Origin of the sequence: Caulobacter sp. DWR3-1-2, from assembly GCF_049896225.1 — a bacterium.
In the GTDB taxonomy this organism is placed as follows: domain Bacteria; phylum Pseudomonadota; class Alphaproteobacteria; order Caulobacterales; family Caulobacteraceae; genus Caulobacter.
The window spans coordinates 276081-329636 of record NZ_JAFCTW010000004.1; the positions used below are offsets into that span (position 1 = coordinate 276081).

General features: G+C 66.6%; 60 protein-coding genes and 2 pseudogenes (2 of these 62 running past the window's edge). 32 read left to right on the plus strand and 30 right to left on the minus strand.

Annotation, left to right across the window (positions count from 1 at the left end):
- From ACP696_RS07930 to ACP696_RS07955, 6 genes and pseudogenes are all read left to right on the plus strand, one after another.
- Positions 1–1746, plus strand: the 3' portion of a protein-coding gene (locus ACP696_RS07930) for a YbcC family protein (protein WP_426043642.1). 633 nt of this gene lie to the left of the window's left edge; 1746 of the gene's 2379 nt are visible here — the last part of the coding sequence; its start codon lies off the left edge, out of view; the stop codon is at positions 1744–1746.
- Positions 1747–1749: 3 nt separating this feature from the next.
- Positions 1750–1977, plus strand: coding sequence for a hypothetical protein (locus ACP696_RS07935; protein ID WP_426043643.1), 228 nt, complete (start codon positions 1750–1752; stop codon positions 1975–1977).
- A pseudogene (locus tag ACP696_RS07940) lies at positions 1964–2089 on the plus strand (hypothetical protein); the annotation flags it as partial. The gene ACP696_RS07935 and the pseudogene ACP696_RS07940, both read left to right, overlap by 14 nt.
- A 107-nt stretch (positions 2090–2196) precedes the next feature.
- Positions 2197–2586, plus strand: a complete 390-nt coding sequence (locus ACP696_RS07945) for a phosphoadenosine phosphosulfate reductase family protein (protein ID WP_426043644.1) — start codon at positions 2197–2199, stop codon at positions 2584–2586.
- Between the two features lie 79 nt (positions 2587–2665).
- Positions 2666–3556 (plus strand): DUF6671 family protein, encoded by an 891-nt coding sequence (locus ACP696_RS07950; RefSeq protein ID WP_426043645.1) that lies wholly within the window; start codon positions 2666–2668, stop codon positions 3554–3556.
- A gap of 334 nt (positions 3557–3890) precedes the next feature.
- Positions 3891–4040: a hypothetical protein gene (locus ACP696_RS07955; RefSeq protein ID WP_426043666.1), complete on the plus strand. Its 150-nt coding sequence runs from the start codon at positions 3891–3893 to the stop codon at positions 4038–4040.
- A gap of 59 nt (positions 4041–4099) precedes the next feature.
- Here ACP696_RS07955 and ACP696_RS07960 read toward each other — a convergent pair whose 3' ends face one another.
- A complete protein-coding gene (locus ACP696_RS07960; RefSeq protein WP_426010669.1) occupies positions 4100–4729 on the minus strand; it encodes a YoaK family protein in 630 nt (209 codons plus the stop codon).
- Positions 4730–5010: 281 nt separating this feature from the next.
- Between ACP696_RS07960 and ACP696_RS07965 the strand changes: the two genes are divergently transcribed.
- The 4 genes from ACP696_RS07965 to ACP696_RS07980 all read left to right on the plus strand — a co-directional run bounded on the left by ACP696_RS07965 (position 5011) and on the right by ACP696_RS07980 (position 7201).
- Positions 5011–6030 (plus strand): Acg family FMN-binding oxidoreductase, encoded by a 1020-nt coding sequence (locus tag ACP696_RS07965; RefSeq protein ID WP_426043646.1) that lies wholly within the window; start codon positions 5011–5013, stop codon positions 6028–6030.
- Positions 6027–6224 (plus strand): hypothetical protein, encoded by a 198-nt coding sequence (locus tag ACP696_RS07970; protein WP_426010667.1) that lies wholly within the window; start codon positions 6027–6029, stop codon positions 6222–6224. The genes ACP696_RS07965 and ACP696_RS07970 overlap by 4 nt, the downstream gene beginning before the upstream one ends.
- A gap of 147 nt (positions 6225–6371) precedes the next feature.
- Positions 6372–6806, plus strand: a complete 435-nt coding sequence (locus tag ACP696_RS07975; protein ID WP_426010665.1) for a hypothetical protein — start codon at positions 6372–6374, stop codon at positions 6804–6806.
- Entirely contained in the window at positions 6776–7201 is a 426-nt protein-coding gene (locus ACP696_RS07980; protein ID WP_426010664.1) for a hypothetical protein, read from the plus strand. The genes ACP696_RS07975 and ACP696_RS07980 overlap by 31 nt, the downstream gene beginning before the upstream one ends.
- Positions 7202–7213: 12 nt before the next feature.
- Here the strand turns inward: ACP696_RS07980 and ACP696_RS07985 are convergent, their stop codons facing one another.
- Positions 7214–7600, minus strand: coding sequence for a response regulator (locus ACP696_RS07985; protein WP_426010662.1), 387 nt, complete (start codon positions 7598–7600; stop codon positions 7214–7216).
- Between the two features lie 290 nt (positions 7601–7890).
- Here ACP696_RS07985 and ACP696_RS07990 point away from each other — a divergent pair, with 290 nt between their 5' ends.
- From ACP696_RS07990 to ACP696_RS08000, 3 genes are read left to right on the plus strand one after another with little or no spacing between them, the layout of a single operon-like run.
- On the plus strand, positions 7891–10407 hold the full coding sequence (locus ACP696_RS07990) for an ATP-binding protein (protein WP_426010661.1): 2517 nt from the start codon (positions 7891–7893) through the stop codon (positions 10405–10407).
- Positions 10404–10787 (plus strand): response regulator, encoded by a 384-nt coding sequence (locus tag ACP696_RS07995; RefSeq protein WP_426010659.1) that lies wholly within the window; start codon positions 10404–10406, stop codon positions 10785–10787. The genes ACP696_RS07990 and ACP696_RS07995 overlap by 4 nt, the downstream gene beginning before the upstream one ends.
- Positions 10784–11044 carry an Hpt domain-containing protein gene (locus ACP696_RS08000; RefSeq protein WP_426010657.1) on the plus strand — a complete coding sequence of 87 codons (261 nt, stop codon included), beginning with the start codon at positions 10784–10786 and terminating at the stop codon, positions 11042–11044. Before ACP696_RS07995 ends, ACP696_RS08000 begins: the two co-directional genes overlap by 4 nt.
- A gap of 100 nt (positions 11045–11144) precedes the next feature.
- Here ACP696_RS08000 and ACP696_RS08005 read toward each other — a convergent pair whose 3' ends face one another.
- Positions 11145–11513 carry a response regulator transcription factor gene (locus ACP696_RS08005; RefSeq protein WP_426010656.1) on the minus strand — a complete coding sequence of 123 codons (369 nt, stop codon included), beginning with the start codon at positions 11511–11513 and terminating at the stop codon, positions 11145–11147.
- Positions 11514–12000: 487 nt separating this feature from the next.
- Between ACP696_RS08005 and ACP696_RS08010 the strand changes: the two genes are divergently transcribed.
- Positions 12001–15576: a PAS domain S-box protein gene (locus tag ACP696_RS08010; protein ID WP_426043647.1), complete on the plus strand. Its 3576-nt coding sequence runs from the start codon at positions 12001–12003 to the stop codon at positions 15574–15576.
- A 585-nt stretch (positions 15577–16161) separates the two neighbouring features.
- On the opposite strand, the gene ACP696_RS08015 is transcribed toward ACP696_RS08010, so the two are convergent.
- The 6 genes from ACP696_RS08015 to acnA form a co-directional block, all read right to left on the minus strand.
- Positions 16162–16344 carry a hypothetical protein gene (locus ACP696_RS08015; protein ID WP_426043648.1) on the minus strand — a complete coding sequence of 61 codons (183 nt, stop codon included), beginning with the start codon at positions 16342–16344 and terminating at the stop codon, positions 16162–16164.
- A gap of 105 nt (positions 16345–16449) precedes the next feature.
- Positions 16450–16749 carry a DUF6968 family protein gene (locus ACP696_RS08020; RefSeq protein WP_426043649.1) on the minus strand — a complete coding sequence of 100 codons (300 nt, stop codon included), beginning with the start codon at positions 16747–16749 and terminating at the stop codon, positions 16450–16452.
- A 26-nt stretch (positions 16750–16775) separates the two neighbouring features.
- Positions 16776–17447, minus strand: coding sequence for an RHS repeat-associated core domain-containing protein (locus tag ACP696_RS08025; protein WP_426043665.1), 672 nt, complete (start codon positions 17445–17447; stop codon positions 16776–16778).
- A complete protein-coding gene (locus tag ACP696_RS08030; protein WP_426043650.1) occupies positions 17333–17668 on the minus strand; it encodes a hypothetical protein in 336 nt (111 codons plus the stop codon). The genes ACP696_RS08025 and ACP696_RS08030 overlap by 115 nt, the downstream gene beginning before the upstream one ends.
- 384 nt (positions 17669–18052) lie before the next feature.
- Positions 18053–18766, minus strand: coding sequence for a DUF1223 domain-containing protein (locus ACP696_RS08035; protein WP_426029432.1), 714 nt, complete (start codon positions 18764–18766; stop codon positions 18053–18055).
- Positions 18767–18933: 167 nt separating this feature from the next.
- On the minus strand, positions 18934–21621 hold the full coding sequence (acnA, locus tag ACP696_RS08040; protein WP_426043651.1) for an aconitate hydratase AcnA: 2688 nt from the start codon (positions 21619–21621) through the stop codon (positions 18934–18936).
- Positions 21622–21814: 193 nt separating this feature from the next.
- Here acnA and ccmA point away from each other — a divergent pair, with 193 nt between their 5' ends.
- Positions 21815–22444, plus strand: coding sequence for a heme ABC exporter ATP-binding protein CcmA (gene ccmA, locus ACP696_RS08045; protein ID WP_426010647.1), 630 nt, complete (start codon positions 21815–21817; stop codon positions 22442–22444).
- Complete coding sequence (gene ccmB / locus ACP696_RS08050; RefSeq protein ID WP_426010645.1) at positions 22441–23106, plus strand: heme exporter protein CcmB; 666 nt, start codon at positions 22441–22443, stop codon at positions 23104–23106. The genes ccmA and ccmB overlap by 4 nt, the downstream gene beginning before the upstream one ends.
- Positions 23107–23146: 40 nt before the next feature.
- Here ccmB and ACP696_RS08055 read toward each other — a convergent pair whose 3' ends face one another.
- Both ACP696_RS08055 and ACP696_RS08060 read right to left on the minus strand, forming a co-directional pair.
- On the minus strand, positions 23147–24034 hold the full coding sequence (locus tag ACP696_RS08055; RefSeq protein WP_426010644.1) for a DMT family transporter: 888 nt from the start codon (positions 24032–24034) through the stop codon (positions 23147–23149).
- Positions 24035–24074: 40 nt separating this feature from the next.
- Positions 24075–24425 (minus strand): DUF3147 family protein, encoded by a 351-nt coding sequence (locus ACP696_RS08060; RefSeq protein ID WP_426010642.1) that lies wholly within the window; start codon positions 24423–24425, stop codon positions 24075–24077.
- Between the two features lie 157 nt (positions 24426–24582).
- Between ACP696_RS08060 and ACP696_RS08065 the strand changes: the two genes are divergently transcribed.
- The 5 genes from ACP696_RS08065 to ACP696_RS08085 all read left to right on the plus strand — a co-directional run bounded on the left by ACP696_RS08065 (position 24583) and on the right by ACP696_RS08085 (position 26986).
- Entirely contained in the window at positions 24583–25131 is a 549-nt protein-coding gene (locus ACP696_RS08065) for a Spy/CpxP family protein refolding chaperone (protein WP_426010641.1), read from the plus strand.
- Positions 25132–25180: 49 nt separating this feature from the next.
- Positions 25181–25927, plus strand: a complete 747-nt coding sequence (gene ccmC, locus ACP696_RS08070) for a heme ABC transporter permease CcmC (RefSeq protein WP_426010640.1) — start codon at positions 25181–25183, stop codon at positions 25925–25927.
- A gap of 4 nt (positions 25928–25931) precedes the next feature.
- On the plus strand, positions 25932–26111 hold the full coding sequence (gene ccmD, locus ACP696_RS08075) for a heme exporter protein CcmD (RefSeq protein WP_426010639.1): 180 nt from the start codon (positions 25932–25934) through the stop codon (positions 26109–26111).
- Entirely contained in the window at positions 26108–26635 is a 528-nt protein-coding gene (locus tag ACP696_RS08080) for a DsbE family thiol:disulfide interchange protein (RefSeq protein WP_426010638.1), read from the plus strand. The genes ccmD and ACP696_RS08080 overlap by 4 nt, the downstream gene beginning before the upstream one ends.
- An 81-nt stretch (positions 26636–26716) precedes the next feature.
- The gene (locus tag ACP696_RS08085; protein ID WP_426010637.1) at positions 26717–26986 is read left to right on the plus strand and encodes a hypothetical protein; all 270 of its coding nucleotides are present in this window, start codon (positions 26717–26719) and stop codon (positions 26984–26986) included.
- 142 nt (positions 26987–27128) lie between these two features.
- On the opposite strand, the gene ACP696_RS08090 is transcribed toward ACP696_RS08085, so the two are convergent.
- The 5 genes from ACP696_RS08090 to ACP696_RS08110 form a co-directional block, all read right to left on the minus strand.
- Positions 27129–28442 (minus strand): bifunctional folylpolyglutamate synthase/dihydrofolate synthase, encoded by a 1314-nt coding sequence (locus ACP696_RS08090; RefSeq protein WP_426043652.1) that lies wholly within the window; start codon positions 28440–28442, stop codon positions 27129–27131.
- A 140-nt stretch (positions 28443–28582) separates the two neighbouring features.
- Positions 28583–29509 carry an acetyl-CoA carboxylase carboxyltransferase subunit beta gene (locus ACP696_RS08095; protein WP_426010634.1) on the minus strand — a complete coding sequence of 309 codons (927 nt, stop codon included), beginning with the start codon at positions 29507–29509 and terminating at the stop codon, positions 28583–28585.
- An 11-nt stretch (positions 29510–29520) separates the two neighbouring features.
- Positions 29521–30348, minus strand: a complete 828-nt coding sequence (gene trpA, locus ACP696_RS08100) for a tryptophan synthase subunit alpha (protein WP_426010632.1) — start codon at positions 30346–30348, stop codon at positions 29521–29523.
- 12 nt (positions 30349–30360) lie between these two features.
- Entirely contained in the window at positions 30361–31593 is a 1233-nt protein-coding gene (gene trpB, locus ACP696_RS08105) for a tryptophan synthase subunit beta (protein ID WP_426010630.1), read from the minus strand.
- 15 nt (positions 31594–31608) lie between these two features.
- Complete coding sequence (locus tag ACP696_RS08110; protein WP_426010628.1) at positions 31609–32250, minus strand: phosphoribosylanthranilate isomerase; 642 nt, start codon at positions 32248–32250, stop codon at positions 31609–31611.
- A 215-nt stretch (positions 32251–32465) separates the two neighbouring features.
- Between ACP696_RS08110 and ACP696_RS08115 the strand changes: the two genes are divergently transcribed.
- Positions 32466–33395, plus strand: a complete 930-nt coding sequence (locus tag ACP696_RS08115) for a hydrogen peroxide-inducible genes activator (RefSeq protein ID WP_426010626.1) — start codon at positions 32466–32468, stop codon at positions 33393–33395.
- A 40-nt stretch (positions 33396–33435) separates the two neighbouring features.
- Entirely contained in the window at positions 33436–34425 is a 990-nt protein-coding gene (locus tag ACP696_RS08120) for a TraB/GumN family protein (protein ID WP_426010624.1), read from the plus strand.
- Between the two features lie 383 nt (positions 34426–34808).
- On the opposite strand, the gene ACP696_RS08125 is transcribed toward ACP696_RS08120, so the two are convergent.
- Positions 34809–35096, minus strand: a complete 288-nt coding sequence (locus ACP696_RS08125) for a hypothetical protein (RefSeq protein ID WP_426010622.1) — start codon at positions 35094–35096, stop codon at positions 34809–34811.
- 272 nt (positions 35097–35368) lie between these two features.
- Between ACP696_RS08125 and ffh the strand changes: the two genes are divergently transcribed.
- From ffh to ACP696_RS08145, 4 genes and pseudogenes are all read left to right on the plus strand, one after another.
- Positions 35369–36904, plus strand: coding sequence for a signal recognition particle protein (gene ffh, locus ACP696_RS08130; protein ID WP_426043653.1), 1536 nt, complete (start codon positions 35369–35371; stop codon positions 36902–36904).
- Between the two features lie 10 nt (positions 36905–36914).
- Positions 36915–37433 (plus strand): annotated as a pseudogene (rpsP, locus tag ACP696_RS08135) (30S ribosomal protein S16); the annotation flags it as partial.
- A 273-nt stretch (positions 37434–37706) separates the two neighbouring features.
- Entirely contained in the window at positions 37707–38285 is a 579-nt protein-coding gene (gene rimM / locus ACP696_RS08140; protein WP_426010619.1) for a ribosome maturation factor RimM, read from the plus strand.
- Between the two features lie 3 nt (positions 38286–38288).
- A complete protein-coding gene (locus tag ACP696_RS08145) occupies positions 38289–38486 on the plus strand; it encodes a hypothetical protein (RefSeq protein ID WP_426010618.1) in 198 nt (65 codons plus the stop codon).
- Position 38487: 1 nt separating this feature from the next.
- Here ACP696_RS08145 and ACP696_RS08150 read toward each other — a convergent pair whose 3' ends face one another.
- Entirely contained in the window at positions 38488–39342 is an 855-nt protein-coding gene (locus ACP696_RS08150; protein ID WP_426010617.1) for an acyl-CoA thioesterase, read from the minus strand.
- Positions 39343–39421: 79 nt separating this feature from the next.
- Between ACP696_RS08150 and ACP696_RS08155 the strand changes: the two genes are divergently transcribed.
- Positions 39422–40339 carry a histone deacetylase family protein gene (locus tag ACP696_RS08155; protein ID WP_426043654.1) on the plus strand — a complete coding sequence of 306 codons (918 nt, stop codon included), beginning with the start codon at positions 39422–39424 and terminating at the stop codon, positions 40337–40339.
- 269 nt (positions 40340–40608) lie between these two features.
- On the opposite strand, the gene ACP696_RS08160 is transcribed toward ACP696_RS08155, so the two are convergent.
- From ACP696_RS08160 to ACP696_RS08170, 3 genes are read right to left on the minus strand one after another with little or no spacing between them, the layout of a single operon-like run.
- Positions 40609–40779, minus strand: coding sequence for a DUF2256 domain-containing protein (locus ACP696_RS08160; protein ID WP_426043655.1), 171 nt, complete (start codon positions 40777–40779; stop codon positions 40609–40611).
- Positions 40780–40788: 9 nt separating this feature from the next.
- A complete protein-coding gene (locus tag ACP696_RS08165; RefSeq protein WP_426010611.1) occupies positions 40789–41208 on the minus strand; it encodes a PaaI family thioesterase in 420 nt (139 codons plus the stop codon).
- Complete coding sequence (locus ACP696_RS08170; RefSeq protein ID WP_426010610.1) at positions 41205–41705, minus strand: PaaI family thioesterase; 501 nt, start codon at positions 41703–41705, stop codon at positions 41205–41207. Before ACP696_RS08170 ends, ACP696_RS08165 begins: the two co-directional genes overlap by 4 nt.
- Before the next feature lie 41 nt (positions 41706–41746).
- Here ACP696_RS08170 and ACP696_RS08175 point away from each other — a divergent pair, with 41 nt between their 5' ends.
- The gene (locus ACP696_RS08175) at positions 41747–42757 is read left to right on the plus strand and encodes a ligase-associated DNA damage response exonuclease (RefSeq protein WP_426029418.1); all 1011 of its coding nucleotides are present in this window, start codon (positions 41747–41749) and stop codon (positions 42755–42757) included.
- A gap of 157 nt (positions 42758–42914) precedes the next feature.
- Here the strand turns inward: ACP696_RS08175 and ACP696_RS08180 are convergent, their stop codons facing one another.
- On the minus strand, positions 42915–43331 hold the full coding sequence (locus tag ACP696_RS08180) for a PaaI family thioesterase (protein WP_426043656.1): 417 nt from the start codon (positions 43329–43331) through the stop codon (positions 42915–42917).
- Positions 43332–43425: 94 nt separating this feature from the next.
- Here ACP696_RS08180 and ACP696_RS08185 point away from each other — a divergent pair, with 94 nt between their 5' ends.
- On the plus strand, positions 43426–44148 hold the full coding sequence (locus ACP696_RS08185; protein WP_426010605.1) for a hypothetical protein: 723 nt from the start codon (positions 43426–43428) through the stop codon (positions 44146–44148).
- 36 nt (positions 44149–44184) lie between these two features.
- The gene (locus tag ACP696_RS08190; protein ID WP_426010603.1) at positions 44185–45789 is read left to right on the plus strand and encodes a cisplatin damage response ATP-dependent DNA ligase; all 1605 of its coding nucleotides are present in this window, start codon (positions 44185–44187) and stop codon (positions 45787–45789) included.
- 38 nt (positions 45790–45827) lie between these two features.
- Here the strand turns inward: ACP696_RS08190 and ACP696_RS08195 are convergent, their stop codons facing one another.
- The 4 genes from ACP696_RS08195 to ACP696_RS08210 form a co-directional block, all read right to left on the minus strand.
- Complete coding sequence (locus ACP696_RS08195) at positions 45828–47051, minus strand: multidrug effflux MFS transporter (RefSeq protein ID WP_426011288.1); 1224 nt, start codon at positions 47049–47051, stop codon at positions 45828–45830.
- 145 nt (positions 47052–47196) lie between these two features.
- Entirely contained in the window at positions 47197–48081 is an 885-nt protein-coding gene (locus ACP696_RS08200; protein WP_426010602.1) for a hypothetical protein, read from the minus strand.
- Positions 48081–48854, minus strand: a complete 774-nt coding sequence (locus ACP696_RS08205; RefSeq protein ID WP_426010600.1) for a hypothetical protein — start codon at positions 48852–48854, stop codon at positions 48081–48083. The genes ACP696_RS08200 and ACP696_RS08205 overlap by 1 nt, the downstream gene beginning before the upstream one ends.
- Positions 48855–48916: 62 nt before the next feature.
- Positions 48917–50077: a DegT/DnrJ/EryC1/StrS family aminotransferase gene (locus ACP696_RS08210; RefSeq protein WP_426010598.1), complete on the minus strand. Its 1161-nt coding sequence runs from the start codon at positions 50075–50077 to the stop codon at positions 48917–48919.
- A gap of 142 nt (positions 50078–50219) precedes the next feature.
- Between ACP696_RS08210 and ACP696_RS08215 the strand changes: the two genes are divergently transcribed.
- On the plus strand, positions 50220–51203 hold the full coding sequence (locus ACP696_RS08215) for a mechanosensitive ion channel family protein (protein ID WP_426010597.1): 984 nt from the start codon (positions 50220–50222) through the stop codon (positions 51201–51203).
- Here ACP696_RS08215 and ACP696_RS08220 read toward each other — a convergent pair.
- The 4 genes in view from ACP696_RS08220 to ACP696_RS08235 are tightly spaced (at most 52 nt apart) and all read right to left on the minus strand, a layout consistent with a single transcriptional unit that may run on beyond the window.
- Positions 51133–52308 carry a cystathionine gamma-synthase gene (locus ACP696_RS08220; protein WP_426010595.1) on the minus strand — a complete coding sequence of 392 codons (1176 nt, stop codon included), beginning with the start codon at positions 52306–52308 and terminating at the stop codon, positions 51133–51135. The two genes, ACP696_RS08215 and ACP696_RS08220, sit on opposite strands and share 71 nt — an antisense overlap.
- A gap of 12 nt (positions 52309–52320) precedes the next feature.
- A complete protein-coding gene (locus tag ACP696_RS08225) occupies positions 52321–52626 on the minus strand; it encodes a type II toxin-antitoxin system RelE/ParE family toxin (protein WP_426010593.1) in 306 nt (101 codons plus the stop codon).
- A 1-nt stretch (position 52627) separates the two neighbouring features.
- Positions 52628–52888, minus strand: coding sequence for a type II toxin-antitoxin system ParD family antitoxin (locus ACP696_RS08230; RefSeq protein WP_426010591.1), 261 nt, complete (start codon positions 52886–52888; stop codon positions 52628–52630).
- Between the two features lie 52 nt (positions 52889–52940).
- Positions 52941–53556 carry the 3' end of a pyridoxal-phosphate dependent enzyme gene (locus ACP696_RS08235; RefSeq protein WP_426010589.1) on the minus strand. It continues 785 nt past the right edge of the window, so only the last 616 of its 1401 coding nucleotides appear in the window; its start codon lies beyond the right edge, outside the window — the gene reads right to left on this strand; it ends in the stop codon at positions 52941–52943.

A 53556-nucleotide genomic window follows, 5' to 3' on the forward strand; every position in this document is an offset into this window, starting at 1 on the left:
CTCGGCGGCTGGGCGCAATATGCCCGTTATCGGCTTTGGCAGGCAGAACTCGGCGGCGGCGCGGACGCCACGATCACCGACTTTCTGGCCATCCGCCTGATCTGGGAAGCAGCCTTGTTCGACCGTTACGAGGACCAGATTGGAGTTCGGTGGAAGGCGGTCGTCGCTTTGCATGCGTCACCTGTCACGCCCACCGCCGACCATGTCGTCGATGCCATCCTGCAGGAAGCGTCTGAACGCGCCGCGCAACGGGCTTTGGCTGAAACGCTCGCGGCGCCAGGGACAGTCGCGACAGATAGTCGACCTATGCTCCAGGCCGCGTTCTGCATCGATGTGCGGTCCGAAGTGTTCCGGCGGGCGCTGGAATTCGTCAATCCAAATATCCAGACGCTGGGGTTCGCTGGCTTCTTCGGGCTTACGGCCTCACATCGCCGCTTTGCGTCAGACGTGCAGGAACTTCGGCTGCCTGTCCTGCTGAACCCCGGCCTGACCACCTGCTCGGGGGGGCCGCAGGACGCTGCAGCAGATCAGTCTGCGCGGTTCAAGGCCCGCGCCAAGCGGGCCTGGGGTCGGTTCAAACTGGCCGCCGTCTCATCCTTCGCCTTCGTTGAGGCGACGGGACCGGTCTATGCCGGCAAGCTCGTGAGCGATGCATTGGGGCTCCACGCCACCACGACGCCGAACGATCCCGCCCCCCGTCTCGATCCCGCCCTCGATCTCGCCACGCGGACGACGGCCGCAGAGACGGTGCTGCGGGCCATGTCGCTCACGACCAACTTCGCAAGGCTCGTAGTGTTGGCCGGACATGGCGCAAACGTCGTCAACAACCCCCATGCCAGCGCACTTCATTGCGGCGCCTGCGGCGGCTATTCCGGAGAGGTCAATGCGCGGCTGCTGGCCGCCTTGCTAAACGAGCCGGAGGTTCGCGCTGGCCTCGTTCCGCAAGGCATCGAGATCCCGAGCGACACCCTTTTCCTCGGTGCATTGCATGACACGACGACGGACGCGGTCACGCTCTATTCCGAGGACCTCCCGTCCGAGGCGCATGGGCCTGACTTGACCCAGGCGAGGACATGGCTCGCTGCGGCAGGCAAGATCGCGCGCGGGGAGCGTGCCTTGCGCTTGCCCCGAGGGGCGGGGGAGGAGAGCCTTGCCAGGCGCAGCCGCGACTGGGCTGAGGTGCGGCCGGAATGGGCGCTGGCAGGATGCAAGGCGTTCATCGCCGCGCCGCGTCGGCGCACGACGGGGAAATCCCTGGAAGGGCGCACGTTCCTTCATGACTATGACTGGAAAGCCGACAAGGACTTCAGCGTTCTCGAGTTGATCCTGACCGCGCCCGTGGTCGTCGCGAGCTGGATCAGCCTGCAGTATTACGGATCGACCGTGGCGCCCCAGGTCTTCGGGGCTGGCAACAAGCTCCTGCACAACGTCACCGGCGGCATCGGCGTCGTTGAGGGCAACGGCGGCCTGATGCGCGTCGGCCTGCCCTGGCAATCGGTGCATGACGGCAAGCAATACGTCCACGAGCCCCTGCGTCTGTCCGTCTGCATCGAAGCCCCGCGCGAAGCGATGACCGAGATCCTGAAGCGACATGACGGTGTTCGCGCGCTCTTCGACAACCGCTGGCTGCACCTCTTTGCGCTCGACGAAAATGGCCAGATGGCCTGGCGCTACGCCGGCGATCTCCAATGGTGCGCGATGCCTGTTGGGGCTGATCGGGCAGCGCCTCTGAAGATGGCGGTTTGAGCCGTGAAACTTGTCCGCTCTCACCTGTCTTGGCTGGAATCGGAATCCATCCACATCCTGCGGGAGGCCGTCGCCGAAGCCCGCAACCCCGTCATGCTGTTCTCGGCGGGTAAGGATTCGACGGTGATGGCGCACTTGGCGCTGCGAGCCTTCTATCCATCGATAGCCACCGTTCCCATGGCTGCATGTCGACTCGACCAGGGCGTTCAGATCGCTGATCGACTTCCGTGACGATTTTGCGGCCAAGCACGGCTTCGAGCTCATCGCCTATTCAAATGAGGAAGGTCGCGCTGCGGGCATCAATCCCTTCGATCATGGGAACCGTTACAACTTGGCCATGCGGACGGAGCCCCTCAAGACCACGCTCGACGCCGGCGGCTACGACGTCATCTCTGGCGGCGCTCGGCGCGACGAGGAAAAGTCACGCGCCAAGGAGCGCATCGTCTCGGTTTGCGGCGCGGGCCACGCACGGGAGCCGCGCCAGCAGCGTCCCGAGCTCTGCTCTACAACACCCGCCTGGGCAAGGATCAGACCGCCCGGGTGTTTCCGCTCTCAAACTGGACCGAGACGGATATCTTGGCCTACGCGCTGCTCCACAGAATCGAGCTGGCGCCGCTCTATTTCGCGGCGCCCCGGCCGATCGTGCAGCGCGCGGGAGCGTTCATCGTGGTCGGTGACGAGCGCCGTATGCGATTCCAGCCCGGCGACCAGATCCAGACCCGGACGGTCCGCTTCCGAACCTTGGGCTGTTGGCCCGTCACTGGCGCGGTGGAGCGCGATGCGACCGAGCTCGCTGCTGTCGTGGATGAAACCCCCGCGGGCTTCCTCCTCCGAGCGTAAGGGGCGGATCAGCGACGCAGAGGATGGCGGTTCGCTCGAACAGAAGAAGCAAGAGGGCTATTTCTGAACATGGCGGCTGATGATCGTCCTTACAAAAACACCGTCGCGGTCCTCGCCACGATGCACGGGAAAGAGCGCGCAATCGGTCCTGTGCTCGAAACAGGGCCTGGGTCTCAAGGTCAAGCTTGTGCTCGGCCTGGATACCGACCACTTCGGCACGTTCAGCCGGGATATCGACCGGACAGGAACTCAGCTCGATGCGGCCAGGGCCAAGATCGCTACGGCGTTCGACTATGCGCCCTACGCTCGCGTTGGCCTTGCCAGTGAGGGCAGCTTCGGCCCGCACCCCTACATGCCCTTCCTTGCACTCGGTCGCGAACTTGTCCTGCTGGTTGACCGTGAGCGCGGCCTCGAACTGACCGGCCACTTTTCTGGGCCTGAAACCAACTACGGCCATGCCGTCGTCTCGGACATCGAAGGCGCGATCGCGTTCGCCGACCGGTTGAAATTTCCTGAGCATGGCTTGATCGTCATGGGCTGCGTTGATGAAAAGCCCGCGCCTAGCCTTTCGTTGATCAAAGACGTTATCGACCATGCAGGTCTTGAAAAAGCTGTCGGTCACGTCGTCGCCAAATGCGGCGCGGCTTTCGTCGAAGGCGATATGCGCGCCCACCGCAATCCGACCCGGATGCGGGCCATCGAGCGCGCGGCGAACGACCTCGTTCGCCGGTTTCGCAGTCAATGCCCGGCCTGCGCACATCCAGGCTTTGACGTTACCGATCGTGTTCCTGGTCTTCCTTGCGAAGGGTGCGGGGTGCCAACGCATGTGATCTGCTCGGAGGCCTTCACCTGCCAAGCTTGCGACTATCGGCAGGAGCGTAGGGCAACGAGCCCTATGACCGCAGAGGCGGGACGCTGCGGAATGAGCTCGACGCTCTCCCCGCAGGAGCCGCATGGTGGCTCATCGTGAGACAGTTGCTTACATCCTCCAGATGAGCTCACCTCAAGGTTTGCGCGCTAAAGTACGCCAAGAAGTACAAAGCAAGAACCTTGAATTACTACGCTGCTCGGCACAGCCGGTCGGCCGGATCGTTCAGCGGCCTAAACCCGCCAGCGCTCGCAGCGTCAGCCCATAGATAGTCACCCGTCAGACCGACATGAGCTCAACTCATCGGCGACAGATGCGCCAGAAGCTCATCGGGCGCGGCCACCTCCCGGTCGCGCAGATGCTCGACGGCGCGCTGCATCTATAATGTGTTCCACCGCGCGATGGCGGCTTGGTGGGGTGTTGGAAGGCGGGGTCAGTGGCGTCAACCCGCACCTGGGTCAGCAGGCTCTATCCGACCCTCGGACGGCTGCTCTCGCCGGCCGTCGCCGCCCTGGCCATGGCCTTGTCTTCAGTCAGCGTAATCGGCAACGCCCTGCGTTTCCGCACAGTGAAGCTCCAGGCGTAGCGGGGGTGGGGGGCTAATCGTCTCTCGGAGTTACCGCCGTTGTCCAAATTCTCGGAACACTACGGGTCTTCGCGAGGGCTGATCTCACCATGACCGATACGGGCGATGGTTATGGAGAGTCCTACCGCAGCGATCGCCGCCGGCCACAGAGCCTTCAGGCCAAGGTGAGCATAGGCTGATGAGCCCAAGACGGCGCCGCCGACCAGGCCGCTCCAGAGCAAGAAATAAGGCGCCCAGGCCGTCTTGCTGCCGCCCGTGAATGCGATCGCCAAGCGTTGCCCAAGCTTGACAAGCGTACCGGTCATATAGGTCAAGCCGATGCTGACCTCGCCATCGCGCTCGAACACCGCGTTCTCGGCGCCCATGGCCAGACCCATGGCGACGATGGCGGCGTGCTTGAACCCGACAGCGTTGAGGCTCGCGGCTCCAAAAAGCAGCGCGGCGACAAATGACATGACGGCCGCGCGGCGGTGATGTTTCGCAAAATGGGCAACGAGCGACCCCAGGATCACGCCTAGAACGAAGGTGACGATCAGCGACGCCGCCAGGGCCGCGTTGGCGAGATTGCCAGTCAGGGCCACCGCGAGCCGGGTCGAATTTCCGCTCATGAATGAGACGAAAAATCCGCCCAATTCCATGAAACCCAAGGCGTCGATGTAGCCGGCGAGGCTCGCGAGGCAAATGGCCATCGTCCGGACTCTAAAATCGTAACCGGTCACTGGATTGTCCAAAAGGCTTGGTCGCGGATCGTGACGCGCAAAGTCCGGCGACCGCAAGCCACCGTTTGGTTGGTTTCATCCGTGAAGGCTTCTGACCTTGATTGCGATCAATGCGTTGATACGGCGCGGGGCGCCTTCCTCCGTGGATTGGAGGCCACGCGATGAGAAGGAGAGACATCTTGGCCGGGAGCGGCGCCGTGGCTCTGGCGGGCGTCGGCGCAGCCTGGTTGGGCGCTCGACGGATGGGCTCGATGGACGCCTATGTGGCTGCTGTCGCGGCGACAAGGTCGGAGCTCTCGGCTCAACCCGCACTGCCGGACATTATCCGATACGCGACGCTCGCGGCGAGCGGCCACAACACCCAGCCTTGGCGGTTTCGGCTCAGTCAAGGGCGGGTCGATATTCTCCCGGACACGGCGCTGCGCACGCCCATCGTCGACCCGGACGATCATCATCTTTTCGTCAGCCTCGGGTGCGCCGCCGAGAATCTGGCGCTTGCCGCCGCCGCCCGTGGGCTTCCTGGCGAGGTGGGCTTCGATCCGGCCGGCGATGGCTGCGCGGCGTTTAGCTTTGGCAAGGGGACAAGCCAAGGCTCGGCGCTGTTTGACGCCATTCCCGCCCGACAATCCACGCGTGCCGACTACGATGGACGGCCGGTCAGCGCGGCTGATCTGAGAACCTTGGCGGCTGCGGCGGCCGTTCCCGGCGTTAACCTTGTCCTGATCACCGATCAACCCCGCAGGGACAAGGTCCGGGACCTGATCGTGGCGGGCAACAGCGCTCAACTGGCCGATCCCGCCTTCGTGCGGGAACTCAAGCACTGGATCCGCTTCAACCCTCGTCAGGCCATCGAGACTGGCGATGGCCTGTTCAGCGTCTCAAGCGGCAATCCCGCGCTGCCGGACGGGCTGGGACCGATCCTGTTCGACGCGACCTTCACGGCCAAGGCAGAGAACGAAAAATATGCTCGCCAGCTGAAATCGTCGGCGGGCCTCGCGGTTTTCATGGCCCAGCAGGAGGATCATGATCATTGGATCCGCACGGGGCGGGCCTGCCAACGCTTCGCCCTTCAAGCCACGGCGCTCGGGCTCCGGCACGCTTTCGTCAATCAACCGGTCGAGGTGGCGAGTCTACGACCGGAGCTGGCCGACCTAGTCGGAATGCCGAGGCGGCGTCCCGATCTGCTGATGCGCTTTGGACATGGCCCCACGCTTCCGTTCTCGGCGCGGCGGCCGGCCAGGATCGCCGCCGCCGCCGGCGTCGCCACGTGATGACCGCACAAGGGCGCGGCGCGGCGATCATCCATAGCCTCCACACCCTCATCTACGGCGTGAGGGCGGCCTCGACCCTGATCTTGCTCTATATCGGGACCACCGGCCGCCATGCCGTCTGGCTATGGGGCGCGGCGCCGCTGCCGGCGATCAAGGTCGCTGTCTTGGTAGGGAATGCCTCAAATGCCCTTTGACCGGGGTCGTTGATCTGGCCCTACGCCTCGGCGCCGATCCCGTCGCGAACGCAGCCCGCTTGCGACTTGGGCAATCGGGACAGATGCGGCAGGACGCCGCCAAAGCCTGGATGCCGTTCGAGGCCGCTGCGCGCGGTGCGGCCGTTCGTGGAAGATCCCGAGCGCACCGTCGCCGTCGGCGGCACCATCCGGATCGCCAACGGCTGCAAGATCGCCCACGGCCGCGTGGTCGAGGTGGGCGCGCCGCGCAACATCCTGGCCCTGCTCCAGACCGTCGAATATCTGCGGGCCTTCCTGATGGCGCGGATCGCCTGGAGCAGGATCGACGCCCTGACCATCATCTCGGGGGCCTTCCGGCTCTTTCGGCGCCAGGCCGTGCTGGATGTCGGCGGCTACAGCCACGGCACCGTCGGCGACGGACATGGAGCTGGTCGTCAAGCTGCACAAGCATTCCCGGCGGCTTGGCAAACCCTATCGGATCGCCTTCACGCCCGAACCCGTCTGCTGGACCGAGGGGCCGGAGAGCTGGTCGGTGCTGGCGTCGCGGGGCGATGGAAACCGTCTTTCGCCGCCGCGACATGATCCTCAATCCGCGCTACGGGCGCGTCGGCATCATCGGCTTTGGGCACATTCTCCTCGTCGACGTGTTTGGGCCGATCGTTGAGATCTTCGGCTATGTGCTGATCCCGTCCTTCTGGCTCCTGGGCCTGTTGTCGCTTGACTATCTCTGGGCCCTCCTGGCCGTCACCTTCGGCTTTGGCGTGGTGATCAGCGTCGGCGCCCTGGCGCTCGAAGAGGTCGAGCTTCGACGCTTTCCCAACGGCAAGAGCCTGCTGATCCTGATGAGGGCGGCGGTGCTGGAGAATTTCGGCTATCGGCAGATCAACAATGTCTGGCGGCTTCGCGGACTTTGGCAGTTCATGACCGGCGCTCAAGGTTGGGGCTCGATGACCCGGACGGGGTTCAGATCTTCCTAGGCGGGGCGAGGCTCAGACGACAGGCGGCGTTTCGGGCGCGATGCGCAATTGCCGCTCGACCAACAGCGTCAGCAGGTGCTCATCGACCGGCTTCGCTAAGGTCTCGTGCGCGCCCATCCCTGCCGCCAGATTCAGGAGGCTGGCCGAAGGTAGGCGCACCGAGCCACCGCTGATGGCGATGATCCTCACCAAGGGCCAACGGCGACGAATCTCACCGATCGTTTCCACGCCTTCGCGCACAGGCATCAACAGATCGATGACAACCACGTCGAAGTCGGAGCGTTCGAGCGCGCGCACCGCGTTCGCGCCCTCTTCGGCCTCGACGCATGTATGCCCTGCGCTGGTCAGAAAGCCGCATAGCAGCGATCTCACCAGCGGGTCATCATCAACGATGAGCACTCGCCCCACGATCCCTCCATGGACAATCGATTGTTTTGACAACTGGCGCCGCAAGCCACGCTAGCGGAGCTTGCATAGAACGCAACAAATGGGGGTGTGACGCTAGGTCGCAGGAGCGCGCGCTTGCAGGACGGCATAGCGGTTGAGCCTCAAAAAGATTGGTCAGGGCGCACCGGACCCGTCGGGGGCCGGGGGCCAACGGTTCGTTAGCGTTGACATCGTAGACGATGGGCATGCGGCTAATGGCTTAGCGCTTGCGTCCGAGCTTCGTTTGCCGTTGGGAGCTGCTGATGTCGTTTGTCCCGCCTTTTTCCCGTTCGCCGGTCACCAAGGGTTTGCGGTTGCCCGCCGTGGTGGGATTGATCGTCGTTCCGCTCCTGTTGCTGACGGTGGCGCTTGAAATCCGGCGGGAGTTCGATCGGGGACGCGAGCTGCGCGCCGCCGTGAACCACTCCTACGAGAAGCGGCTGCAGATGCTGACGGTCTTCTCGCTGATGCAGGACGCGGAAACCGGCTCGCGCGGCTATGTCATCACCGGACAGAAACGGTTCCTGGAGCCCTACAACCACGCGGCCGAAGCCCTTGGGCAGGAACGGCGGCGGCTGCGGGCGCTGCAGGAAGACGAGCTGGGAACTCAAGGCGCAGATCGAGCCGAGCTTGGAGAACTCGACGCGATCGAAGCCAAGATCGACGCCAAGTTGGCGCGCGTGCGGTTGACGATCGCCGCGCGCGACACGCGCGGCGCGGCCGCCGCCCAGGCGATGGTTAGCAACGGGATCGGCAAGCAGCTCATGGACGAGCTGCGCGTTCTCATGGCGCAGATGGCAAGCGCTGAGCGACAGGCGCTGACCGAACGCGTCATCGCCGACGAAGAGCGGACACACGCGACCGAGCGCGTGACCCTGACGCTCTTCCTGATCCTCGGCGCGTTGTTGTTTGGGGCATTCGTCCTCATCCTGTTGCAAGGGAGGGGGCGACAGCGCCTTCTGGAGAAGGTCGAGCTGAATGCCGCCCGGATGACGGCGATCTTCGACAGCGCCCAGGACGGTCTGCTGACTTTCAACCTCTCGGGCACGGTCGAGAGCCTTAATCGCGCCGGACAGGGGATGTTCGGCTATGGGCCGGTCGAGACGCTCGGCCGAGACGCCTCGATGTTGTTCGATATTCCGGAGGATGGCCGGCTGTTCCTCGACCGTCTGGGCGGCGGGCGCGATCTGCGCGAGGGCCTCACGCGCGAGCTGCAGGCACGGCGCAACGACGGCTCCACTTTCCCGGCCGAAGTCTCGCTCGGACGATTTGATCTCGCCAGCGGCGCTTATGTGGTGGCTGCGGTTCGCGACATGAGCGAGCGGCGGCGCATCGAGCAGATGAAGTCCGAATTCGTCTCCACCGTGAGCCACGAATTGCGCACGCCCCTGACCTCGATCGCCGGCTCGCTGGGGTTGCTGGCGGGGGGCGCTGGGGGCGAGCTGTCCGAGCGCACGGGACGGCTGGTGGGGATCGCCCACGCCAACTCCCAGCGGCTGGTGCGATTGATAAACGACATCCTCGACACCGAGAAGATCGAGTCTGGCCAGATGACCTTCGCCATGGAGGCGATGGATGTCGTCGAGCTGGCACGGCGGGCGCTGGACGCCATGCAGGGCCTGGCCGACGAGCTTGGCGTCAAGCTGGTCCTGACCGCGTCCGAGGCCCTCACCGTCCGGGGGGACGCCGACCGCCTAGCCCAGGTTCTGACCAACCTGCTGTCCAACGCCGCCAAGTTTTCCCCCAAGGACGCGACGGTCGAGGTGAGCATCTCCCGCCTGGAGGCCGGGCGGGCGCGCGTCAGCGTGCGCGACCATGGGCCGGGCGTGCCGGAAAGCTTCCGCCAGCGGATCTTCTCGAAGTTCGCCCAGGCCGATGGGTCCGATACCCGGCGGCTGGGCGGAACGGGCCTGGGCTTGGCCATCTGTCGCGAGATCGTCGAGCGGCACGGCGGGCGAATCTTCTTCGACTCGCCTCCGGGGGAGGGCGCGACCTTCCATGTGGATCTGCCGTTGTTCGACGCGGGTCTCTCCCCCGTACTGGAACGCCGACAGATTTTGATCTGCGAAGACGACCCCGACGCGGCGATGGTGCTTTCGGAAATGGCGGCCGAGCTGGGGCTCGACGCCACGGTGGTCGGTACGCTGGCGGCTGCCGAGGCGGCGCTGCGTGAGCCGATCGGCTACATCGCCCTGCTGCTGGATCTGCGCCTGCCGGACGGCCACGGCCTGGACCTGCTGAAGCGACTGAGGTCTCGACCGGGGACCAGCACTTTGCCGGTCCTGATCGTGTCGGGTGAGGCCGCCTCTCCCCAGAGCCTGGACGTGCTCGACTGGCTCCAGAAGCCCGTCGATATCGAGCGCCTGAAGACAGCCCTGGCCAATGCGCGTCGCGGCGAGCTGGCCCGCTTGCTGGTGTTGCACGTCGAGGACGATCCCGACGTTCGGCAGATCGTCGCCACCGCACTGCGCGATCGTTGCGACATCATCGCCGCCGACAGCGTGAGGAGCGCTCGGCGCATCCTGCGCAATACCTCTCCTCAGCTCGCCATTCTAGACGTGGCGCTGGGCGACGGCTCGGGGTTGGACCTGCTGCCGGATCTTCGTAAGCAGGGGCGGCCGCCCGTGCCGGTCATTGTGTTCACCGCCCAGAGCCTGGACGACGGGCAGCTGACCGACTCGGTCGACGCCGTGTTGACCAAGTCGCGGTCAACACTGAAAGAGCTGAGCGAGCGGGTTCAATTGCTGGCGAGCCGACCGCCTGGGGAGGGAGCACGATGACCGGCCTGAAACTGATGTATGTCGAAGACGAGCCCGATATTCGCGAGGTAGCCGCCTTCGCCTTTGAACTCGATCCGGAGATAGAATTGCGCGCCCATTCCTCGGGGGCGGCGGCGCTGGGCGCCTTGGCCAGTGACCCGTGGCGACCCCAGGCGATCCTGCTGGATGTGATGATGCCCGACATGGACGGTCCAACGACCCTGGATCTGATCCGTCACGTGGCAGGGCTTGAAAAGACCCCGGCCATCTTCATCACCGCGCGCGCCCTGCCGCAGGAGCGAGCCGCGTTCATAGCCCGCGGGGCAATCGGGGTGATCACCAAGCCGTTCGATCCGATGACCCTGGCCTCCGACGTCCGCTCGATCGTGGCCGGCGCATGAGCGATCCCCTCGCGCCCCTGCGAGCCAAGTTCATCGCGCGTTGCGCTGAGGATCTTCTCGTGGTCGAGGAGGGCCCCGCCGCGTCCGATCTACCGCGCACCATCCACCGCATCGCGGGAGCCGCCGGCATGTTTGGCTATGACGCCTTGGGCGCGCTAGCGGGCCGCATCGACGAGCGTGCCCAGGCGGGGAAGGGCTTCGTCGAGCGTGAGCTGGCTGAATTGGCGGCGGCGCTAGCGGCGGTGGCGCGAAGCTAGATCATCGCGGAAGTGGCTGAAATCCATCCGAAAAGCTTTGGCGACCTGCTGCGCAGAGGCGCTGGCGCGGAGCGCCGCTGATGCGGCCGGCGCTTGAAGCCTATGGCTTGGGGTTGAGCATGGCCGCGACGCGCTTGGTCAGGACGTCGGGCGTAAAGGGCTTGACCAGATAGCCATCTGCGCCGGCGTCCATGGCCTCGCGGACGGTGGCGAGATCGCCCTTGGCGGTCATCATCATCACCGCGGCGTTCACCCGTTGGTAGCGGCGCAGCAGGCGCAGTAGGTCAACGCCTGTCATGTCGGGCAGCTGAATGTCGAGCAAGACGAGATCCCACTTCGAATTCTGCAGGGCCTTCAGGCCCAACTCGCCCGTGCCGACGGAGGAGGTGTTGTAGCCGAGTTGGGACAGCACGAGCTCGACGTACTGGCGCACCAGTGGATCGTCTTCGATGATCAGAACGGCGGCCATCACGTTGCTCTTTCGTCGGTGCTCAACGGTCAAGCCGCCGGTGTCCCCAAGCCAAAGTCTACGGGGTCGGATATGAGTCGCGCTACAACGTTACGGAGATTCCGGTCCCTTTCTTAGAGCACAGTCTGGCGAGCGCCGCCTGGATTTTGCTCGTCCAGCAATGTTGTTTACGTGGAGGTGTTGCGCGCTTGCTTGCGTTGGCTTGCGTGCGCCTCCGGTATGATAGCCATCATCGGCGGCTCGGTTCTTGGAGCGTGACCGGGACGGCCAGCCGCTGGGCTAGGGCTTTGCCGCATCGACAACCGCGCCGAACGGGGCCCAAAGCGATCCGGCGGCGACCACGGAGCGCCGGCGCGAGAAGGTGGCGCGCAGGAAGCGAATGTCGGCCAGGTTGCAAATTTGAAGGCGTAGGGCCGCTTCGTTTTGCCGCAGCGTAGTGACCGCGTCGTTAACGGGCGCCTGTTTTCATTGGGCGCATAACCGGCGCATGAGCGTCTCGATTGCCGAAACCGCCCGACTCGCCGCCCTGCGCTCTTTTAGGGTGCTGGACACCGATCCGGAACCGGGCTTCGACCAGATCACGGGCCTGGCGGCGCAACTGTTCGACGCGCCGATCGCTCTGGTGTCGCTAGTCGATGATCACCGGCAGTGGTTCAAGGCTCGCATCGGACTTGAGCCCTGTTCGACCTCCCGCGAGCTGGCGTTCTGCGCCCATGCCATCGAACTGGGCCCGCAGGCGATCATGGTTGTGCCCGACGCCTCGCGAGACCCTCGGTTCAGGCAGAGTGTCCTCGTCACCGGCGCGCCAAACATTCGATTCTACGCCGGTGCGGTCCTCACCGACCGCGAAGGCCATAACCTTGGCACCCTGTGCGTCATCGACACCAAGCCGCGGCCCAGGCCCTCCGACGCGGAACTTGCGCAGCTGCGCGCCTTGGCCGATCTCGTCGTCGAGCGATTGCACGCCGCCCGCCTGGAGCGGGCCTTTGCCGAGCAACAGCGCATGCTTGGACTGGCCGAGGCTATCTCCGGCGTGGGCCGCTTTCGGTATGAAGTCCACGGCGGGCGGGTGACTTGGTCCGATGAGGTTTATCGCCTCTATGGCGTGGATCCGGCTGGGTTCGATCCAGGGGCTGTCGATCTTTTGTCGTTTCACCCCCTAGAGGATCAGGCCGAGCTTCGCGAGGCCTTCGCCAACGCGCTGGCGACGGCGAGCGGCTATGATCTCGATGTCCGAATCCTGCGCCCTGACTCAACGATGCGTCGCGCGGTGGTTCGTTCCGCCGCCGAACTCGACGAGCGCGGACGCCTGACGGCCTTGTTCGGCGTCATCCAAGATGTCACCGAGCAGCAGGAGGCTATCGAAAAAATTCGCCGCAGCAAAAGCCTCTACAAGCTATTGACCGAAAACATCGGCGATGTGGTCACTCGCATCGCCTTCGACGGCTCCAGCAGTTATATCTCTCCGGCGATCCAGCGGCTGCTCGGCTATAGCCGGGAAGACATGGTCGGCCTGCCGGCCCACGCCTTCGTGCATCCCGCTGACCGCGCCGAGATACTCGGGATCTTCCAGGCGATGGCGGCGGGACGCGAGGACGCGGTGCTGCAGCATCGCGCCCTGCACCACGATGGGCATGAGGTCTGGGTCGAGAGCCGCTTCCACCTTGTCCGTGACGCGCTCGGCGCGCCCTCGGCCATGGTCGTGGTCATCCGTGACATAGCGGAGCGTCGCACGCTTGAGGCGCATCTACGCGCCAGCGAGGCGCGGGTTGGCCGGATCATCGCTGACGCCTATCAGGCGATCGTCACCATCGACGAAGCTGGCCTGGTGACCGATTGGAACCGCTTTGCCGAAGTGACCTTCGGCTGGTCGGCTCAGGAGGCCGTGGGGCAGAGCCTGGCGCGGCTGATCGTTCCCGAAGCCCAGCAAGACGCGCACTCCGAAGGCATGCAGCGCTTCCTCAAGACCGGCGTCGGCGTCGTGCTCGATCGACGGATCGAGGTGCCGGCGCGCCGGAAGTCGGGCGAGACCTTTCCGATCGAATTGGCGATCAGCGCCACCCAGGGCCCAGCCGGCTGGCAGTTCACGGCGCTGATGCACGACATTAGCGAGCGCACAGCGCAACTCGAGCTTTTCGAAACGTCCTTCCACTATGCGGCGATCGGCATGGCGCTGGTGGCGCCGGATGGCGGCTTCGTGAAGATCAACGGGGCCTTCTGTCAGTTGATTGGCTATGAAGAGGCCGAGATTCTGTCGCTCGATTTCCAGACCATAACCCACTCCGACGATCTGGAAGCCGACCTTGCTCTGCTTCAGCGGCTGGTGGCGGGCGAGATCACCAGCTACGCCATCGACAAGCGCTATATCCGCAAGGACGGCCAGATCGTCTGGGTTAGCCTGACGGCCAGCGCCATGCGCGAAGCGGACGGGTCGGTACGCCACTTCATCGGCCAGGTGCAGGATCTGACCGCCCGGATAGAGGCGCAGGAGGCGCTTGAGCAGCAAACCCTATCCCTGGCCGCAATGGCCACGCAGCTATCGTCGGCCAAGGATGCGGCCGAGGCGGCCAACCAGGCCAAGAGCGATTTCCTGGCCAATATGAGCCACGAACTGCGCACGCCGCTGACCGGCGTGATTGGATTCTCCCGTCTCCTGGCGGAGAGCGCCAATCTCACCGAGGAGGATCGCCACCGGGTCGGCATCGTCCGCGAGGGAGGCGAGTCCCTCAACACCCTGATCAACGATCTGCTCGATTTCTCCAAGCTCGAGGCCGGCGCGGTCGAGCTGGAAGCGCGCCCGTTCCTCGTCTGCGATCTGGTTTCCGAGGCGTTGGCGATGGTCGAACCACGCGCCGCCGAAAAGGGCCTCCGCCTGACCTTGACCGGCGATGACGCCGGAGTGCTGATCGGCGACAAGTTCCGGCTGCGTCAGGTGCTGCTGAACTTCCTGTCGAACGCGATCAAGTTCACCGCAGTCGGAGTAATCGTTGTCGACGTGCGGTGTCTCGCGATGGACAAGGGCCGGCAAGCCGTCCGTATCTCGGTCCGTGATAACGGCATCGGCATCTCGTCCGAGAAACAGGCGGCGCTGTTCAAGCGGTTCTCGCAGGCTGACAGCACGATCAGCCGCACCTACGGCGGGACTGGCCTTGGACTAGCGATCTCGCGCGAACTGATCGAGCTTATGGGCGGCGCCACCGGCTGCGACAGTGACGAAGGCGAGGGGGCGACCTTCTGGCTGGAACTGGCTTTACCCGTTGGCGTCCAGGCCGCGATCCAAACCGCGCAGCCCGTCGCGCGGGTTTTCTATCCTGGCCGGCTGGTGCTCGTCGTGGACGACGTCGCGATCAATCGCGAGCTCTGCCGCGTGCTGCTCGAACAGCTTGGCTGCGAGGTGATCCTGGCCGAAGACGGTCAAGCCGCGATCAATGCGGTTCGCGCCGAGCCGGTCGACCTCGTGCTGATGGACGTCCACATGCCGGTGATGGGCGGGATCGCCGCGACCCGGACCCTTCGCGCTGAAGGCTATCTGCAACTGCCGATCCTGGCCTTGACCGCCAGCGGCGGCGCCCACCAGATCGCGTCCTGCCTGGAGGCGGGCATGCAGGGTCATCTGCTCAAGCCGCTTTCGCCGGACCTGCTGGCCAAGGCGTTGGCACAGGCCTTTGATGGGGCTGAAGAGGCGGTGAGCCAAGCCGAGGCGAGCGAGCCCAGCCTCGCCGACGAGCTCTCGGCCTGCGCGGCCTTTGAGACCGCCATGGGTGCTGCGACGCTCACATTCGTAGCGATGCTGCAGGACCAGTTGCTAGAGCTGCTCGTGACCGATGATGTTGAAACGTTGCGTTGCGAAGCCCACCGGATCGCTGGCTCTGCTGGAACAGTGGGCATGGTTCGGCTGACGGCTGCTGCGCTGAGTCTCGAAGCGAGCTGCATGCCAGAAGCCGACACGACAAAAGCCCTTAAAACCGCACGCGCGGCGTTGACGACCGCACGGTCCGCGCTGGCGATCTGGCGAGCACGTTTGGAAGACGCCATTGCAAAGCCGGAGTCTGAAACCCAATGAGGTTTTACGGCGGCGAGATTTCCTCGACGGCGCACTGGCCCTCTGCGTCGCCGACACAGTGAACCCGTGTTCCGACCACCCCAAACCAATACGGGCTCACCTCATATGTGGACGACCCCCTCCTCGCAAGTTGATAGGCAGTCGTTTGGATCAGATCGCTTGCTTTCATATGTCCGGCCTTTTGAGGTGTCCGCATATGAACACTGGCCAAGATGGTTTCCGCGATGAGAGTTGCAGACAAGGTAGCGGCCTCTTGAGGCCATTGCGGTGATCGGAGTATTTTTCATCATGGATCGATCGATCACACCATCTGGCTTTTCAACACGCTAATGGTGAGATTCAGTCGCTTGGAACCCGCCCAAATCCTTCTCGGGAAAGGGATCGAGCGATTTCCAGGGGGACTCAAGCGTCGCGTTCTATCCACTAGTTGAACCGCAGGTGTGCGTGACGTGCCCTTCCTTCCTCCCCCTATTTCACGGGGGTCGTTTCGGAGGGCTTGCGGGTCTTGAGATCACCGCCCAAAGCGGTCTTCCGGCACGGGTCGGCCCCCTCGGGTTGGAGCGATTGGCTAGCAGACGGACGGCGTCAGCCGGCCTTAACCACGACCACGAACGCTGTCATGGCCACCGCCATGATCACCGTCAGGCCGGCGAGCTGGGTCCAGAACGCCTTCACCATCGCGCGCTCGATCGCCACCGTCTGCGCCTCGATGGCGGCGACGATGATGTCTCCGGGTTGGGGCGTGGGCGTGGTCTGCGAAGGCGTCATGGGAAGGCCCTTTCGATCCGAGGCCAGCCTACACCCGATGCGCGGGATTTTCGACGGCCGACACCGGACACAGTGGATCGACAACCACGCCCCTACCGCCGCGACCTACCAAGTCACCAATTCCGCCGTAGGGAATCCAAGCTTCTTTTTATCTACCGACCCATCCCAGCTCAACCTTCCGGATTTGTACTCTTCCGTCGTATAAAGTCTATTTCCAATAAATATCAACGCACTTACTAGAGCACTTATCGAATCTATACCAACCCCGTTACTCTCAATATTTTTGTTCAATCCGCTTACCTTATAGTAACATAAATAATCTCCAAAAGACCCGACATCTTCAACAGGCGCAAAAACGTCCACATGGACCGCATCCACATCATCAAGCTGAAGTACGCGCCGCATTATAACTTCCACGTCTTTCAATCCTTCTAATTTGCTGCTGCGGCGGCGAGTCCCCCGACACCAATTGCAGTCGCGGTAATTGCTCCGCACGGCTCCATCACCACACACGCCCCAACCGCAACACCAGCACCAACCGCGACGGCACCGCGCGCAACTTGCTTTGCGCTAGGAAGCGGAATGTTCAAATGGGGGACAGAGAGAGAAGTCACCAAGGGCGGTAGAGGCCTATTGTTACGTCGAGCCCAGTCTCTCGCTTGCGCGCTAGCGTAATAGGCAGCCCTAAGAGCGGCCGGCTTAAGCCCACGGCAGAAGTTCATCTCAATTTTTCGTTCAGTTTCAAAGTTGTCGTCATCGTCAGATGGCCCCTCAGGCGTTGGCCTAAACGGATTAATATTTGGAAGCGATATTAACGCGACACGACTGTTCGGAAGATGGTCATAGCAATTCCTGTCGCAGTTGCCTGCGGACGAAGGCGTGCAGACCTGCTCAGTTCCCGGTGGCCCACCGACACAGCCTCCAGCGCTAGCCAAACCGCTCGGATCGGAGTCATTGATCGGGTCGTTATGGACGTAGGCGTACCAGTTCAGCCCATCGCCATAGCCGATGGGGTCGGTTTGGAGAAACCGCCCCAACGTGGGCGAATAGGCGCGGGCCTTGTAATGATAGGCGCCGAAGTCGGGCAGCCAGACCTGGCCGATGAACTTGAAGCGGCCGCTGTTGCCCGCGCGGGAATGCCGTACTCGTCATAGGTGTTGGTGGTGGTGGTCACCGCAGCGGCGCTGTCGGTGGTGGCGATGATCGAGCCCTGCTGGTCGGCGGCCAACCAGCGGCGACTGGCGGCGGGCGGCGTGGCAGCGCCGCTCGCGCACCAGACCAGCGGCTCGTCGGCGCCGGGGCCGTGGAGGTAACGGCGCAACATGGCGCCTCGGATTGGGGCGACGGGCGCCGTGTTCGGCTCCCAAAAGGACGGTGTTAGCCGGCCTTCACCACGACCTGGACGGCGTCAAAAAGAGTGTGTCCCCGTTTTCTAGCGATGAGGTCACCAAGATCGGGAACATCCTCAAACGCTTCGAGGAACAAACATAAAATGACCTCCAGCTTCGGAGACGCCTTCAGAATCCCAAAGTCACAGGCCTGCAAGCAAGGCCTCATTTCATGTGCGATTCACCTGCCCTGTGGGGGATGTGTCGGCGCAGCGGCGGAGGGGGGAGTGATTGGCAGGCGGCCGGTTCCAGGATTGACGATCCTCGAACTCCCCTCACCGATCGCTTCGCGATAGCCTCCCCCACAAGGGGAGGACTTGCTACTTCGTCTCTTCCTGCAGGACCCCGATCACCCGGCCCCCCTTGGCGCCCTGGACGATGACGACGGTCTTCAGCCCCTCGTCTGCGGCCTTGGACAGGCGATACAGCTTGGGTCGGCCATTCCACGGACCCAGCTTGACCAGTTCGCGCACCACGTTGCGGTGAACCAGGGTCTGGCCGCGATTGTCGCCGCGCTTGACCACGATATCCTGCTCCCGCGGATCATAGCGCACCAGCCAGACCTCGCCGCCGCCGCGCGGGGCGGGTCCCGAGCCGACCGCGACGCGCGCGCCGGCCCCGACAAATTCCATGTCCGGCGGATTGAACGGAGCCTTGGCCGCCGCCTTGACCAAGCTCTCGACCGCCTCGGCCTTGGCGCCGGAAGCCTGCTCGCGGCCTGCGATCACCACCTGCGGGGTCGGCACGTCGCGTTGCGAGAACTTCTGGGCGTAGGCGCGCTGGCGGGCGGCGAAGGCCGGCTTGGCGAAGGTGTCGGTCCAGCCCAGATAGTCCCAGTAATCGACCGAATAGGTCAGGGCCAGCACGCCCTTGTCGTCGGCAAGGTCGGCGACGACCTGGTTGGCCTTGGCGCAGGACGAGCAGCCCTGGGCGGTGAACAGCTCGACCACCACCGGCGGCTGGGCGGCGAACGCCGGCCCCGCCGCAAGACTGGCGAAGGTGGCGGCGACGAGAGAGAGAAAGGCCTGACGCATGTGCGCGCACTTAAGCCAAGATCGCGCCTCGTGACCGTTCACGAGGCCGTGAAGGCGGCTTTTCACGGGGAAAAGCATCCCGACACGCGAAAAGCTCAAAGAAAAAGCCGGGCCCAACGGACCCGGCTCTCTCATTCGCAGGCTCGAGAGCCCAAAACGCTCTGGCGTCAGTCAGCCTTGGCCAGGTTGCGCAGCACGTAGTTCAGCACGCCGCCGTTCTTGAAATATTCAAGCTCGGTCGGGGTGTCGATCCGGCAGCGGACCGGGAAGCGGGCGATGCGGCCATCGGTCGGGCGATAGAGCTCGACGATCAGTTGCTTGCGCGGCGACAGATCCTGAAGGCCACGGATCGAGACGATCTCCTCGCCGGTCAGTTCCAGCTTCTGCCAGCCCTCCTGCAGGAACTGCAGCGGCAGGACGCCCATGCCCACCAAGTTCGAGCGGTGGATCCGCTCGAAGCTTTCGCAGATCACCGCGCGGACGCCCAGCAGCTTGGTGCCCTTGGCGGCCCAGTCGCGCGACGAGCCCGTGCCATATTCCTTGCCGCCGAACACGACGGCCGGACGGCCCTCGGCCTGGTACTTCATGGCCGCGTCATAGATCGACATCACCTCGCCCGAGGGGAAGTGCTTGGTCACGCCGCCTTCGATGTCCGGGGTGATCTTGTTGCGGATCCGGATGTTGGCGAAGGTGCCGCGCATCATCACCTGGTGGTTGCCGCGACGCGCGCCATAGCCGTTGAAGTCCAAGGCGTCGACGCCGTGGGCGATCAGATACTCGCCCGCCGGGCTGGTCTTCTTGATCGAGCCGGCAGGGCTGATGTGGTCGGTGGTGATCGAGTCGCCGAACACCGCCAGGACGCGCGCTTCGACGATGTCGACGACCGGAGTCGGCGTCATCGAGATGTTGGGGAAGTAGGGCGGGTTCTGCACATAGGTGCTGTCACCTTCCCAGGCGTAGGTCTGGCCGCCGGAGATCTTGATCCCCTGCCAGTTCTTGTCGCCCTTGAAGACGTCGGCGTAGCGGGTGGCGAACATCTTCTCGGTGACCGCCTTGCGCTGAACGGTGGCGATCTCTTCGTTGGTCGGCCAGATGTCCTTCAGGAAGACGTCATTGCCTTTCTTGTCCTGGCCCAGCGGCTGGGTGGTCAGGTCGATCTTCATCGAGCCGGCCAGGGCGTAGGCCACCACCAGCGGTGGAGAGGCCAGATAGTTGGCGCGAACGTCGGGGTTCACCCGGCCTTCGAAGTTGCGGTTACCCGAGAGCACGCTGCAGGCGACCAGGTCGGCCTCATTGATCGACTTGCTGACGTTTTCCGGCAGCGGGCCAGAATTGCCGATGCAGGTGGTGCAGCCGTAGCCCACGAGGTTGAAGCCCAGGGCGTCGAGGTGCTTGGTCAGGCCGGCCTTGGCCAGATAGTCGGTGACCACCTGCGAGCCAGGGGCCAGCGAGGTCTTCACCCAGGGCTTGGTCTTCAGGCCCTTGGCCACCGCGTTCTTGGCCAGCAGGCCGGCGGCGATCAGGACGCTAGGGTTGGAGGTGTTGGTGCACGAGGTGATGGCCGCGATGACCACGTCGCCGTGACCGACGTCGAAGTTCTCGCCCGTCACCGGCACGCGCAGGTCGACGCTGTCGGCCTTGCCGAACTCACCAGCCAGGCTCTCGGCGAACTTGACGGCCGACTCGGTCAGCAGCACGCGGTCTTGCGGACGCTTGGGGCCGGCCAGCGACGGCAGGACGGCCGACAGGTCCAGTTCCAGATGGTCGGTGAACACCGGCTCGGCGACGCCGGGCTCCCACCACAGACCCTGTTCCTTGGCATAGGCCTCGACCAGGGCCACGCGGGCGGCGTCGCGGCCGGTGCCCTTCAGATAGGCGATGGTCGCCGCGCTGATCGGGAAGAAGCCGCAGGTCGCGCCGTATTCCGGGGCCATGTTGGCGATGGTCGCCTGGTCTTCCAGGGTCAGGGTGGCCAGGGCCTCGCCGTAGAACTCGACGAATTTGCCGACCACGCCCTTCTTGCGCAGCATCTGGGTGACGGTGAGCACCAGGTCGGTGGCGGTGGCGCCTTCCGGCATGGCGCCGGTCATCTTGAAGCCGATGACTTCCGGGATCAGCATCGGGATCGGCTGGCCCAGCATGGCCGCCTCGGCCTCGATGCCGCCCACGCCCCAGCCCAGGACCGACAGGCCGTTGACCATGGTGGTGTGGCTGTCGGTGCCGACGACGGTGTCGGGATAGGCGAGGGTCTCGCCCTCGGCTTCGCTGGTCCACACGGTCTGGGCCAGATATTCGAGGTTCACCTGGTGACAGATTCCGGTGCCGGGGGGCACGACGCGGAAGTTGTTGAAGGCCGACGAGCCCCAGCGCAGGAAGCGGTAGCGCTCGAGGTTGCGCTCATATTCCTTGGCGACGTTGTCGCCGAAGGCGTGCGAGGAGCCGAAATTGTCGACCATCACCGAGTGGTCGATGACCAGATCGACGGGGTTTAGCGGGTTGATCTTGGCCGGATCGGCGCCCAGCGACACCATGGCGTCGCGCATGGCGGCCAAGTCGACGACGGCGGGAACGCCGGTGAAGTCCTGCATCAGCACGCGGGCCGGGCGGAAGCTGATCTCGTGCTCGACCGCGCCCTTGTTATTGACCCAGCTGGCCACGGCCTTGAGGTCGTCTTCGCGCACCGAGACACCGTCCTCGTAGCGCAGCAGGTTCTCCAGCAGCACCTTCATCGACACGGGTAGCTTGCTGGTGTCGACCAGACCGGCTTCCTCGGCGGCGCGAAGGCTGTAATAGACGTAGGTCTTGCCGCCGACGACGAGTTCGCGGCGGGTTTTGAGGCTGTCTACGGACGCCATTGTGAAGGATCCCTTCTCTGTCCACGGCCGCCGGAAAACCACTCCCGGGATCGCGCGCTCGAGGCGGACCCACAGCGTCCATCCCCGCGCCGCGTACATCCCATCCAGGTTGGAGGGTGACGGCCGAGGGTCTCTTAGCCTTGGTCTGCGTCAACGTCCATGCACAGGGCAGGGTCTTGAGGGCTTTGGACCCATGTTGAGAACTATTCGCATCAAGGACCTAGGTCTTGTTCGTGGCGAGCGGCGGCTGTTCTCGGGCCTGAACCTTGAGATTCAGGCGGGCCAGGCCGTGGCCCTTACGGGACGAAATGGCGCGGGCAAGACCAGTCTGCTGCGCGCCGTGGCGGGACTTCTGAGATCGGCGGAAGGGACTATTCTGTTCGAGGGTGAGGCGGGCGAGCTGGAGGCCGAGGCGGCCCGGGCCGAGGGCCTGCACATGGTCGGCCATCACGACGGCCTGAAATCGACCCGCTCGGCCTGGGAGGAGCTGCTGTTCCAGACTCTTTGGACCGGCGGGTCGGAAGCGTCGGCGCGCGCGGCCGCTTCGAAACTCGACCTCGACCGCCTGCTCGACCTCGAGGTCCGCCGCCTGTCGGCCGGCCAGCGTCGGCGGGTCGCCCTGGCGCGGCTGCTGGCCAGCCCCCGCTCGCTCTGGCTGCTGGACGAGCCGATGGCCCCGCTGGACGCCGGTCACCGCGAGGGATTCGGCGCCGTGATGGCCCAGCACCTGGCCGGCGGCGGCATGATCCTAGCGGCGGTGCATGATCCGCTCCCTGTGCCTTGCCGGGTCGTGGAGATCGGCGCCCAGGACATGCGAGGATGAGGGCGTTCCTGATCCTGCTGCGCCGCGAGCTGGCCCTGGCCTGGGGCAAGGGCGGCGGACCCCTGCTGGCCCTGGCCTTCTATGGCTGCGTGGTCACCTTGCTGCCTTTGGCGGCCGGCCGAGCCCCCGAACGGCTGGCGAGCCTGGCCCCCGGTATCGCCTGGCTGGCCCTCGCCCTGGCCGCCCTGCTGTCGCTGGAGCGGCTGTTTGAGCGCGACTTCGAGGACGGGGCGCTGGACCTGCTGGCGCTCGGTCCCGCGCCGCTGGAAGCCGTGGCCGTGGCCAAGTGCCTGGCCCATTGGCTGGCGGCCGGCGCGCCCCTGGCCCTGGCCGCGCCCGCCGCCGCCCTGGGCCTGGGGGCCTCGCCGCACATCATCCCGCTGCTGATCCCCTGCGCCCTGGCCGGCGGCCTGGCCTTCTCGTTCCTCGGGGGACTGGGGGCCAGTTTGGCTCTGGGCAGCAAGCGCGGCGGCCTGCTGGTGGCGGTGATCGTCCTGCCACTCTACGTGCCGCCGGTGATCTTTGGCGCCGGGGCGCTGGACGCCCTGGCCGGCGGCCTGCCCTGGACAGGCGGGCTGTTGCTCTTGCTGGCCTATTCGGCAGCGGCGGTGGCGCTAAGTCCAATCGCCATGGCGGCGGCTTGTCGCAACGCCCTGGATTAGGGCGCGGAGTTCGGCCCAACCAAAACCCGCGACGCACCCCCTAGATCGGCCCGGCGCTCGCCGTGACCGGCGCTTCGCGCTGCTCGCCCAGCACCACGATGAAGCTGCCGGCGATGATCATCAGGCCGCCGGCCCCCAGGGCGAAGGTCAGGTGGTCGCCAAACAGCATGACCCCCAGGCTGGCGCCCATCAGCGGCTCGATATTGATGAACACGCCGGCGCTGGCGGCGTCGACGCGGGCCGCGCCAAACGACCAGGCGGCGGTGGCCAGCAGGGTCGCCAACACGCCCTGGCCGACCACGGCGGTCCAGACCAGGGGGCTGAGGCCCAGCTTGGGCGGGCCGTGCATCAACAGGGCGATCGGCAGGACCGTGAAGGTGGCGACGATCACCGTCACCGCCGGTATGGCCATCGGGGTCGGCGACGGCGGCGCGCGGCGTAGCACGAGCAGCCAGGCCAGGAAGATCAGCAGCGAACCCAGCGACAAGGCCACCCCCAGCGGCGAGCCCGCCCCGTCCGGCTTACCGGCGATCAGGGCCGCGCCGAGGGTCGCGGCGGCGACACCCAGCCAGGAGGCGCGGCTGACCTTCTCGCCCAGCAGCCTGGCGCTGATGGCGATCAGGGCCGGCATCGCGCCGACCAGCAGGGCCGCAAGGGTGACGCTGACATGGGCCAGGCCCTCGAACTGCACCATGAAGGCGATGCCATAGAAGGCGCCGGCCGCCAGGATCACCGGCGAGCGAAACAGCGCCCGGGTCTCGGCCCTGGCCAAGGCGAAGGGGGCAGCCGCGATCGCCGCCGTCGCGAACCGCAGCAGCACCATGTGGGCGGCGTCGGTCTCGGTCAGGATGAACTTGCCGAGCGGAAAGCCCAGGCCCCAGCAGGCGCCGGCCAAGGCGAGCGCGAGAAAGGCGACGCGTTTTTCCATCAGGGCCTCTTGCCGGAGTTCGGGCGCCGGCGCCACGCGGCTAGAGCTTCAGCCCAAACCTTGGCCCCACGGCGGTCATCAACAGATAGAGCCCGATGGTCACGCCACACCCTGTCAGCAGCGCGGGCCAAAAGCCGATCCCGCGACGCAGCAGGGCCGGAACGATCAGAAACATCGGCAGCGACGGCAGCACATACCAGAAGGTCGCCTCCACATGGGTGGCCATCCGCCCGACGTCGTGGATGTCGCGCCACAGCCAGATCATGCCCAGGATCGAGATCAGCGGCAGCGACGCCACAAAGGCGCCGAAGCCGGGCTGGCGCTTTGCGATCTCCGAGACCAGGGCGATGATCACCCCGGACAGCGCGGCCTTGGCGATCAGATAGAGCATAGAAGGGGCCTCCGGTTGGAACGGCGAGTGTCGCCCGCTATCAAACGCTTGCGCCGGCCGCGTTCGTCAATCCTGCAACATTGGCGGGTGGTTCTGACATTCCCACGTTACACGGCGGCGGGAGGTTGCGATCAGGGACGTCACTGGAGCCATCAACATGCGCCTTTCACCAAGCCGCCTGGCCATCATGGCCGGGGTCGCACTCAGCCTTTCCGCCGCAGTCGCCGTCGCCCAGAACGGTCCGCCACCGCCCGGTCCGCCCCCGATGATGGATGATGGTCCCGGTGGCCCCGGCGGTCCGATGATGCGCCATCATCGCTTCGATCCGGAGGCCCAAGCGCAGCACCTGCGCGACGTGCTGCAACTGCGCGCCGACCAGGACGGCGCGCTGAAGGCCTATCTGGCCGCCACCGCGCCCAAGGATCATCGCGAGGAGGGGCCCGGTCCAAAATCCGACGACGGTCCGCCCAAACGCCTGACCACGCCCGAGCGCCTTGACCGGGAGACCGAGTTCCTGGCCCGCGCCAGGGCGCGCATTGACGCCACCCGAAGCTTCTACGCCGCGATGTCGCCCAGCCAGCAGAAGGCCTTCGACGCCCTGGGTCCGATGGCGGGCGACCATGGCCCGATGATGCGCCATGTCGAATTTCGCCACTTGAAAGCCGGCCCAGCCGGCCGGCCGCCCGCGCCGGGCAAGGCCGACTGACCTCGCGGTTGGGATTGCGGGCGCCCCTCAGGTCTTCTAATGCACCGGTATGGGCGCCCGTGAACCTCACCACCCGCTGGACTTCCTGACCAACCCCGAGCGGTTCATGGTCTTTTCGCGCTGGGCCGCGCCGATGTTCGGCGCCGTCGCCACAGTGCTTGCCGTGGCTGGCTTGGTTTTGACCTTCGCCGCCCCTGAGGACTATCAGCAGGGCGACACCGTGCGGATGATGTTCATCCACGTGCCGGCCGCGGTCATCAGCATGTTCGTCTATCTGTGCCTGGGGATCGCCAGCCTGCTGTCCCTGGTGTTCCGCCACGCCCTGGCCGACGCCGCCGCCGTGGCCTGCGCGCCGCTGGGCGCGGCCTTCACCGTGCTGGCCCTGGCCACCGGCTCGCTGTGGGGCAAGCCAATGTGGGGAACCTGGTGGGTGTGGGACGCGCGCCTGACCTCGGTGCTGGTGCTGCTGCTGTTCTATCTCGGCTATCTGGCCCTGCGCTCGGCGCTGGAGGACGAGGCCAAGGCCGCCCGCGCCGCCGCCATCCTGGCCCTGGTCGGCCTGATCAACCTGCCGATCATCAAGTTCTCGGTCGCGTGGTGGAACAGCCTGCACCAAGGCAGCTCCACCCTGATGGCCAAGCCGGGCGACGCCCTGCCGGCGGTCTATGCCTGGCCGATGCTGATCATGACCCTGGCCTATCTGGCGGCCTTCGGGGCGCTGTGGCTGGTGCGGATTCGCGCCGGGGTCTGGCGGCGCAAGGCCCGCGCCTTGGCGCTGCAGGCGGCGGAGGGCTAGCGGCATGCAGTTCGATTTCGACGCTGGCAAATACGCGATCTACCTCTGGCCAGCCTTCGCCCTGACGGCCATCGTCTTCGTCTGGATGATCGCCGACAGCCTGGTCTCGGCCCGGCGCTGGCGGCGTGAGGCTGAGCGGCTGCAGGCCCTGCGCGACGCTCGCCGCGAGGTGGGCCCGTCGTGAAGCGCTGGATCGGCTTTACGCCCTTGATTGTGCTGATCGCTTTGGGCGTGCTGTTCGCCGGCTACGCGTTGAAGCACGACCCCCACGTTCAGCCGCACGCCCTGGTCGGCAAGCCGGTTCCGGCCCTGTTCCTGCCCGATCTCGACAACGGCTCCCTGGTCGCGGTGCACGATGCGCCCCCTCGCCAAGGTGTGGCCGGCCCGCGCCTGATCAACTTCTTCGCCTCGTGGTGCGCCCCGTGCCGCGTGGAGCAGCCGCAGCTGATGGCCTTGAAGGCGCGCGGCGTGACCGTGGTCGGCGTGGCCTACAAGGATGATCCCGCCCGCACTCGGGCGTTCCTGGCCGAACTGGGCGATCCGTTCGCGGTCAAGCTGGTCGATCGCAACGGCCGGGCCGGGATCGAGTTCGGGGTCACCGGCGTGCCCGAGACCTTCCTGGTCGGGGAGAATGGCAAGGTCTTGGCCAAGCACAGCGGGCCGCTGACCGACGCGAATGTCCAGGACTTGCTGGCCAAACTGCACTGAAAGATCACTCAGAACCGCGACCATTAACCGCGTGTTGACCATGCTCGCCGACTTTGCATTAACCATGATAGAGTCGCGCTCATGAGTACGATCCGCCCTGCCGGCTTGCAGCCCGTCCCGCAACGACCCGCCCAGGGCTCGACGGGCGTTGGCGGCTCGCGCGCGGCGGCGTTCTTCCAGGCGGCCGTGGCCGAGGCGGCGCCGACCCGCGCGGCCATCCCGCCGATCGCCGTCCAGCTGCAGACCCAGGCCCAGCCGCAACGTCAGGCCCCGGCGAGGCCGTTCGTGCAGCCAAGCGAGGCGCCGCAAAAGGTTCTGCGTCCGGGCTCGCTGTTGAACATCCTGGTCTGATTTCCTTCTACCCTTGCGGGAGACGGTGGCGGCCGAAGGCCGACGGATGAGGGGCCGCACCGCGGTTCGCGGCTGATCTCATCAACAACCCTCACCCGACCTCGCTGCGCGAGGCTGCCCTCTCGCGGAAGGGCAGAGGGGATCAGGTCGGCCAGGTCTCCGGGCTCATCGCGAGCACTTCGCCGGCCAGGTACAGCGACCCGCAGATCAGCACGTGCGGCGTCGGTTCGATCGCTAGCGCCTTGTCCAGCGCCGCGCCCAAGCTGTCGCAGGCGCAGGCCCGCAGTCCGGCCAGCTCGGCGGCCGCAGCGGTCTGGGCGGCGCTGGCGGCGGCGCCACCCTCGAAGGCCACCGAAAAGACCTTGGCCTTCAACGGCGCGAACGGCGTGAAGAAACCCGTTGCGTCCTTGTTGGCCAGCAGGCCGGCGACTAGCGCCACGGGGCGGCCGTCCCGGGCGGCCAGGTCGCCCAGCGCCCGGGCCACGGCCTGGCCGGCATGGGGGTTGTGACCGCCGTCCAGCCACAGATCGGCGCCGGCCGCCTTGGCGCGCTCGGCCAGGGGGCCGGCGGTCAGCCGCTGGAAGCGGGCCGGCCAGATCGCGCCGGCGACGCCCTGGGCTATGGCCGCTTCGTCGATGCGCGGGTCGTTCAGAAGCAGGATCGCGGCCACCGCCAGGCCGGCATTGGCGAACTGATGGTCACCCGGCAGGGTGGGGGCCGGCAGGTCCAGCAGGCGGTCCTGCATCTGCACCAGCAGCCGACCCCGCTCGTTCCAGGCGTCGAAGTCCCGGCCCATCAGGGTCAGGGGGGCCTCGGCGAGATCGGCCTTGCGCTCGACGACCCGTTCGGCCTCTTCGGCCTGACGGGCCGAGACGACGGGCGTGTTCGGCTTGATGATCCCGGCCTTCTCCCGGGCGATGGCTGACAGGGTGTCGCCGAGGAATTCGCGGTGGTCGATGTCGATCGGAGCGATGACGCTGAGGGCTGGGCTGACCACGTTGGTGGCGTCCAGCACGCCGCCGAGGCCGACCTCCACCAGGCACAGGTGGGCGGGGACCTCGGAGAAGGCCTGGAAGGCGGCGGCGGTGGTGATCTCGAAGAAGGTGATTGGCAGGCCGGCATTGGCCGCCTCGACCCGGTCCAGCACTTCGGCAAGGTGCTCGTCGGTGATCAGGCTTCCGGCCAGGCGGATCCGCTCAGCGAACCGCACCAGGTGAGGTGAGGTGAAGACATGGACCCTCAAGCCCGCCGCCTCGGCGATGGCGCGCAGATAGGCTACGGTCGAACCCTTGCCGTTGGTGCCGGCCACGTGGATCACCGGCGGCAGCCTGGTCTGCGGCTCGCCCAGCGCCGCGCACAGCCGGCGCATGCGCACCAGCGACAGGTCGATCAGCTTGGGATGCAGGGCCTGCAGCCGCGCCAGCGCGGCGTCATGGGCGCGGAGATGGTCGGTCATGTCTCTGAACCTTCCCTCCCCGTCATGCGGAGGGTGGCCCCGAAGGGGTCGGGTGGGGTTTGATGAGTCTGCGGCAGTGAAGCCCCACCCACCACTTCGTGGTCCCCCTCCCCATGACGGGGAGGGAAAAGCTCTTTGCACTACGCAGCTTTCAGCGAACGCCCCATCATCAGCGTGCCGAGGATCGAGCCCAGCACCGCCGGCAGGTCCTTGCGGGGCGTCACGCGGTCGACCATGCCCTTTTCGACCAGATATTCCGAGCGCTGAAACCCCGGCGGCAGGGTCTCGCGGATGGTCTGCTCGATCACCCGGGGGCCGGCGAAGCCGATCAGGGCGCCCGGCTCGGCTAGGTGGACATCGCCGAGCATGGCGTAGGAGGCGGTGACGCCGCCGGTGGTCGGGTCGGTGAGGACCACGACGTATGGCAGGCCGGCGTCCTTCATCTGGTTGATGGCCAAGGTGGTGCGGGCCATCTGCATCAGGGACAGGGCCCCCTCCTGCATCCGCGCGCCGCCGGCGGCGGTGAAGGCGATCAGCGGAACCTGGCGCTCGATCGCGGCCTCGGCGGCGGCGATGAAGCCCTCACCGGCGGCCATGCCCAGCGAGCCGCCCATGAAGGCGAAATCCTGGACCAGAACCACGGCCTTCGCGCCACCGACCACGCCGAAGGCGATGGCGATGGCGTCCTGTTCGCCGGTCGCCTTGCGGGCGGCGGCGAGGCGCTCCTTGTAGGGCTTGCCGTCGGAGAACTTCAGCGGGTCCTCGAACACCGCCGGGGTTGGCAGGACCTCGTATTCGGCGTCGTCGAAGGTGAACTTGAAGCGGGCCTCGGGGCCGATGCGCATGTGGCGTCCGGCCGGGGTGACCCACAGGGCCGCCTCCAGGTCGGAGCGGTAGATCATCTCGCCGGTGTCGGGGCACTTGACCCACAGGTTCTCGGGTGTCTCGCGCCTGGCGAACGCCCCGCGCACGCCGGGGGCGATGCGCGACAGCCAGCCGCCGCGTCGTTCGGCCCCGACCTTGGTCTTGTCGCCCTTCTTGGGGCCCGGAGTTTCAGCCATAGCCATAGCCTTTAGCCTCACGCCATTTCGAGTCGCGCCGATCGCACAGCCTTAGCCAGCTCCGACGCCTTGAGAAGAACCTTCTCGGTCACGTTTTCGTTCAACTGGGCGGCCGCCTCGATTTCGTCCACCAGGGCCGAGCCGACCACCGCCGCGTCGGCCACGCGGGCCACGGCGGCGGCTTGTTCCGGTGTGCGGATGCCGAAACCGACGGCGACCGGCAGGCCCGAGGCATTGCGCAGCCGGGTCACGGCCAAGGCCACATTGGCGGGGTCGGCCGACTTGACGCCGGTCACGCCCGCCACCGAGACGTAATAGACGAAGCCCGAGGTGCGGCGGATCACCATCGGCAGGCGCTTGTCGTCGGTGGTGGGGGCGGCCAGTCGGATCAGGGCGATGCCCTCGGCCTCCAGGGCGTCCGACAGGGGGTCGGCCTCTTCCGGCGGGCAATCGACGATGATCAGGCCATCGACGCCGGCCGTCGCAGCGGCGGCGGCGAAGGCTTCGAACCCGCGATTGAGCACCGGGTTGAGGTAGCCCATCAGGATGATCGGCGTGTCGTTGTCGCCCTGGCGGAAAGCGGCGACCAGGTCCAGCGTGCCCTGCAGCGTCATGCCCGAGCGCAGGCCACGCTGGGCGGCGCGCTGGATGGTCGGACCCTCGGCCATCGGGTCGGAGAACGGGAAGCCCAGCTCGATCAGGTCGGCCCCCGCCCCCGGCAGGCCCTTGAGCACGCTCAGCGTGGTGGCGGCGTCGGGATCGCCGGCCATGATATAGGTCACGAAGCCGGCGCGGTTCTCAGCCTTCAGGGCCGCGAAACGGCGGTCGATACGGTCGTTGGTCACGTCAAATCGCCCCTAGATCTTCCGCCCGAGAGCCTCGGCCACCGTGAAGATGTCCTTGTCGCCGCGGCCGCACAGATTCATCACCACGATCTTGTCCTTGCCCAGCTCGCGAGCGATGTCGCCGACCCGGGCCAGGGCGTGGGCCGGCTCGAGCGCCGGGATGATGCCTTCCAGCTGCGAGCACAGCATGAAGGCGTCCAGCGCCTCCTGGTCGGTGGTCGAGACATATTCGGCCCGGCCGATCTCGTGCAGGAACGAGTGCTCCGGCCCGATGCCTGGATAGTCCAGGCCCGCCGAGATCGAGTGGGCGTCGATGATCTGGCCGTCGTCGTCCTGCAGCAGATAGGTGCGGTTGCCGTGCAGCACGCCCGGACGGCCGCCGGTCAGGGAGGCGGCGTGCTTGTCGGTGGAGACGCCATGGCCGGCCGCCTCGACGCCGATCAGCCGCACGCCCTCGTCGGCCAGGAAGGGGTGGAACAGGCCGATGGCGTTGGAGCCGCCGCCGATACAGGCCACCACGGCGTCGGGGAGCCGGCCTTCCATCTCAAGGATCTGGGCGCGGGCCTCGATGCCGATCACGCTCTGGAAGTCGCGGACCATCACCGGATAGGGGTGCGGCCCGGCCGCCGTGCCGATCAGGTAATAGGTGTCCTCGACATTGGTCACCCAGTCGCGCATCGCCTCGTTCATGGCGTCCTTGAGGGTGCCGGTTCCCGAGGTGACGGGGCGCACTTCCGCGCCCAGCAGGTTCATGCGGAAGACGTTGGGCTTTTGCCGCTCGACGTCGGTGGCGCCCATATAGACCACGCACGGCAGGCCGAAGCGGGCGCAGACGGTGGCGGTGGCCACGCCGTGCTGGCCGGCCCCGGTCTCGGCGATGATCCGGGTCTTGCCCATGCGCATGGCCAGCAGGATCTGGCCGAGGGCGTTGTTGATCTTGTGCGAGCCGGTGTGGTTCAGCTCGTCGCGCTTGAAATAGATCTTGGCCCCACCGAAATGCTCGGTCAGGCGCTCGGCGAAATAGAGCGGGCTGGGCCGGCCGGCATAGTGGGTGTTGAAGCTGGTCAGCTCGGCCTGGAACGCGGGATCGGCCTTGGCGGCGGCATAGGCCTCGCCCAGTTCCAGCACCAGCGGCATCAGGGTCTCGGCCACATAGCGGCCGCCGAACTCGCCGAACCGGCCATTGGTGTCGGGATAGGCCGAATAATCGTTGGGCTTGGCGGGGGCGTTCGTTGGGACGTTCAAAGGACCATCCAGGGTTCAGACGCGTTTCACGGCGTCCAGGAACGCCGTGATCAGAGCCGGGTCCTTTAGGCCGGGACCTCGCTCCACGCCAGAGGAAACGTCTACCAGGGGCGCCGCCGAAGCCTTGACCGCTTCTGCGACGTTCCAGGGATCCAGGCCCCCGGCCAGGAAATGCGGCCGCGAAAAGCGCCGGCCTTCCAGCAAGCTCCAGTCGAACCGCGCGCCGGTGCCACCGGGCAGGACCGAGCCCTCCACGGGCCTGGCGTCGAACATCAGGTGCTCGACGACGCCGTCGAAGGCGGCGGCCTTGTCGACATCGGAGGCCGACGAGACCGAGAAGGCCTTGATCATCCCGGCCCCGGAGCGGGCGCCGATCTCCCGGACCCGGGCCGGGGTCTCGCGGCCGTGCACCTGGATCAGGTCGGGCTTGAGGGTGGCCATCAGCCGGTCGATCAGGGCGTCGTCGGGATCGACGGTGACGGCCACGGTCTTGACCGGCCCCTGGCGCAGTGCGGCGGCCAGACGGGCGGCGGCTTCGGGGGTGAGATTGCGGGGGCTCTTGGCGAAGAACACGAAGCCGACGAACGCCGCGCCGCCGTTCACGGCGGCGGCGAGCGTCTCGGGGGTAGAAAGCCCGCAGATCTTGGCGCTAGTCATGAGGCGGAGGTACGGTGGGGAGGGATGTTGTGCAAGGGGCGGTGGCTCACGCCAGGTCGCGAGTGTCGGGGTCGAGGCCGAAAGCAGTGGCGGTGCTCTCCAGGAGCGGCGCTCTTGCCAACCGCCTCCCCTGGGAGACGGTCTCTAACCATCGCCGCCATAGACCTAGACCCTCCCGTTTCGCTAATTGATAGACCCCACCTATATACCCCCTCATGCTCCCCACCCTGCGCCAGCTCCGCTACCTCAAGCTCCTGTCCGAGCACGGCTCGTTCAGCCGGGCCGCCGAGGCCTGCCATGTCACCCAGCCCACCCTGTCGGCCGGCATCCAGGAACTGGAGAAGATCCTGGGCGCGCCGGTGGTCGATCGGGCCCGGTCGGGCGTGATCCTCACCGCCGCCGGCCAGGAGGCCGTGCGCCGGGGCGAGGCGATCCTGGCCCAGGCCGAGGATCTGGTGCAGGCGGCGCGCGGGGCGGGCCAGCCCCTGGCCGGGCGGTTCAAGCTGGGGGTCATTCCCACCGTCGCCCCCTATCTGCTGCCGCGCGCCCTGCCCGCCCTGCGCGACCAGTTCCCCAAGCTGAAGCTCTATCTGCGCGAGGACCTGACCCACCGGCTGATCGCCGCGCTGAAGTCCGGCGCCCTGGACGCCGCCCTGATCGCCCTGCCCTATGACATGACCGGTCTGGACTGGGCCCATGTCGAGGATGACGAGCTGCTGGCCGCCGCCCCCGCCAACCATCGCATGGCCGCCTTCGAGCGGGTCGATCCCGAGAGCCTGAGGGGCGACGACATGATCCTTCTGGAGGATGGTCACTGCCTGCGCGACCACGCCCTGGCCGCCTGCGGCTTGGAGCCGCCGCGCAACGTCAATCTGGACGACGACGAGAGCTTCGCCGCCACCTCCCTGCCCACCCTGGTGCAGATGATCGGCTCGGGCCTGGGGGTGTCGTTCCTGCCGTCGATGGCCGTGGCCGCGGGCCTGGCCGAAAACGCGCCGGTCACCATCCGGCCGCTGAACTCCGACCATTCCAGCCGCGAGATCGTGGTGGCCTGGCGCAAGGGCTCCAGCCGCTCCACCGAGGGCCGGCTGCTGGCCGAGACCCTGGCCGCCCTGCCGCCCGCCGTGCTTTCGCCACGGCATTAGAGTACCCATCTCCGCAGAGTCCGACGTGCTGGAGACCGGGATGACGCGAACCTCATCGGCCCTGGCGGCCCTGGCCGTGCTAGTCTTGGCCGCGCCCGCCGCCCAGGCCCAGACCCCGCCGCCCCAGCCCATCGAACTCTTCCCGCAGGATCCAGGCAGCGCCGTGGTCTCCGAACTGCTGGTGGTCGCCAAGCCGCCCGGCCCGGCCCTGTGGCTGGTCGAGAAGGGCGGCGCCAAGCTCTATGTGGTGGGCTCGGCCCCGCCCCTGCCGCATCAGCTGAAGTGGGACAGCCCCCGGCTGAACCGCGCCCTTGACCAGGCCAGCCTGGTGCTGGTCCCGCCCGAGGCCTCGGTCGGCCCGCTGCAGATCACCAAGTTCTTCCTGACGGCCGGCGGCGGCGTTCGCCAGCCCATGCTGGGCAAGCGCCTGGAAGATCGCCTGCCGCCGGACCTCAGGGCGCGGTTCGTCAATATCCGCGAGCAGGCCAGTCGCACGGGCGTTCCTTACAAGGACTGGAAGCCGGCGGTGGCCGGTTTCATCCTGATGTCGGACTTCCGCCAGGCGGCCGGCATTTCCGAAGCCAAGCCGGTCAGCACCATCGAGCGGCTGGCCAAGACCAAGGGGGTCAAGGTCAAGGCGATGAGCCAGTACCGCCTGGGGCCGGTGTTGAGCGTGGTCGGCAAGCTGTCCGACGACCAGCAGCTGGCCTGCCTGCGCGATATCCTCTCCGAGACCGAATATGACGCCGCCCACGCCACCACCATCGGCGCCGACTGGGCCGTGGGCGACCTGGCCAGCGTGCGCGGTCGCTATTCCGCCTCCGCCGCCCAGCGCTGCCTGCTGCGCGCGCTCGGTGGGGCCGCCCTGCTGGATCAGCAGATTTCCGGTTCGGCCCAGGCCCTGACCGAGGTGCTGGGGCGGCCGGGGGTGACGGTGGCGGTGGTCGATTTGGCGTTCCTGCTGCCGGCCAACGGCGTATTGGACCGTCTGCGCGCGGCCGGGGCGACGGTGACGTCGCCGGCGGAGTAGGCGGCGGCTCACGAACTTGCCCCTTACGGATCGCTTCGCGATCGTCTTCCCCCATAGGGGGAAAAGCTCAGGTGAGTGCGCGAGGCTCCGCCCCTTATGGGGGCGGACAGACGGCGAAGCCGTCAGGTGGGGGCAAGTAGGTGTGATCCCACGCCCCTTCTCCTCACCCGCAACGCGGGGGAGGTGGCGCGATGCGAATAAGCATCGTGACGGAGGGGGCGTCACGGCGGCGGCCGACGCCCCCTCCGTCCGCTTCGCGGCCACCTCCCCCGTTGCACGGGTGAGGAGAAGAGCGCCACGGCCAAACCCTCGCCGGGGCGGATGGGGCTGAGGCAGGAGGATATGTTTGGAGCGTTCGTCTGCGACTTCACAACAAACTACAGCTAAGGCAGTTGATCCCATACAATGGAGCCATAACCCTTCGCGTCGATCCAAGCCTTTGCTTCTGCGAGCGTTAGGTGTGAGGTGATTTCGCCCTGCTGATAATACAGGACTCCATTTGGACCCAAAGGGGCTGGCTTTTCGCCAGGCTCTAGCCAGTTTTCAGCCTCTGCAAGCGCGTAGCTAGCATCGTGATCTTTAGCGATAATGGCAATACGCGTCGGCACCGTTCCGTCGTAAAGGAACGTGCCTCCGGTCACGTACTTGCCTTGGTAATCGTTCAAAGCCATCGATCAATTTTGCTTCCGAGCGCCCGTGCGCGCAATCGGTAACAGGCATCGGGCTTTTGATCCAACCGAACGCCCCCACCCCCTCTTTGACTCCCCCCTCCCATTCGTGCATAAGCGCGCCCTTCCGGCGCTTCATCAGCAGCGCCTCTACCGTCACGACCCCAGCCTGCTAGCGCAGGGCCCATCTGGACGAGGCCGGTGAGGACCCCCATCGACGTGATCGTCCATGGGGGCTGATTGCGTTTGGTCATTGGTTTTCACTAGGGCTACCCATGTTCGACGGCCTTACAGATCGGCTCTCCAGCGTTTTCGACCGCCTCGGCGGTCGTGGCGTGCTGTCCGAGAAGGACATCGACGAGGCGCTGCGCGAGGTCCGCGTCGCCCTGCTCGAGGCCGACGTGGCCCTGCCGGTGGTCAAGGACTTCATCACCAAGGCCAAGGAAGCCGCTTCGGGCGAGGCGGTCATCCGCTCGGTCAAGCCGGCCGACCAAGTGGTCAAGATCGTCTATGACGGCCTGGTCGACATGCTGGGCGGCGAAGAGCCGGTCGGCCTGAACCTGGCCCTGAACCCGCCGTCGGTGATCCTGATGGCCGGCCTGCAGGGCTCGGGTAAGACCACCACCACCGGCAAGCTGGCCCTGCGGCTCAGCAAGTTCGACCGCAAGAAGGTGCTGGTCGCCTCGCTCGACACCCGCCGCCCGGCCGCCATGGAACAGCTGGCCCTGCTGGCCAAGCAGGTTGAGGTCGAGAGCCTGCCGGTCGTCGCCGGCCAGAGCGCCGCCGACATCGCCAGGCGCGCCCTGCTGGCTGCCAAGCTGGGCGGCTATGACGTCCTGATCCTCGACACCGCCGGCCGCACCACCCTGGACGAGGCGATGATGAGCGAGGCGGCGGAAATCGCCCGCATCGCCCAGCCGTCCGAGACCCTGCTGGTCGCCGACAGCCTGACTGGCCAGGACGCCGTCCGCACCGCCAAGGCGTTCCACGAACGCCTGCCGCTGACCGGCCTGATCCTCACCCGCGCCGACGGAGACGGCCGCGGCGGCGCCGCGCTGTCGATGCGCCACGTCACCGGCCTGCCGATCAAGTTCCTGGGCGCCGGCGAGAAGATCGACGCGCTCGACGTGTTCGACGCCCGCCGCGTGGCCGGCCGGATCCTGGGGCAAGGCGACGTCGTTGCTTTGGTCGAGAAGGCCACGCAAGACCTCGACGTGGCCGAAGCCGAGCGCATGGCCAAGAAGCTGGCCAAGGGCCAGTTCGACCTCAACGACCTGTCGTCTCAACTCTCGCAGATGCAGAAGATGGGCGGCATGGCCGGGATCATGGGCCTGTTGCCTGGCGTCCAGAAAGTCAAGAAGCAGATCGCCGAGAGCGGTATCGACGACAGCGTCTTCCGTCGCCAGCAAGCGATCATCAGCGCGATGACCAAGCTGGAGCGCAAGAAGCCCGACATCCTGGCCGCCTCGCGCAAGCGCCGTATCGCGGCCGGCTCGGGCGTCGACGTGGCCGAGGTCAACCGCCTGCTCAAGCAGCACCGCCAGATGGCCGACATGTTCAAGGCGATGAGCAAGGACGGCGGTCGCGGCATGGCCAAGATGGCCGGCATGCTGGGCGGCGGCGACATGTCCAAGCTCAAGGCGATGGGCGGCGGCAAGGTTTCCCAGCCTAGTTCCAATTCCGCGGGAGGCCTCGGCGGCCTTCCGGGGCTCCCCGGTCTTCCGGGATCCGGGGGCGGCGGCGACGCCAAGCCCAACCTCCTCTCCGGTCTGGGCGGCCTGCCCCCCGGCTTCAATCCATTCAAGAAATAGGACTACCGATATGCTGAAGATCCGTCTCGCCCGTGGCGGCGCCAAGAAGCGCCCCTATTACTCGATCGTCGTCGCTGACAGCCACTCGCCCCGCGACGGCCGCTTCATCGAGAAGGTCGGCACCTACAACCCGCTGCTCAAGAAGGACGACGCCTCGCGCGTGACCCTGAAGGTCGAGTCCATTCAGGGCTGGCTCGCCAAGGGCGCCCAACCGACCGACCGCGTCGCCCGATTCCTCGCCGCCCAAGGCCTGGTCGAGTGGACCCACGGCAACAACCCCGAAAAGGCCAAGCCGGGCAAGAAGGCCCAGGAACGTGACGCCGAGCGCACCCAGCGCGACGCCGACCGCGTGGCCGCCGAGGCTCAAGCCAAGGAAGACGCCAAGGCCGCCGCCGCCGAAGCCGCCGAAGCGGCCGCCGCCGCTGCTGCTGAAGCCGCCGCTGCTCCGGAGCCGGAAGCCGTCGCTGAAGAGGCCCCGGCCGAAGAAGCGCCGGCCGTTGAAGCCGCCGCTGAAGAGGCTCCGGCCGCTGATGAGGCCCCGGCTGCTGAAGAGGCCCCGGCCGCTGATGAGGCTCCGGCCACTGAAGAGGCTCCGGCCGCTGATGAGGCCCCGGCTTCTGAAAAGACCACCGAAGCCTAAGGCTTCGGACGTCGTCGCCCTGGTTTTCGGACCAGGGCGACGACACCTCTACCATCTCCCCGGCGAAGGCCGGGGCCCAGGTGAAGCCCACGAGTCGCCCAGGATGGATCTGGGTCCCGGCCCTCGCCGGGAAAACGGTGATGGGTTAAGGCGTTTCTCACCATGACCCAGTCTCCTGACACGAACCTGATCCTCGTTGGCCGCGTCGCTGGCGCCTTTGGCGTGCGCGGCGAGCTGAAGATCGCGACCTATACCGAAGCCCCCCTGACCCTGACCAAGTTCAAGGCCCTGACCCGCCAGGACGGCTCGCCCGCCCTGACCGTTGAGACCGCGCGGGTGGTCAAGGACGGCGTCGTGGCGCGCTGCGCGGGCGTCGACACCAAGGAAGCGGCCGACGCCCTGCGCGGCCTGCGCCTGTATGTCCCCCGCGCGGCCCTGCCCGAGCCGGACGAGGACGAGTTCTACCTGGCCGACCTGATCGGCCTGCCGGTGCGGCATGTCGCCACCAACGCCCTGCTGGGCAAGATCAAGAGCGTCCAGAACTTCGGCGCCGACGACCTGCTGGAAATCGACCCCGCCCTGGGCGGCCAGACCTGGTACCTGCCCTTCACCCGCGCCGCCGTGCCGGAGGTGAAGATCGCCGAAGGCCTGGTGCTGGCCGATCCGCCGGCCTTGGTGGGTGAGCCGGAAGGGCCTGAAGAGGCGGTCGAGGACGACGACACCGAGCGGCACTACGACTGAGTATTGACAATTGCGGCAGGTGACCAAGCTTCTCGCCGACGCCAGCAAGGCGCTGCCGCCAAGACGCAGGCCGAGGCGGGCGAGATCGAGGTGCGGCTATTGGTCCGCAAGCTGCAGTTAGTCATCAAGGCCGAGCGGGCGATGACCGGCGGTGACCTCGATCGATCCATCGGCGTTCTTGAGCGCCTCGGCGCGGCCTAACCTACTTCCGCACCCGCATCAGGCACTCCTGGGCTACGGAGGCGACCAGCAGGCCCTCGCGGCTGAACATCTGGCCGCGCACCAAGCCGCGCCCCTGCGAGGCCGAGGGGCTGTCCTGGGCGAACAGGGTCCAGGCGTTGAAGTCGAAGGGATGGTGGAACCACATGGCGTGGTCCAGGCTGGCGGCCTGCAGGCCGGGGCTGGTCCAGATCAGGCCGTGCGGACGCAGGGCGCTTTCCATGAAAGCCATGTCCGAGGCGTAGGCCAGGGCGCATTGCTGCAGGCGCACGTCGTCGCCCAGCGGCGCCTTGGCCCGCATCCAGACCTCCTTGGTCGAGGACTTCGGCGTCGGCTTGGTCGGGTGCTGCGGATCCACCCAGCGCAGGTCGATCGGGCGCGGATATTCGGCCATCTTGACGAAGCGCGGATGAACCTCGTCGCCGAGCGAGCGAAGGTATTCGGCGTCGGTCGGCAGGGTCTCGGGATCGACGCTCGACGGCATCGGCGCCTGGTGCTCCAGCCCAGCCTCCGGGGTCTGGAACGAGCAGGAGAGGTTGAAGATCTGCTCGCCGTGCTGGATCGCCGCCACCCGCCGGGTGGTGAAGGTGCCGCCGTCGCGGGCCCGCTCGACCTCGTAGAGCACCGGCGCGTTCACATCGCCGGGCCGGATGAAATAGGCGTGCAGCGAGTGGCAGACCCGCTCGGGCACGGTCTTGTAGGCCGCCATCAGCGCCTGGGCGATGACCAGGCCGCCAAAGATACGGGGAAAGCCGTCATTGGGGCTGACGCCCCGGAACAGGTTCACCTCGATGGCTTCGAGGTCGAGGATTTCGGCGAGGTTCTCGGGTGTGCGCATGGCGGTTGGTTAAGCGCCAGCGGGCGCGGGGGCAAGTCGCGACCTTGCGTCACGTGCGCGCGCTCCCCATCGTTGCGCCATGGCCACGCCGTTCCCGCCGATCATCCACCACCCCGCCTTCCGCGCCGAGATGCCAGCGGGACACCGCTTTCCAATGGACAAGTTCTCGCGCCTGGCCGCTGTGCTCCAGGCCGAGGGGCTCGCCGGCCCGGCGGGTTTCATCCGTCCCGAGCCGATCGACGAGGACAGCCTGCGGCTGGTTCACGACGAGGCCTATATACGCGGCGTCATCGACCTGACCCTGCCGGCCAATGTGGCGCGACGGATCGGCATGCCCAACACCGACTCCGTGGCCACTCGGGCCCGCGCCGCAGCCGGCGGCACGTTACTGGCCGCGCGCCTGGCCTTGGAGCACGGGATCGCCTGCAACACCGCCGGTGGCAGCCACCATGCCCAGGCCGATACGGGGGCCGGGTTCTGCGTGTTCAACGACGTGGCGGTGGCGGCAAGGCGGCTACAGGCCGAGGGCGTCGTACGCCAGGTGCTGGTCGTCGATCTCGACGTTCACCAGGGCGATGGCACGGCGCGGATCTTCGAGGGCGATCCCAGCGTCTTCACCTTCTCGATGCACGCCGAGAAGAACTTCCCGGCCCGAAAGGCGGCGAGCGACCTCGACGTCAACCTGCCCGATGGCACGGGCGACGCGGATTATCTGGAGAGACTGGAAGCGCTCCTGCCGGAGCTGCTGACGCGGGTGGCGCCCGACCTGGTGTTCTTCAACGCCGGGGTCGATCCGCACGCGGACGACAAGTTGGGGCGTTTGAGTTTGAGCGACGGGGGGCTCGCGCGGCGCGAGGCGTTCGTCCTAGGCTCATGTCTGGAAAGGGATATCCCGGTGACCGGGGTGATCGGTGGCGGTTATGACGCCGACATCGATCGTTTGGCGCATCGTCACGCCCTTCTCCACCGGGCGGCCCGAGAGGCTCTGAAAGCCTGAAGGGGCGCTAGCCCGGTGGAGCTAAGCGGCGATCATTCAGAAGCTCGTGGAGATGGAGCCAGCGATCACGACGAGGGGCAGAAGGGCCAGGATCAGGCTGGCGAAGGCGGACACGTTGTTGGTCGAGAAGGTCATGGTCTTGGTTCCCTGAAAGGTCCGGCGCGACGACCGCGTCCGGTGATCAGGGGTATAGGCGCGGCGGATGGTGAACACCCGTTACCTTTGCTTCATGAAGCGCTTTTAAGAAACGTTGATGCAGATAATCGGCATTACAAAGGTGTAACCTTATTGGCACGGCACCTATCGGAGCAATATTTTACCTCGTCCCAGACCCGCTCCCATTTGCGTCGCCAGGTGAAGGGCCGTTTGCAGGTCACGCACACCTTGGTCGGCAAGTCGCCCTTGCGCGTTACAGTCCCGCGATTGACGTGGCGAGCCATGGCGGAGAGTCAGTCCTCGGCCGAGGACAGCAGGAAATGACCGCGCAGGGCGGCGATCGGCGCGGCCCGCTGCTCCTGCCACGCCTCGACATGGACATTGGCGATCCGGCGGCCGACCTTCTTGATCTGAGCGCGGGCGAAGGTGGTCAGGGGCCGGCCCGAGCGTAGATATTCGATCGACACGTCGATGGTGCGCGGCTGGCGCTTCAGCGGCTCGGCCACCGACAGCTGGGCCAGGGCGGTCATCTCCATGAAGGCGCCCAGCACACCGCCGTGGATGGCTGGCAACATCGGATTGCCGACGATGTGGTCGGAGAACGGCAGGATCGCGGTCATCTCGTCGCCGGCCAGCTCGGCGCGCATGCCGATGAAGCGGGCATAGGGGATCGAGCCGAGCATGGCGATCAGGCGGGTGTCGGCGTCGCTCATTGGGCCGACTCCGCCTTGTCGCGCGGCGGCTTAAAATTGGCCCCCGGCTTCTTGCCGGCGCTGGAATCGAGCATGAAGGCGGCCTGGGCGGCGGCGATCGGGTCGTCGGGGTCGTCTTCATAGGCCACGGCCCGGACGAAGGCGACCGAGCGGGTCACCTTGTAGCAATGGGCCCGGGCCAGCACGTCGCGTCCCGGCTGGGCGGGTCGCATATAATCGATGCGCAGGTCCAGGGTGGCGATCGAGGTCCATTCGGTCAGGGCCGCGTGCACCGCCTGGCCGCTGGCGTGGTCCAGCAGGGTGGTGACCACACCGCCGGCAATGACGCCGGTTTCCGGGTCGCCGACGATCTCGGGCCGGTAGGGAACCTTGAGGATCGCCACCGCCTCGCCGATCTCCAGGGTCTGGAAGCCCAGGGCCCGGGCCTGGGGGCTGCCCTCGTTCATGGTGTTGGCGATCAGCCGATGCTGGTCGGCGGAACTGAAATCATTGCTCATGGGATAGGTTTATAGCCGGGCGCGTTCCCATATCCACCGTGATGAAACCGCAAGACCTGCTCTGTCCGAGGCCCGCCGGGCTCTACTGCCCGCCCGGAGGCTTCTATATCGACCCCGTCCGCCCCGTGGACCGGGCGGTGATCACCCATGGCCACGCCGACCACGCCCGCGCCGGCCATGGCTCGGTCGCCGCGACGCCGGAGACCCTGGCGATCATGGCGGAACGCTATGGCGAGGACTTCGCCGCCAATCGCACGCCGATCGCCTATGGCGAAAGCTTCACTCACAACGGTGTCGAGGTGGGGCTGGTCCCCGCCGGCCACGTGCTGGGATCGGCCCAAGCGGTGGTCAAGTGGAAGGGCATGACCATCGTCGTCTCCGGCGACTACAAGCGCCGCCGCGACCTGACCTGCGCGGCCTTCGAGCCCGTGCCCTGCGACGTGTTCGTGACCGAGGCCACCTTCGGCCTGCCAGTGTTTCGCCATCCGGACGACCGGGGCGAGATCGCCGCCCTGCTGAAGTCGGTCGAGCAATTTCCCGAGCGCTCCCACCTGGTCGGCGCCTATGCCCTGGGCAAGGCCCAACGGGTGATCGCCCTGTTGCGCGAGGCGGGCTGGGACAAGACCATCCATGTCCATGGCGCCCTGGAGCGGCTCAACCGTCTGTACGAACGCCACGGCGTCGATCTCGGACCCCTGGAGCCGGCCACCACGGGCGGCGCCAAGAAAGACTTCGCCGGAGCGATCATCATCGCCCCACCCTCGGCCCTGGCCGACCGCTGGTCGCGGCGATTTCCCGACCCGGTCGATTGCTTCGCCAGCGGCTGGATGCGTGTGCGGGCGAGGGCGCGCCAGCGCGGTGTCGAATTGCCGCTGATCATCTCCGACCATGCCGACTGGGACGAACTGACCGCCACCCTCGACGAGCTGCGCCCCGGCGAGGTGTGGATCACCCACGGCCGCGAGGAGGCCCTGGAGCGCTGGTGCGAGCTCGCGGGCATCCCGGCCCGGGCGCTGCGGCTGGTGGGCTATGACGAGGAAGAGGGGGAGTAAATTACCCTTCTCCTTTTGCGGGAGAAAGGTGGCTGCCGAAGGCCGACGGATGAGGGGTCGCGCAGACGTCGACCACCGTACGCAGCGGCGATAACCTTCGACCCCTCACCCGACCCCACTCCTCGGGGCCACTCTCTCCCGCAAGGGGAGAGGGAAATCACGCCACCTTGAACGTCGCCCGCGCCCGCGCCACCGGCTTGCCATTCGCCGACACCGTCGCCTCGGCATAGCATAGGCTCTTGCCCGGCTTGATGAAGTCGGTGTCGAACACCAGCCATTGGCCAAGCTGGGCGGCCGCCAGATAGTCGAGCCCCAGCGAGACAGTGATCAGCCCGTTGCTGGGGATCTTCAGCCTGGCCAGCATTACCCCGCACGACAGGCCCATGGCGTTGTCGGCCAGGGCGGCGATCAGGCCGCCGTGCGGACCGCCGCGCGAATTGGTGTGCGGCTCGCGCACCTCTACCGCCAACAGCCAGCGATCGTCGCGAATGTCGGCATAGATCGGCTCCCATGGCGTGGTCAGCGGGCTCTTGCGAGGATGCGGCGTGAACGGGTCGGGCGGCTGGAAGGTCATGACCGGGCTCCGGGCTGGCCAACTTCAAACAGATGTTTGAATTCTTCGCAAGCCGCTTGACCGTGCTAGCGTCGCCGTGGACAGGGGGATGCGCATGGGCAAGGCAAGCCGGCCGTTGAAACTCGACGCCGACAAGGTGGTCGCCACTCTCGACCATCTGCGCGTGCGGATCGCCGAGCGGTTCCCGGACTCGGGCCTGGCCGAGGTCAGCGCGCAATTGACCGCCACCGCCCGGGTCACCGCCCAGCGCGCCCACCGGCTCTCGCGACCTTATCTCTTCCTGCGCACCCTGGTGACGCTGATTGGCGTGGGGGCGCTCGGCCTGGAAGCGGCGCTGATCGCCCGCCTGGACTGGCTGGCCAGCCTGCGCGGCGCCAGCACCCTGACCCTGGCCCAAGGCCTGGAGCCTGCGGTCAATCTGGTGCTGCTGTCGGGCGCGGCGATCTGGTTCCTGCTGTCGCTGGAGGCCCGCTGGAAGCGCTCGCGGGTCCAGAAGGCCCTGCACGAGCTGCGGTCCTTCGCCCACGTCATCGACATGCATCAGCTGACCAAGGACCCCACCCTGGTGCTGGGCCCGCGCACCGCCTCCTCGCCCGCCCGCGAGATGAGCCGCTTCGAACTGGCCCGCTATCTCGACTACTGCGCCGAGATGCTGGCCCTGACCGCCAAGCTGGCGGCGCTCTATGCCGGCGAAAGCAACGACTCCATCGTCATCGCCGCCGTCAACGACATCGAGACCCTGGCCTCCGACCTGGGCCGCAAGATCTGGCAGAAGATCATGATCCTGGGTCAGCTGGACGAGACGCGGGCCGAGTAGGCTTGAACTTCAGCGCCAGAGCGACATTTCATTCCCATGCGCGCCTTCGCCCACCTCCTCGACCGCCTGTCCCTGACGAGCTCGCGCAACGCCAAGCTCACCCTGATCAAGGACTTCCTGGGCGAGACACCCGATCCGGAGCGCGGCTGGGTGCTCGCCGCCCTGACCGGGGCCCTGTCGTTCAGCGCCGCCAAGCCGGCCTTCATCCGCAAGGCCATCGAGGCGCGGATGGACGCCCAGCTGTTCGCCTGGTCCTACGACTATGTCGGCGACCTGGCCGAGACCGTAGCCCTGGCCTGGCCGGAGCGTCCGGGCGCCAATCGCGAGCCGGATCTGTCGGACGTGGTGGAGGCCCTGCGCACCGCCTCGCGGGCCGAGGTGCAGCGGTTGATCGAGGGCTGGCTGGACGCGCTCGACGCCGACGGCCGCTGGGCGCTGCTGAAGCTGATGACCGGCGGCCTGAGGGTGGGGGTGTCGTCGCGCCTGGCCAAACAGGCCTGCGCCGATTTCGGCGGGGTGGAGATCAGGGTGATCGAGGAGGTCTGGCACGCCATGACCCCGCCCTATGGCGACCTGTTCGCCTGGCTTGAGGGACGCTCCGAACAGCCCTCGCCCGACGCGCCGGGGCGGTTCAGGCCGGTGATGCTGGCCCAGGCGATCGACGAGGCGGTGGACTTCGCAAAGCTGGACCCCGCCGCCTACGCCGCCGAGTGGAAGTGGGACGGCATCCGTGTCCAGGCGGTCAGCGAGCGCGGCGAGCGGCGGCTCTATACCCGCACCGGCGACGACATCTCGGCGACCTTTCCCGACGTACTGGAGGCCCTGACCTTCGAGGGGGCCATCGACGGCGAGCTGCTGGTGATGCGCGATGGGGCGGTGGCCAGTTTCGGTGATTTGCAGCAGCGGCTGAACCGCAAGAGCGTCGATCCCAAGCAGCTAGTCGCCTATCCGGCGGGCATTCGCGCCTATGACCTGCTGCTAGACGGGGAGACCGACCTGCGCGGCCTGCCCTTCGCCGAGCGTCGCACGCGACTGGAAGTGTTCATCGCCCAGGCCGCTAGCCCGCGCATCGACCTGTCGGCCGTCCAGCCCTTCGAGACCTGGGAAGAACTGGCCGCGCTACGCGCGTCGCCGCCGGAGGGCGATCCGATGATCGCTGAAGGCCTGATGCTCAAGCGCTGGGACAGCGTCTATGAGCCGGGCCGCCCCAAGGGGCCGTGGTTCAAGTGGAAGCGCGATCCCCGGCTGATCGACGCGGTGCTGATGTACGCCCAGCGCGGCCACGGCAAGCGGTCAAGCTTCTACTCCGACTACACCTTCGGCGTCTGGCAGGAGGATGAAACGGGCACGCGGCGCCTGACGCCGGTCGGCAAGGCCTATTTCGGCTTTACCGACGAGGAGCTGAAGCAGATCGATAAGTTCGTGCGCGACAACACCCTTGAGCGGTTCGGCCCCGTGCGTTCGGTGCGCGCCGATTGGGACTTCGGCCTGGTGTTCGAGGTGGCGTTCGAGGGGCTGCAGCGCTCGACGCGGCACAAGTCCGGCGTGGCCATGCGCTTTCCGCGCATCAACCGCATCCGCTGGGACAAGCCCTCGCGCGAGGCGGATGAACTGCCCACCCTGGAGCGGATGCTGAATTGAATTTTCTATCCCGGCAGTCGCCGGGACGAGCGAGTAACTCAGTGTCCCGCTCCGGCCATCGCATCGGCCGAACCTGCTCCCGACTGGAACATCCGGCCCTTCTCGGTGATCAGCACCGCGATCAGCCCGGCGATGCCGAAGCCGGCGAAACCCAGGGTCAGGGGCACGGTCGTGCCGTCGAACAGTTGGCCGATATAGAAGCCGAACAAGGCCCCGCCGATGGTGGTGATGAACCCTTGCACCGAGGCCGCCGTGCCGGCCAGATGGCCGAGCGGCTCCATGGCGATCGCGCCGAAGTTCGACATCACCATGCCGAAACAGAACATCATCCCCGCCTGTAGCAGCGAGAACGTCCAGAGGGTCTCATGGCCGCTCAGGGCAACCAGGGCGTGGACCACCGCGAAGGCGATGTAGCCCAGCAGCGACACGTGCGAGACCATCCGCATGCCGAAACGTCCGACGATCTGGGAATTGACCAGCGATGAGACGGCGATGCCGCCGGCGATGGCCGCGAAGATCAGGGTGAACAGCTTGCCCGCCCCCAGCACCTCGACAAAGACCTGCTGGGCGGAATTGAGGAACCCGAACAGCCCGCCCAGCACCAGGGTGGAGGCCAGGGTGTAGCCGACGGCGACGCGGTTGGTCAGGCATTCCTTGAAGGCCGCCAAGACCGGGCCCACGGCCAGGGGCGTGCGGTCTTCCGGGTGCAGGGTCTCGGGCAGCTTGAGCGCCGCCCACACGATCACCGCCGAACCGAAGATCGACAGGATGCCGAACACCCAGGGCCAGGGCGCGACCAGCAGGATGGCCTGGCCCACCGACGGGGCGATGATCGGCACGCCCAGGAAGACGATGAACGACAGCGACATCACCTTGGCCATCTGCCGCCCGCTATAGCAATCGCGGACGATCGACACCGACAGCACCCGCGTCGCCGCCGCCCCGACGCCGCACAGGGCGCGGGCGATCAGCAGCATCTCGAACGAGGTGGCGAAGGCGCAGGCGGCGGCGAACACCACATAGATCGCCAGGCCGACCAGCAGCACCGGCTTGCGCCCGAAGCGGTCGGCCAGCGAGCCATAGACGATCTGGGCCGCGCCGAAGCCCAGCAGATAGGCGGTGAGGATCCATTGCCGCTGATTGGCCGAGGCCACGCCCAGGGCCTGGCCGATCTGCGGCATGGCCGGCAGCATCGAGTCGATGGCCAGGGCGTTGGTGGCCATCATCGCGGCGATCAGGGCGACGAACTGGCCAAAGCCCATGCCGGGATGCGGCCCAGGTCGGGGGGCGGGCGCGGTGGTGGACATGACGCTCTCTCACAGGCCGGAACGCCGAAGCGCCGGCCGGCGCGAGACGCGATGGGGGCGATATAGGCCACGGCGGGCCGTGCGCCAACGCCGCTTCGATCTAGGGGACCATCTGGAACTGGATGCTCACCGTCTGGTCGTCTCCCGCCTTGGAAGCGCCCTCCGCCGATTGGCCGACGCTGGCCACCCGCAGCAAGGGCTGCGAAGCGCCCTGTTCCGGAGGTGCGTTACGCAGCTTGGCCAGCAGAGGCTGGGCGCCGGTCAGGGCTTGGTGGAAGACGGCCGCGCGCTGCAGCGCCAGGCTCGCCGCCATTTGACCTTCTGGCGTGAACACGTCGAGGCTGGTCTGGCTGAGCACATTGACCACCATCAGGCGCGGGCCGCCGGGCGTGCAGCCTGCGCTGGCCGGCGCGCCGTAGCCCAGGCAGGGCAGTCGACGCGCCAGGGTCACCGCGACCTGGCCGGCCACCTTCCCTCCCTCCGGCGACAGATTGGCCGAGCCCGGTAGGAACAGCTTTTCGGCCTTGAAGTTCAGTGACCCGCTCGCAGGATCGCCGGACACCGGCGCGCCAGCGTCCCGCAGGTCCGCGTCGAGCGAATCCAGCAGCACCCGGCGCGCGTCGACGGTCGCGATGGCTTGGGCCGAAGCCTGGGCGGGTTGCGCGAACGAAAAGCAGCGGCGCTCCGTGGGGGTTCCGCTGTCGCCGTCGCTGAGCAAGGCTTCGGGGACGCACAGCACCCGGGCCTGGTAATCGACCTCCAGGTCGGCGTTGCGCGACTTGAGATTGCCTGCGGTCTGCAGCAGAGCGGCGGTCTCGGGCTGTTTGGCGCCGACCAGCTTGGCTGTCGAAGCACGGAACTCGAACGCGAAATAGCTGAGCATGATGATGAAGATGAAGATCACCCCAACCATCATGTCAGTCATCGACACATAGTAGCTTTCCCCCTCCTCCACATCGACCGCCCGGCTGCGCTTGCGGCGCATCAGACGTGGCCCGTCCGCGACGCTGGCGTGTTGGACCGGGCCAAGGCGGCCTCGATGCGACCCAGCACCGCGAGTTGCTCCAGCATCACCTTCTCGGGCGGCGCGAAGCGGACGCAGGCGTCGAGGAGCGCGAAGAGGTGAGATTCCAGCGCCTCGATCGCCTGCCGACGGCGACGCGCGGCCAGTCGCAGGATGATCGAGGCCAACACCCCGGCGATCGAGGTCCAGAACTTTGTGGCGGCGATGGTCAGCAGGTTGATCAAGGCGCCCTGCATGGCCGCGCCCTCGGCCGCCGCGCCGTGGGGCGCCATGGCCGCAGTGGCCTCGGTCAGGGCCGCGACAATGCCCATGAAGGTGATGACCAGGCCGATGGCCACCATCAGATTGGCCCACCATTCGAGGGTGCGGGCGGGCGCGTCAGCATGGTCGAAGACGTCTGCGGCATGGATCGAGGCGGCCAAGCGACCATCCTCCGTGGGCGTTAGCTGGCTATGATAGTGCGCCCAGCCAAGCTCAAGGACAGGGTTGGCCATACCGCCGAAGCGCTGGTCGATCGCTCCAATCGCTTTGGCGAAGGCTTTCTGGCGATCACCTTGCAATTCCTCCAGCAGCTCGATGCGGCGACGGAAATCGTCACGCAGCGGGACATACTCAAAATGGCCCGACTGGAAGATCAGGCCGATGGCGAAGACCAGGATGGCGCCGGCCATCATCAGGGCCGCGCCCGGCGTGCTGAACACCGCGACCACGAAACTCGTCACCGGATCGTGCATCTGTACCCCGCACGCTGCCCGCCGCCACAATAGTTCCGCGTGCGGCGGGAACGGGGCGCAGCTTAGCCATTGAACGCCCGGATCGCGTCGATGATCCGCTGCTGGTCCGCCTCGCCCAGATAGGGATGCATTGGCAGGGCCAGCACGGTCTCGGCCTTGGCCTCGGTCACCGGCAGGCCGCCGACCCCGCGCGGGAAAGCGGCGTAGGGCGCCTGGACATGCATCGGCACCGGATAATAGACCGCCGTCGGCACGCCCTGGGTCTTCAGGTGCGCGGCCAGGCCATCGCGGTTTCCGTGCTCGATCACATACTGGGCCCAGACAGAGACGCCGCCGGCGATCACGCCCGGCGTCGCCAGCACCGCGCCCTTCAAGCCCTCGGCGTAGCGATGGGCCACGACTTGGCGCAGGTCGATCTCTTCCTGGAAGATCGACAGCTTCTCGATCAAGATCGCCGCCTGTATCGTGTCCAGCCGGGAGTTCATGCCGATGCGGGTGTTCAGATACTTGGTGTCGTGTTCGAAGGTGCGGCCCACAAGGTCGGAGGCCACGGCCTTTCCGTGCACCCTAAGGCTGTCCATAAGGTCCCACAGGTCCTGGTCGTTGGTCAGCACCGCGCCGCCGTCGCCATAACAGCCCAGGGGCTTGGCCGGAAAGAAACTGGTGGTGGCGACGTCTGCCCAGTGTAGCGGGTGCTTGCCGTCCAGGGTGCAGCCAAAGCCTTGGGCGCTGTCGGAGATCAGCTTCAGCCCTTCGCGGTCGCAGATGGCCTTGATCGCGGGATAGTCGGCGGGCTGGCCGAAAAGGTCGACGGCGATCACCACCTTGGGCGCCAGCTTGCCGTCGGCCTTCACGCCGGCGATGGCCGCTTCCAGCTTGGCGGGGTCGAGGTTGAAGGTGTCTTCCAGGATGTCGACGAACACCGGCGTCGCCCCGACCCATGGCACAACCTCCGGCGTCGCGGCGAAGGTGAAGGACGGGCAGAACACCGCGTCGCCAGGCCCGATACCCCAGGCCATCAGCGGCAGGGCGATGGCGTCGGTGCCGTTGGCGCAGGACAGGGCCAGCTTGGCCTGGCCGAACACCGCGAGCCTGGCCTCGAATTCTCGTACCTGCGGACCCATCACATAGGCGCCGCTGTCGAGGACGCTGGCGATCGCCGCGTCGATTTGCCCGCGGATTCGGCGCTGTTGCGCGGCGAGGTCGATGAAGGACATGCTCATGGGCGGCGCTCTTAGAGGCGGATCGGCTCGAGTTCGAGCCAATTGATGTAACCGACTGTTTCCTCGCCACGAAGCGCTACCGTCACAACAGGTCCGCGCGAGCCGCGTTGACCGCTCGCCGCCGGGGCGCCATCGAGGGACCATGCAAACCAAGCCGGCCGCCGTTCCGCCCAACATCACCCTCCCCGCCATCGCCAATGTGAAAGCCGACGAGACGATGTTGGGGCATTTTCTTGATTGGCTGGGCAAGGTGGCGGTGAACCTGGTGGTCGCCGCCCTGATCCTGGCGGCCACCTTCTGGATCGCCGGCTGGCTGGCGGGCGTCGTTCGCCGGTCCCTGGCGCGGGTGCATCGCAACAACCCCGACCCCACCCTTGAGACCTTCGGCGCCTCGCTGGTGCGCTATGCCGTGGTCGCGGTGGGCCTGGTGGCGGTGTTGCAGCAGGTGGGCGTTCAGGCCACCTCGATCCTCGCCGTGCTGGGCGCCGCCTCGCTGGCCATCGGCCTGGCTTTGCAGGGCGCGTTGTCGAACGTGGCGGCCGGGGTGATGATCCTGCTGTTTCGCCCCTACAAGGTCGGTGATCTCATTGAGACCTCGACCCGCCAAGGCACGGTCAAGGCGCTGGATCTGTTGTTCACCGAGATCGCCACGCCGGACAACATCAAGGTGATGATCCCCAACAGCAAGGTGTTCGGCGATGTCATCCTGAACTACTCGGCCCACCGCAATCGCCGAGCCGACGTGGTGTTCAAGGTTCCGCTGAAGACCGACCTGGTCGCGGTGTTGCAGAAGATGCGCGAGCGGGCCGAGGGCGATCCAAGGGTGCGCAAGGATCCGGCTCCGATGATCGAGGTCGTCGATCTGACCGAGGCCTTCGCCCAGGCGGCGATCCGCGTCTGGACCGCCAGGGAGGACTATGGACCGGTCAGGACCGACCTGATGCTGGCCGCCCACCTGTGGGCCGAGGACCCGACGCGGGACCTTGCGCCACCCCGTCCCTCCAAGGCGCCGGACCCGTCGCCGGTCATGCCCGGCGACACGGGTCAACACCTGTTCAGGCTGAGAGCGCCTCGGAAAGGTCGGCGATCAGATCCTCGCAGTCCTCGATCCCCACCGACAGCCTGATCAGGGTGTCGGAAATGCCCAGGGCGGCGCGCTGGTCGGTTGGGATCGAGGCGTGGGTCATGATCGCCGGATGCTCGATCAGGCTCTCGACCCCGCCTAGGCTCTCGGCGAGCGTGAAAAGACGGGTGCGTTCCAGCATCCGCTTGGCGGTGTTGACGTCGCCCTTCAGCTCCACCGAAATGATGCCGCCAAATCCGCCCAGCATCTGGCGCTTGGCCAGTTCGTGCTGCGGGTGGCTGGGCAGGCCCGGATAGATCACCCTGGCGACGTCGGCGCGGGTCGACAGCCACTTGGCGATGGTCATGGCGCTGTCGCAGGCCCGCTGCATGCGCAGGGCCAGGGTCTTGACGCCGCGCAGGGCCAGAAAGCTGTCGAACGGCCCCAGCACCGCGCCGACGGCGTTCTGCAGGAACTTCAGCTTCTCGGCGACCTCGGCGTTGTCGCCGACCACCGCCACGCCCGCCACCACGTCGGAATGGCCGTTCAGGTATTTGGTGGCCGAGTGCATGACCACGTCGAAGCCCAGCTCCAGCGGACGCTGCACGAACGGGCTGGCGAAGGTGTTGTCGGCGACGGTGATCAGGCCATGTTGCTTGGACAGTTGGGCGATGGCCGCCAGGTCGGCCAGGCGCAGCATGGGGTTGGTGGGCGTCTCCACCCAGATCATCTTCGTCTCGGGGGTAATCGCCGCCTCGATCGCCGCCAGATCGCCCATGTCCACGAAGCTAAATCTCAGCCCGGCCGAGCGCTTGCGCACCTTGTCGAACAGCCGGAACGAGCCGCCGTAGAGGTCGTCGCTGGCGATCACGTGCGCGCCGGTGTCGAGGATCTCCAGGATCGTCGAGGCCGCCGCCAGGCCCGAAGCGAAGGCGAAACCCGCCGTACCGCTCTCCAGATCGGCGATGCAGCGCTCGAAGGCGAACCGGGTCGGGTTGTGGCTACGGCTATATTCGAAGCCCTTGTGCTCGCCGGGACTGGACTGGACATAGGTCGAGGTCGCGTAGATCGGCACCATCACCGCCCCTGTCGTCGGGTCGGGAAACTGGCCGCCGTGGATCGTGCGGGTGGCGAAGGCCAAGCGGTTCTTGCCGGGGATGTCGGTCATGGAAACTCGGTGTCAGAGAGATTTGAGAATGTCAGCCAAATCGCGGGCGCCATGCAGCATGCGCGTGATCACAGGCGGCTTTCGAGTTGGATCGGAGACCAGGACATAAGGAAACCCTTTCATCCTGAAGAGCCGAAAAGGTGGCCGTACGAGATCAGGTTGTTCCTGACCGAGATGAGCATTTCGACCCAAGGCGTCAGCGGCGGCGAGCATGACGTCCGTCAGCTTGAGCGCGGCGTGCGGACTATCGCCAGAGATCCAGTTTGCTGCGGCGAGAAGCTCACGCCTAGCTTGGGGCGCGATCGTCGCTGGCGCCATCTTACTCGACGACTTCCTTGGCGGCCGCCTCAATGGCGGCCTTCATTTCCGCCGCAACCTCGGCGGCTGTAAAGCAACCATCGCGATCAGCCTCCGCTATTGCCTCGTCCAGCGAGGCGTTCAACCGCTCGCGCTGCACTTCTTGTTCCTGAAGCAGCGTAAGGGCCGCCTTGACGACAGCGCTGACATCTTCATAGCGACCCTCTGCGACGCAATCGCGGGCGAATTGCTCTAGATCGGGCTTCAGCGTGATTTCCATCATCGGGCCTTTCCTCGATGGAAGCATGAACCGATCGGAACAAATCCGCAACGGCCTAGCTGGCCAGCCTCAGGTGGTTGATCAGGTCCACGCGGGTGATCACGCCGACGAACTCGTCGCCGTCGCAGACCAGGGCCACCTCGTCGCGGTCGAACACCTCGGGCAGGGCGTCGACGCCCTGGGTGGTCTGCAGGGTGTTGACCGCCTTGGTCATCGCCGCCCCGACCAGGGTCTTGAACTTGGGCCCACGGCTATCGTCGGGACCCTCGACGGCGGCCAGAACGTCGCTCTCGTCGAGAATGCCTACCAGCTTGCCGTGATCGACTACCGGCAGTTGGCTGATATCGCCGCTGCGCATGCGGTTATAGGCGGTCATCAAGGTGTCGTCCGGGCCGATGGCCACCACTCCGCCGTCGGCATAGCGCTTGGCGATCAGGTCGCGCAAGTCGCCGTGCAACTCGCGCTGGTCGAAGCCGTGGGCGGCCAGCCACATGTCGTTGAACATCTTGGTCAGGTATTTGGCGCCGGTGTCGCACACGAACGTCACCACCCGCTTGGGCTCGGTCTGGGCCTGGCAGTAGCGCAGGGCCGCCGCCAGCAGGGTGCCGGAGGACGAGCCGCCGAGGATGCCCTCCTTCTTCAGCAGCAGACGGGCGGTGTCGACGCTCTCG

Excerpts from the sequence above, each read along its gene's own strand:
- ACP696_RS07995 (WP_426010659.1), top strand. The coding sequence starts at position 10,404 with ATGACCGGCCTGAAACTGATGTATGTCGAAGACGAGCCCGATATTCGC.
- ACP696_RS08030 (WP_426043650.1), bottom strand. The coding sequence starts at position 17,668 with ATGTTGCGCCGTTACCTCCACGGCCCCGGCGCCGACGAGCCGCTGGTC.
- ACP696_RS08110 (WP_426010628.1), bottom strand. The coding sequence starts at position 32,250 with ATGACTAGCGCCAAGATCTGCGGGCTTTCTACCCCCGAGACGCTCGCC.
- ACP696_RS08055 (WP_426010644.1), bottom strand. The coding sequence starts at position 24,034 with ATGGAAAAACGCGTCGCCTTTCTCGCGCTCGCCTTGGCCGGCGCCTGC.
- ACP696_RS08090 (WP_426043652.1), bottom strand. The coding sequence starts at position 28,442 with ATGACCGACCATCTCCGCGCCCATGACGCCGCGCTGGCGCGGCTGCAG.
- ACP696_RS08215 (WP_426010597.1), top strand. The coding sequence starts at position 50,220 with ATGCAAACCAAGCCGGCCGCCGTTCCGCCCAACATCACCCTCCCCGCC.
- ACP696_RS08180 (WP_426043656.1), bottom strand. The coding sequence starts at position 43,331 with ATGACCTTCCAGCCGCCCGACCCGTTCACGCCGCATCCTCGCAAGAGC.
- ACP696_RS08220 (WP_426010595.1), bottom strand. The coding sequence starts at position 52,308 with ATGACCGACATCCCCGGCAAGAACCGCTTGGCCTTCGCCACCCGCACG.
- rimM (WP_426010619.1), top strand. The coding sequence starts at position 37,707 with ATGACCCAGTCTCCTGACACGAACCTGATCCTCGTTGGCCGCGTCGCT.
- ACP696_RS08225 (WP_426010593.1), bottom strand. The coding sequence starts at position 52,626 with ATGGCGCCAGCGACGATCGCGCCCCAAGCTAGGCGTGAGCTTCTCGCC.
- ACP696_RS08015 (WP_426043648.1), bottom strand. The coding sequence starts at position 16,344 with ATGACGCCTTCGCAGACCACGCCCACGCCCCAACCCGGAGACATCATC.
- ACP696_RS08085 (WP_426010637.1), top strand. The coding sequence starts at position 26,717 with ATGAGTACGATCCGCCCTGCCGGCTTGCAGCCCGTCCCGCAACGACCC.
- ACP696_RS08035 (WP_426029432.1), bottom strand. The coding sequence starts at position 18,766 with ATGCGTCAGGCCTTTCTCTCTCTCGTCGCCGCCACCTTCGCCAGTCTT.
- ccmD (WP_426010639.1), top strand. The coding sequence starts at position 25,932 with ATGCAGTTCGATTTCGACGCTGGCAAATACGCGATCTACCTCTGGCCA.
- ACP696_RS08175 (WP_426029418.1), top strand. The coding sequence starts at position 41,747 with ATGAAACCGCAAGACCTGCTCTGTCCGAGGCCCGCCGGGCTCTACTGC.
- acnA (WP_426043651.1), bottom strand. The coding sequence starts at position 21,621 with ATGGCGTCCGTAGACAGCCTCAAAACCCGCCGCGAACTCGTCGTCGGC.
- ACP696_RS08170 (WP_426010610.1), bottom strand. The coding sequence starts at position 41,705 with ATGAGCAATGATTTCAGTTCCGCCGACCAGCATCGGCTGATCGCCAAC.
- ACP696_RS08165 (WP_426010611.1), bottom strand. The coding sequence starts at position 41,208 with ATGAGCGACGCCGACACCCGCCTGATCGCCATGCTCGGCTCGATCCCC.
- ccmA (WP_426010647.1), top strand. The coding sequence starts at position 21,815 with ATGTTGAGAACTATTCGCATCAAGGACCTAGGTCTTGTTCGTGGCGAG.
- ACP696_RS08195 (WP_426011288.1), bottom strand. The coding sequence starts at position 47,051 with ATGGGCTTTGGCCAGTTCGTCGCCCTGATCGCCGCGATGATGGCCACC.
- ACP696_RS08205 (WP_426010600.1), bottom strand. The coding sequence starts at position 48,854 with ATGCACGATCCGGTGACGAGTTTCGTGGTCGCGGTGTTCAGCACGCCG.
- ACP696_RS08200 (WP_426010602.1), bottom strand. The coding sequence starts at position 48,081 with ATGCGCCGCAAGCGCAGCCGGGCGGTCGATGTGGAGGAGGGGGAAAGC.
- ACP696_RS08005 (WP_426010656.1), bottom strand. The coding sequence starts at position 11,513 with ATGGCCGCCGTTCTGATCATCGAAGACGATCCACTGGTGCGCCAGTAC.
- ACP696_RS08065 (WP_426010641.1), top strand. The coding sequence starts at position 24,583 with ATGCGCCTTTCACCAAGCCGCCTGGCCATCATGGCCGGGGTCGCACTC.
- ffh (WP_426043653.1), top strand. The coding sequence starts at position 35,369 with ATGTTCGACGGCCTTACAGATCGGCTCTCCAGCGTTTTCGACCGCCTC.
- ACP696_RS08010 (WP_426043647.1), top strand. The coding sequence starts at position 12,001 with ATGAGCGTCTCGATTGCCGAAACCGCCCGACTCGCCGCCCTGCGCTCT.
- ACP696_RS07965 (WP_426043646.1), top strand. The coding sequence starts at position 5,011 with ATGGACGCCTATGTGGCTGCTGTCGCGGCGACAAGGTCGGAGCTCTCG.
- ACP696_RS08115 (WP_426010626.1), top strand. The coding sequence starts at position 32,466 with ATGCTCCCCACCCTGCGCCAGCTCCGCTACCTCAAGCTCCTGTCCGAG.
- ACP696_RS08160 (WP_426043655.1), bottom strand. The coding sequence starts at position 40,779 with ATGGCTCGCCACGTCAATCGCGGGACTGTAACGCGCAAGGGCGACTTG.
- ACP696_RS08230 (WP_426010591.1), bottom strand. The coding sequence starts at position 52,888 with ATGATGGAAATCACGCTGAAGCCCGATCTAGAGCAATTCGCCCGCGAT.
- ACP696_RS07990 (WP_426010661.1), top strand. The coding sequence starts at position 7,891 with ATGTCGTTTGTCCCGCCTTTTTCCCGTTCGCCGGTCACCAAGGGTTTG.
- ACP696_RS07950 (WP_426043645.1), top strand. The coding sequence starts at position 2,666 with ATGATCGTCCTTACAAAAACACCGTCGCGGTCCTCGCCACGATGCACG.
- ACP696_RS08185 (WP_426010605.1), top strand. The coding sequence starts at position 43,426 with ATGGGCAAGGCAAGCCGGCCGTTGAAACTCGACGCCGACAAGGTGGTC.
- ACP696_RS08190 (WP_426010603.1), top strand. The coding sequence starts at position 44,185 with ATGCGCGCCTTCGCCCACCTCCTCGACCGCCTGTCCCTGACGAGCTCG.
- ACP696_RS08095 (WP_426010634.1), bottom strand. The coding sequence starts at position 29,509 with ATGGCTATGGCTGAAACTCCGGGCCCCAAGAAGGGCGACAAGACCAAG.
- ccmB (WP_426010645.1), top strand. The coding sequence starts at position 22,441 with ATGAGGGCGTTCCTGATCCTGCTGCGCCGCGAGCTGGCCCTGGCCTGG.
- ACP696_RS07980 (WP_426010664.1), top strand. The coding sequence starts at position 6,776 with ATGGAAACCGTCTTTCGCCGCCGCGACATGATCCTCAATCCGCGCTAC.
- ccmC (WP_426010640.1), top strand. The coding sequence starts at position 25,181 with ATGGGCGCCCGTGAACCTCACCACCCGCTGGACTTCCTGACCAACCCC.
- ACP696_RS08125 (WP_426010622.1), bottom strand. The coding sequence starts at position 35,096 with ATGGCTTTGAACGATTACCAAGGCAAGTACGTGACCGGAGGCACGTTC.
- ACP696_RS08150 (WP_426010617.1), bottom strand. The coding sequence starts at position 39,342 with ATGCGCACACCCGAGAACCTCGCCGAAATCCTCGACCTCGAAGCCATC.
- ACP696_RS08000 (WP_426010657.1), top strand. The coding sequence starts at position 10,784 with ATGAGCGATCCCCTCGCGCCCCTGCGAGCCAAGTTCATCGCGCGTTGC.
- ACP696_RS07960 (WP_426010669.1), bottom strand. The coding sequence starts at position 4,729 with ATGGCCATTTGCCTCGCGAGCCTCGCCGGCTACATCGACGCCTTGGGT.
- ACP696_RS08020 (WP_426043649.1), bottom strand. The coding sequence starts at position 16,749 with ATGCGGCGCGTACTTCAGCTTGATGATGTGGATGCGGTCCATGTGGAC.
- ACP696_RS08060 (WP_426010642.1), bottom strand. The coding sequence starts at position 24,425 with ATGCTCTATCTGATCGCCAAGGCCGCGCTGTCCGGGGTGATCATCGCC.
- ACP696_RS08155 (WP_426043654.1), top strand. The coding sequence starts at position 39,422 with ATGGCCACGCCGTTCCCGCCGATCATCCACCACCCCGCCTTCCGCGCC.
- ACP696_RS08210 (WP_426010598.1), bottom strand. The coding sequence starts at position 50,077 with ATGAGCATGTCCTTCATCGACCTCGCCGCGCAACAGCGCCGAATCCGC.
- ACP696_RS08120 (WP_426010624.1), top strand. The coding sequence starts at position 33,436 with ATGACGCGAACCTCATCGGCCCTGGCGGCCCTGGCCGTGCTAGTCTTG.